At 43.0% G+C, this 57,671-nt stretch carries 52 protein-coding genes (2 of these 52 cut by a window edge); 48 read left to right on the top strand and 4 right to left on the bottom strand.

Features of this window, described 5'->3' with window-relative positions; all coding sequences use genetic code 11:
- The 8 genes from P159_RS19185 to P159_RS0105525 form a co-directional block, all read left to right on the top strand.
- Nucleotides 1-1,001, top strand: the final stretch of a protein-coding gene (locus P159_RS19185) for a DEAD/DEAH box helicase family protein (RefSeq protein WP_080705928.1). It extends 6,715 nt beyond the left edge of the window; only the last 1,001 of its 7,716 coding nucleotides appear in the window; the start codon falls outside the window, past its left edge; it ends in the stop codon at nucleotides 999-1,001.
- Nucleotides 1,002-1,153: 152 nt separating this feature from the next.
- The gene (locus P159_RS0105560; RefSeq protein ID WP_029542236.1) at nucleotides 1,154-1,351 is read left to right on the top strand and encodes a hypothetical protein; all 198 of its coding nucleotides are present in this window, start codon (nucleotides 1,154-1,156) and stop codon (nucleotides 1,349-1,351) included.
- A 101-nt stretch (nucleotides 1,352-1,452) separates the two neighbouring features.
- The gene (locus P159_RS20520) at nucleotides 1,453-2,985 is read left to right on the top strand and encodes a hypothetical protein (protein WP_029542233.1); all 1,533 of its coding nucleotides are present in this window, start codon (nucleotides 1,453-1,455) and stop codon (nucleotides 2,983-2,985) included.
- Between the two features lie 28 nt (nucleotides 2,986-3,013).
- Nucleotides 3,014-3,214 (top strand): hypothetical protein, encoded by a 201-nt coding sequence (locus P159_RS0105550; protein ID WP_029542231.1) that lies wholly within the window; start codon nucleotides 3,014-3,016, stop codon nucleotides 3,212-3,214.
- 3 nt (nucleotides 3,215-3,217) lie between these two features.
- Nucleotides 3,218-5,218 carry a zincin-like metallopeptidase domain-containing protein gene (locus tag P159_RS19180; protein WP_051650158.1) on the top strand — a complete coding sequence of 667 codons (2,001 nt, stop codon included), beginning with the start codon at nucleotides 3,218-3,220 and terminating at the stop codon, nucleotides 5,216-5,218.
- A 12-nt stretch (nucleotides 5,219-5,230) separates the two neighbouring features.
- Nucleotides 5,231-6,901, top strand: coding sequence for a hypothetical protein (locus tag P159_RS0105540; RefSeq protein ID WP_029542228.1), 1,671 nt, complete (start codon nucleotides 5,231-5,233; stop codon nucleotides 6,899-6,901).
- Nucleotides 6,902-7,473: 572 nt separating this feature from the next.
- Complete coding sequence (locus P159_RS19175) at nucleotides 7,474-8,766, top strand: HNH endonuclease (protein WP_185753626.1); 1,293 nt, start codon at nucleotides 7,474-7,476, stop codon at nucleotides 8,764-8,766.
- A 12-nt stretch (nucleotides 8,767-8,778) separates the two neighbouring features.
- A complete protein-coding gene (locus P159_RS0105525) occupies nucleotides 8,779-9,186 on the top strand; it encodes an SMI1/KNR4 family protein (RefSeq protein ID WP_029542226.1) in 408 nt (135 codons plus the stop codon).
- A 158-nt stretch (nucleotides 9,187-9,344) separates the two neighbouring features.
- Here the strand turns inward: P159_RS0105525 and P159_RS0105520 are convergent, their stop codons facing one another.
- The gene (locus tag P159_RS0105520; protein ID WP_029542224.1) at nucleotides 9,345-9,614 is read right to left on the bottom strand and encodes a hypothetical protein; all 270 of its coding nucleotides are present in this window, start codon (nucleotides 9,612-9,614) and stop codon (nucleotides 9,345-9,347) included.
- A 306-nt stretch (nucleotides 9,615-9,920) separates the two neighbouring features.
- On the opposite strand from P159_RS0105520, the gene P159_RS0105515 reads away from it, so the two are divergent.
- The 12 genes from P159_RS0105515 to P159_RS0105460 all read left to right on the top strand — a co-directional run bounded on the left by P159_RS0105515 (nucleotide 9,921) and on the right by P159_RS0105460 (nucleotide 19,157).
- Nucleotides 9,921-10,250, top strand: a complete 330-nt coding sequence (locus P159_RS0105515; protein WP_037376977.1) for a helix-turn-helix transcriptional regulator — start codon at nucleotides 9,921-9,923, stop codon at nucleotides 10,248-10,250.
- Nucleotides 10,251-10,356: 106 nt separating this feature from the next.
- Complete coding sequence (locus P159_RS0105510) at nucleotides 10,357-10,806, top strand: hypothetical protein (RefSeq protein WP_029542220.1); 450 nt, start codon at nucleotides 10,357-10,359, stop codon at nucleotides 10,804-10,806.
- 85 nt (nucleotides 10,807-10,891) lie between these two features.
- Entirely contained in the window at nucleotides 10,892-11,386 is a 495-nt protein-coding gene (locus P159_RS0105505) for a hypothetical protein (RefSeq protein WP_029542218.1), read from the top strand.
- A gap of 82 nt (nucleotides 11,387-11,468) precedes the next feature.
- The gene (locus tag P159_RS0105500) at nucleotides 11,469-12,005 is read left to right on the top strand and encodes an Appr-1-p processing protein (RefSeq protein WP_029542216.1); all 537 of its coding nucleotides are present in this window, start codon (nucleotides 11,469-11,471) and stop codon (nucleotides 12,003-12,005) included.
- Between the two features lie 143 nt (nucleotides 12,006-12,148).
- Nucleotides 12,149-13,051 (top strand): tetratricopeptide repeat protein, encoded by a 903-nt coding sequence (locus tag P159_RS19170; RefSeq protein ID WP_029542214.1) that lies wholly within the window; start codon nucleotides 12,149-12,151, stop codon nucleotides 13,049-13,051.
- Between the two features lie 34 nt (nucleotides 13,052-13,085).
- Nucleotides 13,086-14,054, top strand: coding sequence for a cell division protein FtsZ (locus tag P159_RS0105490; protein WP_051650156.1), 969 nt, complete (start codon nucleotides 13,086-13,088; stop codon nucleotides 14,052-14,054).
- A gap of 104 nt (nucleotides 14,055-14,158) precedes the next feature.
- Nucleotides 14,159-14,629 (top strand): hypothetical protein, encoded by a 471-nt coding sequence (locus P159_RS0105485; RefSeq protein ID WP_029542210.1) that lies wholly within the window; start codon nucleotides 14,159-14,161, stop codon nucleotides 14,627-14,629.
- A gap of 23 nt (nucleotides 14,630-14,652) precedes the next feature.
- Nucleotides 14,653-15,279, top strand: a complete 627-nt coding sequence (locus P159_RS0105480; RefSeq protein ID WP_029542209.1) for a hypothetical protein — start codon at nucleotides 14,653-14,655, stop codon at nucleotides 15,277-15,279.
- Between the two features lie 137 nt (nucleotides 15,280-15,416).
- On the top strand, nucleotides 15,417-15,848 hold the full coding sequence (locus P159_RS0105475) for a hypothetical protein (protein WP_185753625.1): 432 nt from the start codon (nucleotides 15,417-15,419) through the stop codon (nucleotides 15,846-15,848).
- Nucleotides 15,849-15,943: 95 nt separating this feature from the next.
- Nucleotides 15,944-16,579 (top strand): metallophosphoesterase, encoded by a 636-nt coding sequence (locus P159_RS0105470; RefSeq protein WP_185753624.1) that lies wholly within the window; start codon nucleotides 15,944-15,946, stop codon nucleotides 16,577-16,579.
- A gap of 129 nt (nucleotides 16,580-16,708) precedes the next feature.
- Nucleotides 16,709-17,338: a hypothetical protein gene (locus P159_RS0105465; RefSeq protein ID WP_029542203.1), complete on the top strand. Its 630-nt coding sequence runs from the start codon at nucleotides 16,709-16,711 to the stop codon at nucleotides 17,336-17,338.
- A 445-nt stretch (nucleotides 17,339-17,783) separates the two neighbouring features.
- Nucleotides 17,784-19,157 (top strand): transposase, encoded by a 1,374-nt coding sequence (locus P159_RS0105460; protein WP_029540897.1) that lies wholly within the window; start codon nucleotides 17,784-17,786, stop codon nucleotides 19,155-19,157.
- 215 nt (nucleotides 19,158-19,372) lie between these two features.
- On the opposite strand, the gene P159_RS0105455 is transcribed toward P159_RS0105460, so the two are convergent.
- Nucleotides 19,373-20,008, bottom strand: coding sequence for a DUF1836 domain-containing protein (locus P159_RS0105455; RefSeq protein WP_029542201.1), 636 nt, complete (start codon nucleotides 20,006-20,008; stop codon nucleotides 19,373-19,375).
- A gap of 327 nt (nucleotides 20,009-20,335) precedes the next feature.
- Between P159_RS0105455 and P159_RS0105450 the strand changes: the two genes are divergently transcribed.
- The 23 genes from P159_RS0105450 (at nucleotide 20,336) to P159_RS0105335 (ending at nucleotide 47,261) form a co-directional block, all read left to right on the top strand.
- Nucleotides 20,336-20,578 carry a hypothetical protein gene (locus P159_RS0105450; RefSeq protein ID WP_029542199.1) on the top strand — a complete coding sequence of 81 codons (243 nt, stop codon included), beginning with the start codon at nucleotides 20,336-20,338 and terminating at the stop codon, nucleotides 20,576-20,578.
- A gap of 45 nt (nucleotides 20,579-20,623) precedes the next feature.
- A complete protein-coding gene (locus P159_RS0105445; protein ID WP_185753623.1) occupies nucleotides 20,624-21,043 on the top strand; it encodes a helix-turn-helix domain-containing protein in 420 nt (139 codons plus the stop codon).
- A 166-nt stretch (nucleotides 21,044-21,209) separates the two neighbouring features.
- Nucleotides 21,210-22,373 carry a cell division protein FtsZ gene (gene ftsZ, locus P159_RS0105440; RefSeq protein WP_080705934.1) on the top strand — a complete coding sequence of 388 codons (1,164 nt, stop codon included), beginning with the start codon at nucleotides 21,210-21,212 and terminating at the stop codon, nucleotides 22,371-22,373.
- Between the two features lie 23 nt (nucleotides 22,374-22,396).
- A complete protein-coding gene (locus P159_RS0105435; protein ID WP_029542194.1) occupies nucleotides 22,397-22,834 on the top strand; it encodes a hypothetical protein in 438 nt (145 codons plus the stop codon).
- Between the two features lie 12 nt (nucleotides 22,835-22,846).
- Nucleotides 22,847-24,148 carry a hypothetical protein gene (locus P159_RS18440; RefSeq protein ID WP_051650153.1) on the top strand — a complete coding sequence of 434 codons (1,302 nt, stop codon included), beginning with the start codon at nucleotides 22,847-22,849 and terminating at the stop codon, nucleotides 24,146-24,148.
- A 13-nt stretch (nucleotides 24,149-24,161) separates the two neighbouring features.
- A complete protein-coding gene (locus tag P159_RS0105425) occupies nucleotides 24,162-24,890 on the top strand; it encodes a VWA domain-containing protein (protein ID WP_029542190.1) in 729 nt (242 codons plus the stop codon).
- A 29-nt stretch (nucleotides 24,891-24,919) separates the two neighbouring features.
- On the top strand, nucleotides 24,920-25,840 hold the full coding sequence (locus tag P159_RS0105420; protein WP_029542188.1) for a protein phosphatase 2C domain-containing protein: 921 nt from the start codon (nucleotides 24,920-24,922) through the stop codon (nucleotides 25,838-25,840).
- Nucleotides 25,841-25,857: 17 nt separating this feature from the next.
- Nucleotides 25,858-26,784 (top strand): hypothetical protein, encoded by a 927-nt coding sequence (locus P159_RS0105415; RefSeq protein ID WP_185753622.1) that lies wholly within the window; start codon nucleotides 25,858-25,860, stop codon nucleotides 26,782-26,784.
- Between the two features lie 10 nt (nucleotides 26,785-26,794).
- A complete protein-coding gene (locus P159_RS0105410) occupies nucleotides 26,795-27,211 on the top strand; it encodes a DUF1232 domain-containing protein (protein ID WP_029542184.1) in 417 nt (138 codons plus the stop codon).
- A gap of 569 nt (nucleotides 27,212-27,780) precedes the next feature.
- Nucleotides 27,781-31,839: an AAA domain-containing protein gene (locus P159_RS0105400; RefSeq protein ID WP_029542181.1), complete on the top strand. Its 4,059-nt coding sequence runs from the start codon at nucleotides 27,781-27,783 to the stop codon at nucleotides 31,837-31,839.
- The gene (locus P159_RS0105395; protein WP_029542178.1) at nucleotides 31,836-33,860 is read left to right on the top strand and encodes a PIN domain-containing protein; all 2,025 of its coding nucleotides are present in this window, start codon (nucleotides 31,836-31,838) and stop codon (nucleotides 33,858-33,860) included. Before P159_RS0105400 ends, P159_RS0105395 begins: the two co-directional genes overlap by 4 nt.
- 11 nt (nucleotides 33,861-33,871) lie before the next feature.
- Nucleotides 33,872-34,987 (top strand): hypothetical protein, encoded by a 1,116-nt coding sequence (locus tag P159_RS0105390; RefSeq protein WP_029542177.1) that lies wholly within the window; start codon nucleotides 33,872-33,874, stop codon nucleotides 34,985-34,987.
- Nucleotides 34,987-36,825, top strand: coding sequence for an AAA family ATPase (locus tag P159_RS0105385; RefSeq protein ID WP_029542175.1), 1,839 nt, complete (start codon nucleotides 34,987-34,989; stop codon nucleotides 36,823-36,825). The genes P159_RS0105390 and P159_RS0105385 overlap by 1 nt, the downstream gene beginning before the upstream one ends.
- Before the next feature lie 5 nt (nucleotides 36,826-36,830).
- Nucleotides 36,831-37,403, top strand: coding sequence for a 4Fe-4S single cluster domain-containing protein (locus tag P159_RS0105380; RefSeq protein ID WP_029542173.1), 573 nt, complete (start codon nucleotides 36,831-36,833; stop codon nucleotides 37,401-37,403).
- A gap of 105 nt (nucleotides 37,404-37,508) precedes the next feature.
- Nucleotides 37,509-39,392 carry an HAD-IA family hydrolase gene (locus P159_RS0105375; protein ID WP_029542171.1) on the top strand — a complete coding sequence of 628 codons (1,884 nt, stop codon included), beginning with the start codon at nucleotides 37,509-37,511 and terminating at the stop codon, nucleotides 39,390-39,392.
- Between the two features lie 13 nt (nucleotides 39,393-39,405).
- Nucleotides 39,406-41,085, top strand: coding sequence for a carbamoyltransferase C-terminal domain-containing protein (locus P159_RS19165; RefSeq protein WP_051650152.1), 1,680 nt, complete (start codon nucleotides 39,406-39,408; stop codon nucleotides 41,083-41,085).
- Nucleotides 41,086-41,088: 3 nt separating this feature from the next.
- Nucleotides 41,089-42,261, top strand: a complete 1,173-nt coding sequence (locus P159_RS0105365; protein WP_029542167.1) for a hypothetical protein — start codon at nucleotides 41,089-41,091, stop codon at nucleotides 42,259-42,261.
- On the top strand, nucleotides 42,251-43,462 hold the full coding sequence (locus P159_RS0105360) for a DUF6270 domain-containing protein (protein ID WP_029542165.1): 1,212 nt from the start codon (nucleotides 42,251-42,253) through the stop codon (nucleotides 43,460-43,462). The genes P159_RS0105365 and P159_RS0105360 overlap by 11 nt, the downstream gene beginning before the upstream one ends.
- Entirely contained in the window at nucleotides 43,459-44,028 is a 570-nt protein-coding gene (locus tag P159_RS0105355) for an SIS domain-containing protein (protein WP_029542163.1), read from the top strand. The genes P159_RS0105360 and P159_RS0105355 overlap by 4 nt, the downstream gene beginning before the upstream one ends.
- Nucleotides 44,021-44,581: a histidine phosphatase family protein gene (locus P159_RS0105350; protein WP_029542161.1), complete on the top strand. Its 561-nt coding sequence runs from the start codon at nucleotides 44,021-44,023 to the stop codon at nucleotides 44,579-44,581. Before P159_RS0105355 ends, P159_RS0105350 begins: the two co-directional genes overlap by 8 nt.
- A 1-nt stretch (nucleotide 44,582) precedes the next feature.
- Nucleotides 44,583-45,260 carry an HAD family hydrolase gene (locus tag P159_RS0105345; RefSeq protein WP_029542159.1) on the top strand — a complete coding sequence of 226 codons (678 nt, stop codon included), beginning with the start codon at nucleotides 44,583-44,585 and terminating at the stop codon, nucleotides 45,258-45,260.
- A gap of 89 nt (nucleotides 45,261-45,349) precedes the next feature.
- Nucleotides 45,350-45,853 (top strand): hypothetical protein, encoded by a 504-nt coding sequence (locus P159_RS0105340; protein WP_029542157.1) that lies wholly within the window; start codon nucleotides 45,350-45,352, stop codon nucleotides 45,851-45,853.
- Nucleotides 45,854-46,256: 403 nt separating this feature from the next.
- Entirely contained in the window at nucleotides 46,257-47,261 is a 1,005-nt protein-coding gene (locus tag P159_RS0105335) for a tyrosine-type recombinase/integrase (protein ID WP_051650151.1), read from the top strand.
- Between the two features lie 67 nt (nucleotides 47,262-47,328).
- Here the strand turns inward: P159_RS0105335 and P159_RS0105330 are convergent, their stop codons facing one another.
- Nucleotides 47,329-48,375 (bottom strand): Fic family protein, encoded by a 1,047-nt coding sequence (locus P159_RS0105330; RefSeq protein ID WP_029542154.1) that lies wholly within the window; start codon nucleotides 48,373-48,375, stop codon nucleotides 47,329-47,331.
- A gap of 329 nt (nucleotides 48,376-48,704) precedes the next feature.
- Between P159_RS0105330 and P159_RS0105325 the strand changes: the two genes are divergently transcribed.
- From P159_RS0105325 to P159_RS0105310, 4 genes are all read left to right on the top strand, one after another.
- A complete protein-coding gene (locus P159_RS0105325; RefSeq protein ID WP_029542152.1) occupies nucleotides 48,705-50,033 on the top strand; it encodes an AAA family ATPase in 1,329 nt (442 codons plus the stop codon).
- A gap of 29 nt (nucleotides 50,034-50,062) precedes the next feature.
- Nucleotides 50,063-50,266 carry a hypothetical protein gene (locus tag P159_RS0105320; protein ID WP_029542150.1) on the top strand — a complete coding sequence of 68 codons (204 nt, stop codon included), beginning with the start codon at nucleotides 50,063-50,065 and terminating at the stop codon, nucleotides 50,264-50,266.
- A 180-nt stretch (nucleotides 50,267-50,446) separates the two neighbouring features.
- Complete coding sequence (locus tag P159_RS0105315; RefSeq protein WP_029542147.1) at nucleotides 50,447-51,358, top strand: hypothetical protein; 912 nt, start codon at nucleotides 50,447-50,449, stop codon at nucleotides 51,356-51,358.
- Nucleotides 51,359-51,480: 122 nt separating this feature from the next.
- On the top strand, nucleotides 51,481-52,719 hold the full coding sequence (locus P159_RS0105310) for an IS256 family transposase (protein ID WP_029542146.1): 1,239 nt from the start codon (nucleotides 51,481-51,483) through the stop codon (nucleotides 52,717-52,719).
- A gap of 276 nt (nucleotides 52,720-52,995) precedes the next feature.
- Here the strand turns inward: P159_RS0105310 and P159_RS19160 are convergent, their stop codons facing one another.
- Nucleotides 52,996-55,884, bottom strand: a complete 2,889-nt coding sequence (locus tag P159_RS19160) for a MobA/MobL family protein (protein WP_029542144.1) — start codon at nucleotides 55,882-55,884, stop codon at nucleotides 52,996-52,998.
- A 357-nt stretch (nucleotides 55,885-56,241) separates the two neighbouring features.
- On the opposite strand from P159_RS19160, the gene istA reads away from it, so the two are divergent.
- Nucleotides 56,242-57,671 carry the 5' portion of an IS21 family transposase gene (gene istA, locus P159_RS0105295; RefSeq protein WP_029542142.1) on the top strand. The gene runs 133 nt beyond the window's last position, so only the first 1,430 of its 1,563 coding nucleotides appear in the window; the start codon lies at nucleotides 56,242-56,244; its stop codon lies beyond the right edge, outside the window.

The following is a 57,671-nucleotide window of genomic DNA, read 5'->3' as shown; positions in this document are numbered from 1 at the left end:
GTGATCCCCTGATTAAGGAAAAAATGGACGTTGATAACGCCTATAACCGCTTGAAGCTGGACAAGGGCAATTACCTGAAAAACCGTGAGAGTATGGCAAAACAGGTAAAGATAGACTTGCCAAACCGTATTGCCCAGAGTGAGAGCCACTTGGAGGCCCAGCTGAAGAACAAGGAAACGTGGCAGAACAACACCCACAAGACAACGGGGCTGGATGGGGAGCCACAGGAAGCCTTTGCCATGACCATCAATGGCGTGAAGTATCTGGACGAGAAAGAGGCCGTGGAGGCCTTGAGCAAAGCCCTTGCCCCCACGGCTACCAAGAATTTCACCGGGGAATATAAGGGATTCAAGCTTTCAACGGCTTTTGACTGGATGAACAACTGCCCCTACATTCAGGCGGTTAATGCCACTGATTTCCGCATCGACATCTACGGTAGCAAGAAACGTATCTTGACGGCTATCAAGGACATTGGCAAGAAGGTGGACGAGAAAATCACGGAAGAAAAGGAAAATCTGGAAACCTTGAAGCACAACCTTGAGGTGGCCAAGAATTCCTTGGAGGCTCCCTACCCCAGGGAAGATGAATTCCAGCGGCTCAAGGCAAGGTCAGAAGAAATAGACATGATACTGGCCGCCAAGGAAAAAGGCCTCACTGAGGCCAAGGACATCGAGGGTGATGTACGCCGGAGCCGCATCCTGAAGCTGGTGGACAAGGATGGCCATATGGACTTCACCAAACTGGAGGGCAAGAGCGACATCGAAAGGACATTCCTCTTCCGGGCAGCCGAAGCCCTGACCAGAAACGACAACGCCTATTCCCCGGATAATGCCATGAGCACAGACAAGGGGATAGCCGATGTCATGATAGCGAAGGGCTACGACCTCGAAGACATCTACAAGACCATCGAGGAACTGTCTCCCAGCATGATAAAAGTAGTCGATGTGAAGCGACTGGTAGGGGAAAATAACGAAAATAGGGCTATGGCTATTGGCAGATAAAGCTTTGCAGATGAGGGCCGAACTTCAGAGAAGTTCGGCCCTCATTTTTTATGAGAAACTCCATAATTTAGAATAAATATGGATTCTTACTATATTTCGCTTGTAACCGCAGGTAATAAGCGGTTGAAGGCAGAAATATAGGAGGTCCCATTATGTCCATTTACAAACTTATTAGCTTTATCTCTACTATCGTAACATTAAAGGATATTGTCATCGCCTTTTTGTCATCAATCACCCCTTTGCAGATTATAATTTTGGTGATGTTTACAAAAGTATTGCTTACCTATCTGTTTGCAACGGGAAAAATCAAATTATGGACATCTGACGATATAAGGGGGTTAACAAGCTGAAAGACTGCCAAGATGGCAGTCTTTTTTTTCGTTGAGTAAAACATTGTATAGTTTTCCAACCCCTAACCAGATTTACAATACCCCCATAGGAGGCGATAAAGATGCTATATGTTGCAAGGGATGGTGCCGGGGGCATCACAGCCATCTGTGATAACCCGGTCACCGCTGAGAACCTGCGGGCACTCATTGACGATAATATCGAAGAAGTGTCCAATGCCGGAGCGGCTGCAGGGGATTATGTTTTCACCATTGATGCCGTGGATGGCTCCCACTACATTGTTACCAGTGAAGCAGAAGTAGTGGATTTCATCACTTCCACGCCGGGGCTGGGATTCAGGAAAGACAGTCAGTTCTATGGCTTGCCGAAGGAAGAGGCCAAGATAGCGATGCAGGCTTGGCTGGATGATGGCCACATGGCCAACGAACTCACGGAAGAAATAGACAATGCCGTGATAAGCGAGTACAGGACAAATTGCATATACTCCAAAGCCTCGCCTCTATTGGAGGGGCGAGATATTGACACCGCTTACAAGGAGATATTTGGTCGTGATTACCACGAGACAGCACCAAAGGAGGATGTCGCTATGAATGAGTATCAGAATGAAGAGCCGGAGCTGGATGAAGCGAACTTTGCCAGCTTGGTTGCCACCATGGAAGGGTATATGGAAGATGTGAAGGAATCTGCCCCGGTAGCGGCCTATGAGCAGATTGCTGCCCCTGCCGAGGAACTTAAACAGCATCTTGAAGACTGCCGGACTGCCGAAGAATGCTTCGGGCCGGAACCGGCTATTTGGGAGGGGTATCAGCCCAGGCATGAGGCAGTGTGCGACAGCTTGAACCATCTTTCCCGCACCTACCAGTCGGAAAATGCCTCAACGGAAGACAGAGCCGTGGCCTTAGACCACAGCACGGCGGCCTTGAAGAACGCCAACAACTATCTTGTGGAGCAGCTGACTGCCGTGGAACGGCGTAATCAGGATATGCTACGGGAAATGCAGGAACTCCGGCAGGAGCTGGCCGATATGCGTTCTTCCGTGCAGGGCTATTCCCCGGAGCAGTTTGCCCAGAGCATGGCGGTGGCCATCAAATTTTTGGAGGAAGCCAATATCATCTACAACCATGCCCAGCAGCCCGGACGGAACTATGGCAAGCTCTTCAAGCACACCCGCCGTACCGTTCACAAGGTATACCGGGATGTGATTGACACCCCCAAGCGTATCCGCAATGCTGCCAAGGACAAGGCCTACAGCGTAGTAGACAGCGGCATTCGCAAGATTGCCCGGGTCTTTGACAAAGGCCTCCAGAGTTTGCAGGAGAAAAAGGACAAGCTCATGGAAAAATCTGTGGCCATCAAGGAAAAGCGGGATGCCATCTACGGCAGGACGAGTGCCCCGGGCCAGAGCGAGAAACCGGCAGAGGAAAAGGCAGATAACCACCTCCTTGACCTGAACAGCCTCTTGAAGGACGAAAACCGGGACAAGGCAGTGAGCCAGCTGGTGGATTTTCTGGTGAAGGCTGGGAAGAAGGAAGAGGGCATCACAAATCTCTTGTCCGAGGTCAAGGTAAAAGCCATGGCCGAAATGAAGAAGCCGGAATACAAGGCCGTTCAGGCCGAGGCAGCTGCAGTAAGATAATTCATAGCACGAGAAGGGAGCAATTAAAATGAGCGACAGCATATACACCATGACCGAAGAGGAAATCAAGGCACAGGGCATCGCCGAGGAAGCAGAAGATGCCATAACCGATGAAAACTACGCCGAGGCCTCTGAAAAGAACATTTGGGACGGGGAGAAGATGGTCACGGAAGCCCAGTATACCCAGGACATTATGGCAGCATACCACGCCCAGCAGAAGGAGGACTGATCTATGGCAACCGAAAAGATGGATTACTATCAGGAAGTCACCAATGACATCATCAAGGCTATCGAAGAAGGAACCACCCCTTGGCAGCAGGGCTGGGATAGCAAGGTAGGGGCTGCCATTGCCGCCGTGCCCATGAATGGCAAGACTGAGAGGCCCTATTACAAAGATAATCTCCTTCGCCTTTCCATCGTGATGAAGAAGCATGGGGACAGCCAAGACCCCCGTTTCTTCACCTTTAAACAGGCCAAGGACATGGGTTACTCCATCAAGAAGGGAGCCAAGTCCACCCTCATCCGCATGGGATTCTATGCTGATAAAGACCTTGAGGGCAATGAACTGCCGGAGGATGAGAAGCATTGGACGAACAGGTACTACCGTGTCTTCCACGCCTCCGACTGCTGCCTTGGCATGACCTATGTGAAGGACGAGCAGGGAAATCAGGAATATGCCCCGGTCTATGACAAGGAGGGCAAGCCTGTATTGGTGCCGGGGAAGGACAAGGACGGCAATACCATTATGGAGCCGAAGATGGAGCCTGTCATCAAGTATGAGCCTATCCCGGAATATGTCCCCAAAGCCGTAGGCTACACCCATGATGACCAGATCGAGATTGCCGAGGCCATGCTGAAGAACTCCGGGGCTAAAATCTTCAATGACCAGGCCAACCGTGCTTATTACAGCCCCAGCCAGGATGAAATCCACCTGCCTAAGGCAGAAGCTTTCCCGGAGATAGCCAATTATTACGCCACTGCTCTCCATGAACTGGGGCACTGGACAGGCCATAGCAGCCGCTTGAACCGCTTTGGTGCGGGAAGTACTAACTTTGGTTCATCCACCTATGCCAAGGAAGAACTGCGGGCAGAGCTGGCCTCCACCTTCCTGTCTGCAGACCTGGGCATTCCCATGAACACCCAGAACCACGCTGCCTATGTGAAAAGCTGGCTGCAAGCCCTGAAGAACGACAAGACGGAAATCTTTAAAGCGGCCAACGATGCTTCCAAGATTGCCCGTTACCTTGAGGACTTTGTGCGGGATTTGATGAAAGAGAAATCGCAGCATAAAGATGTTGAGGAAACAAAGGAAGAAGTGAAGGCTGCCGAAGCAGAAAAAGCCCAGGTCACCAAAGAGAAGCCTGTGGTAGCGGAAACAGTCAAAGAAACACCTGCCCCGGAATCTCCCACTCCAGCCAAGGCAGCCGGCAAACTGTATGTGGCTATCCATCAGCTGAAAGAGGGGAGCGACTGGCATTTCTCCAGCTGGGAGGAAGCCAGCAAGACCCATTCTGCAAAGAATCCCTTAGACTTCAAGGCATACGAGCAGAAATGGCAGGAAACCTATGAAGCCAAAGGGGAGAATGTGTCTGCCATCCTTGAAAACATCTATACAGAGCATAATGCCGATGACCGTCCTTCCGGTCAGGTTATGTCCTCCCTGTCTATGAGCGATGTGGTTCAGATCAACGAGCGATATTTCTATGTGGACAGCATTGGCTTTCAGGAGTTGAATGTCAAGCCCTTCAAAGACAAGGAGCTTATGACCCCGATTTCCAATGAGAAAATAGAAAAGACCATTGCTGCAGACCGGGAGGCTATAGGAGCCGAGAAACATGATGACTACCAGAAGAGCTTCAATGAGGCCTATTATGCTGGATCTACAGTAAATGCCGCCGGTAGCGGAACAGTGGAGGAAGATTACCAGAAGTTCATCTTCGAAAACGCCCAGAAATACAGCCTCTCCAGCCTTCGCTCTGCGGATCAGGCTGGTTGGGAAAAGGCAGATGAGGCTTTTCTTATGGAAGTGGCTCACAAGAGCTGTAAACAGAAAGGCTATGTGGACAAGACTGACCTTGACCGAGCCACTATTACCCTGTTCAAGCTCAGCCCGCGCATGGCGGTGCTGGAAGGAGATAAGCAGGAATATCCCCGAAAACTTAAGGAGAATGTATTGTCTGGCAGCTTCTGCAAGGATTACCCGGCTCCGAAAGAGGAAGCCGTTGTGAGATAAGAGGAATCGCCCATGAGAACAATTGCAACAGATATAGACGTAGAACGCCCCAACGATGGTGAGCACTATACCGTTTACTACCGTCAGGGCGATTTGGCCGGAAATATGCTCGTACCCCAGGAAGCCATAGATATACCAGGCAAGAACTTTTTGAAGGCAGCCCAAGAATATGTGGATAGGCATGGGAAAGAGGTGCCAAGTCTCAAAGACTTGCCGAGACTGGAGGAGGCAGGCCCGGTTATCAGATGCTTGGTCAACAGATCCCTCAGTGACAATTCCGGCATGGTATCAGTAGACAGGAATCCAGATGAGGTAGAGGGCTTCCTGGCAGAATTGCAGGAGTATGACAGCAGCCTTAAAAGCTTTGCGGCTGCCATCATGAGCTTGGAAATGGATTTGAAAAAATACCCAGCTCTTCGGGACTGCATTGAATACTATAGCCCGGACGAGTACTGCCCCACTGGGGAGCCATTGATACTCAGCTATACCCATCTTGGCAGTTTCTTTGGCAAAAAGATTGATGTCATGACAGACAAGCTCATATATGTGGACACCTCGGACTTTACGGAATTTGACTTCAAGCATCTTTGCAAATATATGAAACAGGAGACCAGTTCTGAGCATGAATTCTTCGGTATGGTGCGGGCAGGGGATGTATGTATCTATATAGATCCCTGCTACAACTGGCAGGAAGATCGTCCTGACATCAAGTTCACCTGCTGCATTCCCTCTGACAAAGGGCCTAACTCAGCTTATGCCGAGCCTGTTAAAGGCTATCCCTACGAAGAATTCTATGATGATTTCGGTCTGAAGGAAGCTATAGAACTGGAAGTATGCACTGAGACAGAGAATTTTGGTATGTTTAAGCAGGAGTTGCAGTGCCAGCTTGAAATTTATGCCCAAGAACACATAGCGGACAATATCCCCCAGAAGGGGGTGGATGCCTTGCTGTCCAAGGAACGATTCTGGCAGTGCATGAGAGCCAAGGAAGAGTGGCCGAGCTATACTGTAATGCCATCGCCCACGGATTTTGTCCACAACAGTGCTGCAGACCGCTATGATGATGTGGAGATAATCCCACCTGGCTTCCACGATGAAACCGAACCTGGTACTGATACTTACCCGGTCATTGCTGACAACGATGATTTTCTCTATATCGAAGAGGATTCTTGGCATAAGGAATCTGCTGACATACACGCTAGATACCGCCTTGTCCTCAAAGATGCGGAAATGAGCTGTAAGGCTCTGGGAGACCTGGCCAGCAACTGCCCGGTGAATGGGGCACTAGCTTCCAGCAATCGCTTTGAAGAGGTTCACAAAAAAGCAAAGGAATTGTTGCCGAAGATGAAGGAGGCCAGAGAAAGGCTGGATGCCATGTACGAAACAGCCACGACCATCCGTACCGTTTCATCGAGCATATCCAACCAGTTCATGCAGGTCTACTGGAACGCCTACAACAGCCACAATATGACAAGTAAAGATGACCACGAAGCTGCTTGCTGTAAGGCTATCCGACACTGTTTGGACGTGGGGGCCACTCAGAGCCAGGTGCTTGAGCTGGTGGATGCTAAAGCTCCCATGGCCGTTTGGGAGAAGGATGGGCAGTACGCCATCAGGACGGTTGGGGAGGTGAACAGGGAAAGGGAGGCTGCCAAGGAGAGCAATACAGACAGAAGCAGATAGCAAAAGCCCCGGCATACATCATTTGGTGTATATCGGGGTTTTTCGCCGTTTTCAAAGTGTTAGTTATTTGGTGCACATATATATGCAATACTGAACGTAGATAAAGGATTCAACGAATTTGATGGCGAAATATGGCTTAAGACATATTGTAAGCTACTGAAATGAGATTAAACCATGAATATTACAGGGACGGATTGAAGAAGCTAAGCTTTTAGAAAGGTCATCGCAAGAGGCTGTGCTAAAACATCTTGGTACCACACACCGCTTACAACAATGTAGATTCTAAAAATAATCTACCTGAAATATATATCCATTAGTATCGGCGAAAAGAATATAGTAGATATAACTTTGGATACCGTGTACAATAGGGACTTTTCAAATTTTTTCTGAAGGTTGCCTGGCAGGCAACCTTGGCAATACCTAACTTTTATATAATAGGATATATAATGAATAAATCACACTTATTCTTTGGGATTGAAGAAGTGGATAATTATTATAACGATTTTCTTACAGCAAAGGATGCAATTGCGAAAAAATCAGAAATAATGTGAATGAAAGGTGTGTGGAAGACAATGCGAGTAATAGAGAGTATAGGTGTACTGATTGTTATTAGTATTATTGGGATGATATTATTTGGGATAGTAACAACAATATTTGATATTGCTATGTTGGTAAATGAAATGATAGGATATCTTTTCGATATGTTATTAAGTGCAGTAGGACATTTGATAGAAATAGCTCTACTAATCGTTGGAATACTATTTATAGTAGTTGGATTAAGTGGTGAAATGGAAGGTGGTGTCGCAGTAGCGAGTTGCATTCTTGGAATAGTTTTAATCGGATTATATGTTGCAGATTTATATGCAGCTATAGCAGAAATAATATTCCTATTAATTACCAGCTTTTTGATTATAGGGGTATTTGGACTAGCATTTGCTATAGGTGGAGATATGCCGTTACCAGCCAGGTTTGTCGCAGCTAGTACTATTACAGCTGTTTTTACATTTGTACTTGTTAAAATGGGACCTATATTGGCCTTTATTCCTATACTGAGTCCGGAAGTAATGGTTTTATCAAGGATAGAAAGTTCTGCGTTGGCAGTGGAAAGTAGATTGGTATCAAGTACAGAAAGGCGAATCCTCTCCAATGAAGGAAAAGTGATAACAAATGCTGTAGAATCAGTTACAGGCAAAGGTGGGAAAGTAACAAAATCAATATCATCTGAGGGGGCAAAAGCAGCAGAAAGCTTAATGGAAGAAGGTTCAAATGGAACTAAAGCGGCAGTTAAGGAAGGAGCAAAACTTGTAGATATATTTGATAATGGAACAGGACAAGCTGAAAAAATAGTAGAAAGAGGTGCTAAGTCATATAATAATGCCACAAGTGTCCCAAATAATGTAAAGAAAAACACAGGTTCTACCGCAGTGAATAAAAAATCTAATGTTGAGCATATAACTACTATACGTGAGGATTTGGTAAATCAGGTTCACCCTGACACTGGAGTGAAATATCTAAAACGTACTGTTGTAACTCCAAGTGGTATAAAGATAGAAGGGGTGTTTCCTGATTTTCCAAGTATATATGATACGGAAATTCCACTAGAAATGTATAATGCGACAGATGCTGTTCAATTTAATGCATGCAATAAGGCATTGCAGGAAGCTGTAAAAAGTAACCATGTTCTGCGTAGTAAATTCAATGCAAAACAATTGGAGCAAATTGCAAATGGAGACAGACCAAGCGGATATACTTGGCACCATAATGAAGAGTCTGGATTACTACAACTGGTTCCTACTGAAATACACAGCAAAACCCCTCATACTGGAGGAAGAAGTATCTGGGGCGGTGGAAGTGAATATAGATGAGGTGATGTTACCATGAAGTGGAAATATGTTGAGCCGCTAATAAATCCTAATGCAGTAGTTACATTTTTAGAAAAGGAGCATATAACTATTCCTCGAGATGTGATTGATTTTATAGTCTGTCATAATGGAGGTAGACCTGAAAAAAGTTTATTTGATACAGATAAAGGTAGAGAATATGTATTTGATGGTTTATTCTCATATAACGCTGATGATTCCGAATGTATATTTAAAATATATGAAGGAGAACTTAGAGACAATTTAAAAAAGGATGGGTTGTTCCCTATAGGCATGGATCCTGCAGGTGACATGATTTGTGTAAATTATGGTGACAATAATAAATTTGTTTTATATAGAATGGAAACAGGGAAAATAGAGTATATAGCTGAAAATGTTGGTGATTTAGAAAAAGAATTGTATTGACGTTTAAAATTCTTCATGCAGGTCAGTTGCAATAATATTTAAATCTAGTATTGCTAATGCAAAGGAGAGGCTGCCAGAGAGAGCAATACAGACAGAAGTAAATAGCGAAAACCCCGGCATACATCAATCTCGGTGTATGTCGGGGCTTTTCGCCGTCTTCATATCCTGTCTGCATCCAGCGTGATGAGGTATCGGCGATTATTGCCTTCCTCGTAGGCCTTATCCAGCTTCCACGCCAGAATCTTCCCCTGCCGTTTGAGTTCGCCTAGAACGCCCTCTTTCGTCCATGGCATGACAAGGGTGACCGTTACCTCCCCGGAGGGCAGCAGACAGCCATAGGTAGCAAGAAGCTCATCTTCGATAGCTCGGAGGGTATCTTGATATGACTTGCCTTCCTCTTGGATGGTTGTTTGAATTATTTTTTTCATGGGTAGAATTTACCGCATATACATGGATTTGTCAATGATTTGGATGAAAGATTGTTGTCGTAGGGCATCGCCGATCAATTGCCCATCGTCACTGCCATGGATGTTATTGCCAATGGTAGGATAAAATCTAGCCATGCTAAATGCTATGCTCATAAATATAAATTCATTTCGTATGTATTCTGAGTGATAATATGTTTTCTGCTATTGGACAGTAACGGTAATTATGGTGGATGTAAAGGATTCAGCACGGACTGTGGAGAATTATCAAGCAGATGAGTATGATAAGCAGCTAAAGTGGGGATAGATATGAACATCACTGGAGACAGATTGCGGAAGCTTAGGAAAGAGAAGGGCATGTCGCAGGAAGAAGTAGCCAATATCATATGTATTTCACGCACTGCTTACAACAAATATGAAAGTGGTGCTATAAAGCCCGTGAGAAAGCTCACGGAGCTGTCCCAGCTCTTTGGAGTGACTACCGACTACATATTGGGGCAAGATGAAGCACAGGCACCTGTTGCCCTGGGAAAAGATGAATTCTACCAGAAGTATATGGCTCTCAGTAGCATGGGGAAGAACATAGTAGATATAACCCTGAATGCCGTTTACGAAAAGGAGTTCTACAAAAAATTCTAAATAAAGGTTGCCTGTCAGGCAACCTTTTCCATCTATCACTCCTGTATACTGGCAACATAAACTATATTTCAGAGCCAGACCACTGATAACAACGGAGTTGAAGCATATGGCTAAAAAAAAGAGTTTGAGAAGTCCTCAAATCACAAAACTGGAACCTCTCCTATATAGCGAAGGGTTATCTGCTTCTGAATGGCGTAATTATGTTGATGTGCTATATACAAAACTTGAACTTCATGACTATGATTGGAATAATTATAAACTATCGGCGAAGATGTCAACCAAAGAGTACGGAGAACTAAAAATTGAGTTTACAGATTTAGGAATCGAACCTTGTTTTATGAAAGTTGAAAATGAAAATGTAATATACTCTTTCGAATTTATTTCGGCCATATTTCAGGAGCATATTGTCAGCTATATTCAAAAACACATTAAAAGCTGGGGAGAAACGTATACATTCAACGGGGCAGAAGAAGTGATAGACTTCTATAATGATGTTCTAAGTTCTCCATATACAGTAGAGGAAAGCAGACAGGTAATAAGACGAAGGAAATATTAGCTGCATATCAGGCTGGCATAATCGGCTTGGAAGACTATTTAGAGGGTAGATGATAACAAAACAAATTAAGCGGAGATGAGATAGTATGAGAAGAAGGAAATTTAGAAAGTATGCTCTCAAAGACAACACAGTGTTTGAGCCAATCGTATATAATAAATCATCATTTAATTTCAGAAATAAAATAGATGAATTTGCTACATCAGTTGTGCTCGATGATTATGACTGGATGAATTATAAGCTTATAGCATGGCTACCTACAAAAGCATATGGAGATATAGTAATCGAGTTTGAGTACAACGGCATGACTCCTTGTACTATGACTATAGATACAAAAAAGAAAAAATATATATTCAATTTCATTCGAGAATTGTTTCAAGAACATATCATTAAATTCCTTCAGAAACATATAGAGCATTGGAATGAAGAGTATGCGTTCAGTGGCAGTGAAGAAGCAGTAAAATTCTATAATGCCGTTATAACGCATCCTAAGACTGAATCGGAAGATATTGAGGTAATTACATTAGAAGAAGCCAAAAAGAGGATGGCAGCCAGGAGGTTAAAGGATAAAGCACAAGAATGATATAGCAGAAAAGAGCGTATGATGTAAGCCCGCTTTGGCGTATTGTCAGGCGGGTTTTCAGCCTGTCTGGGAGGGTGTAACCATGGTCAAAGAGAATTTAGATATTACCGCAAAAGTAGATGCCTATATAAAAAAGCACCTTCATCGAAGCAGTATAAAGATAAAGGATTTTTTTGAATCCATGGGGCCAATGTATTCCACAGGAGGCAGCCGTATAAGTGGTGCCAAGTGGGCATTGGATTTCCTGATGAAGAAATTAGAGCTTAGTTTTTCTGAGAAACTACTTCGCCTAATAGCAGAGAAAGGAAGGAAACCGGCAGATATATATACCAAAGCTGGTCTTACAAAATCCCATTTCTCTAAAATCAAAGGGGATGATGACTACCATCCGTCTAAAGAAACTGCATTAGCCTTTGCCATAGCTCTGCATCTGAATCTGGAAGAGACAACAGATCTGATAGGAAGAGCCGGATATACGCTGTCACACAGTAGCAAGAGCGACCTTATCGTGGAATATTTTATCAAAAACAGGATATATAGCATTGATGATCTCAACATACAGTTGGATTTGAGGGGCTTCAAACCACTAACAAACTGGCGTAAGTCAAAAACAGAATAAAAAAATTTGAAGGTTGCCTAGCAGGCAACCTTTTCTATTTCACTATTAGATATACTGAAATCATTACCAAGCATATACATGTTGAGGACAATGGCATACCCTCAGTTAATCGGTTGGCATTGATAGCTTAGGAGGATTAACTCATGGATAAGGACAAGCAAATTGATGAACTGTTGATTAAGGGAAAGGTTTCTCTGGACAACAGAGATTATGGTGTAGCCATGGAAGCTTATAAAACGGCTGCAGCAATGGGCAGTAGCGAAGCAATGGTATGCTTGGGAGAAATATACAATGAGGGATTTGCTTGCAAACGTGACCTTGAAATATCGTTAAAATACTTTAGAGAGGCGGCAAAATTAGGGAATGATAATGGTATGTACCGTTTAGGACGTGCATATTCCTATGGATATGCGGTAGAAATAGATGGCTATAAAGCACTTGATTGGTTTGAGAAAGCTGCTGAAAAAGGGAATATTAAGGCTATGCTGGAGGTAGGTAATTCGTATATATTACGTGATTTCAAGTGTCCAAAGGACACAGCATATATTGGTGTGGCATATGTAACAAGAGAATTTGACGTTGAAAAAGGATTGTATTGGTATAAATTGGCCGCAAAAAAAGCAAATGAAATTAAAGATATCACATTAGCGACAAAAGCATATCGGTTTATAATAAAACACATTCGTCATATTGACTTAGATGTTGATAATAAAGATTTAATATTGCTTCGAGATGAATGTTTTGATAACTACTGCAGTTCAGTAATAGCTTTAGCTGATTCATATTTAGGAATTGATAATGTAGATTTATCTGCTGAAAGAAATGCCAGAATCGGTTACAATCCTGAAGTAATAAAGGCGGTTCTTTTATACAGACAAATACTAAGGGATGTAAAAAACTTTATCGATAACAACCAGGAAGGGATAATATATTATCGCATAAGTAATCATTTAAACGATATCAGTGCTGTTATCAAAAATGATAAATTAAGAAAATTTTGCAGAGAGTGTCGTAAAAAGTATGTGGCGTACTCATTAGGAGTATAAAGATTAGCCTACCATGTATAAGGAGGATAATAATATGTTTGAGCTAGATGATTACGGCTTGGATACCTTGGCTTATATACAAGTCATTGGCATTGGCGATGATGGCTGCATTTCTTTGAATCGTTTTATAAATATGGGGATTAAAGGTGTGAAATTCATAGCTATAAATACGGATGCTAAAGGTCTTTCGAGGTCACTTGCTCCCACGAGATTACAGCTTGGAGAAAAGATTGATAGTGGATTTGCTTATGTGCAGTCTGCCAAGGAAAGTCATGATGATATTTTGGCGGCAATTGATAATTCAGATATGACATTTATCATAGCTGACTTAGGTGACAATACGGGTTCGGAAATTACACCAATGATAACCTCATTGGTAAAAGATACAAAAGCTTTGACTGTTGCCATTGTCAAATTTACAGGTACAGATGAAGACCCATTTCGGAAACGCAAAGTTAAAGAGAGGCTTTCAAAGCTTAAGGGATGTGCAGATGCAGTTATTGCCATAAATAGTGACCGAATTCTTTCAGTTAAAAAGGATAACGAAGATACTTCTAATCTTAGCTTAGAGATTGATAAGCTTATAGCTGAAGTGATTCAAAGCATAGAAAGTCTCCTTATAGAGCCAGAGCTTATTAACCTTGATTTTGCAGATGTGCAATTGATTTTAAGGAATGCAAGCACAGCAGCTGTAGGCATAGGTACTGGCACAGGGGAAAATGCATCAATGGAAGCAGTGACGGAGGCAGCTGCACTTACAATGTTTGATGAGAGTATCAAAGATGCCAAATCCATCATTATCAATATAACAGGTTCCGATAATAAACTAAGCATGTTTGAAATAAACGAAGCAATTGAGACAATTCATAAAATGACTACTGATAACGTCAACATAATTTGGGGTGCCGCTATAGATAACAGTCTCGGTGATACTGTAAAAGCAACTATAATAGCATCTGGTTTTGAGTCTACAGAGAAGATGAATCTTGTTCTATCGAAATGAACAAAAAATGGCTTTGAAAGTAAGAATTATACGAAGATAATGCTTTTAAAATTCTTGAGGTTAATAAGTAACCCTGCGAATAGTAAAGATTGGAGGAGATTGGTATGACATGGTGGAAAAATGGGCTTTTGTTGGCAGCAGGTGGCGTGGCCGGATTGGCATTGGCCGCTTGGCTGGAGTCTGAATGCAAGTCTAATGACTATGAGGAGGATTACGATGAAAGGCCTCGCATTAAAGCCCCCAAGACAGAGACAGACGGCATGGAGCTTCTGGTGGAGAAGGTACGCCGTGATGCTGAGTGGGCAATGGAAGAATGCACCACTGATGAGCAACGGGAAAAGGTATACGCTGAGGTAAGTGCCTCCATCAAGGAATTGCAAGCCACTCTGGAGAAGCGGGGAGAAGAAATCATTGCTGATCTGCGGGAGCAGGCACTGCCCGGCGGCAGCCTGGATGATTTAGATGAAAGCACTGGTGCCATCATCAACTTCAAAAGTTCCATGGAGGACTTAACCAAATCGCTGGATGAGACGCTGGCCTCCCTGAAGCCGAGTGTTGCTCCCACTGGAGTGTGATTTACAATGAGGTGTATATCATCATGAGTGTCGAAAAGAACAATCAGTCAGCAGAGAGCATACAGACAAGGGGAGAAGCGTTCCTAACCAATGTAGATGCTGACTACCATCAAAACTGGTCAGAGCCAAGTTGTATTACTGTGTTGTTTGTTCGTGATGAACTGGAACACAGCAAAAAGGACATCAATAGAGCCATTCGAGAGGCCGCAAAGCAGTATGAGACCCGTATGCGTGATGCCTATGCAGAGAATGTCCGACAACATCTGAATGAACTGGAAGACTTGCAAGAGGAATATGAGGCTATATTCAAAGAAGCTCAAAAGACTTATGTGGAGCCATCTCCAAGTTTCAGGAAGGTCAGGCAGGAGGTTATTGCCGCACACGATGATATCGTGGCCAATATTGGTGGGTTGGGCAGTCGGCTGGTAGACAAGGCAAGGTTCGATTCATTGGAAAAGGTGGATTGGTGGAATCCATTTGAAGAAACACATTACCTATTGGCCAACAACGAACTGCTTATGAACATGGCAGAATCATATTTCATTCATACAGCTATGTTGTACAATGGGGCAGACATTATGATTCCGTTGCGTTCATATCTCCGCAGCCTAAGAAAGAACGTCATGAAGATGTTGGCACAATCGGCATAAAAGCCCGTATAGATGGAGGGAGCCAAATGACTGACCAATTATTAAACATCCTGTTAAAAGGCCTCTTGGGACAGGGATTTTGTTCAGGCTCTTCCCGCCATCGACGGCGCGAACTTGTACGTGGTGATGTTCTATGTGTGAGAAATGGCCTCTTTAACCGCTATGGCATCTGGACAGGTGAGGCCATCATCCTATACGGCAAAAGCCCCGAAGGCACCAAACAGGTTCATAAGCGTTCTCTTAGAGATTTCTTGCAGGAAGCAGAAAGCTGCACTATCTGTGAGTTCCCTAAGACCTATGGACGTATGAGGAAATTCCAATTGCTCTCACCGATAAGCAGCTTTGTGATGCCACAACACAAACTATGGCGGTTGTTGGAACAAGCAGAAAAGGCCCGGCGTTATAAGCGGTATACCCATGAAGAGACAGCATACAGGGCAGAACAGGCACTAGGGAAGACTGGTTACACCAGCAGCGAACATTTTGCGGTGTGGTGCAAGACCGGCATTGCTGAATCCCATGAGCTGGAGGCCATGCGGGACTTTTGGGATAAGATCATAGTATACTAAATAACTTGAGATTAACGACAGCGTGTGTTTCTTTCACTATAATGAAGGAACAAAACGGAAGATGTCGAAGTAGTACTGGACAGGAGGGAATGACGGTGGAATATAGGCGTATACTAGCCGTAGGCGATGTCCATGGCCAATATGATAAATTGGTGTCGCTTTACTCTCAGCTGTACTTCAACCCAGAAGAAGACCTGCTGATATTCCTTGGGGATTACATACAAGGAGGAGACAAGCCCTGCGAAGTGCTGGATTGGCTCATGCAGCACCAACAACAGAACACTGTATTCCTGCGGGGAAATACAGACCAAGTGATATTAGATGCATACAGGCGTTCAGATGCTGGTTCTGTACTATGGATTTCCAGAGAGAAACGCTGGGAAATGGCACCTGTGTATCATGATTTCCTCGCAACCATGCCATTCAGCTATGAAGCAACGGTTGGGAACATGCGTTTCTTCTTCTGTCATGCAGGCGTCAATTCTGCGAGGTCTTTAGATGACCAGACCCCCAGAGACCTGCTTATTTACAATGAAGAGATAATAAAATCCAGTTATAACGGTGAGGCCGTGCTTGTGGTGGGGCATACCCAGATATGCAAACTGATTCCTGGAAGATACACGCCGTTGATCAGAGGAAAGGTAATCATGATGGATACATCTGCCAAAAAGACTGAAGGCAAACTTTCTTGTATGGACGTTCTTACAGGGAATATATGGCAGAGCAATTAGTCTGGACTAGATAGAGAATATTATTCAGAAAGATTGGAGCCAGACATCGAAAGTTATGACACATAGATATGCGTGCACGTATATTGGGTAATTGGGTAGAAGAGATAATCTCATAGGAGGCATGATACTATGAATTTAAAGGAAGCCTTTCAGGCACAGAACAAAATAGGTGAGCTTTTGGACTACATAGGCCATTATCTATCTGGTATAGACAATGTGATGACTGTCATGGAAAAACACCTCCGCAGCAAAGCCTTGGCCGGGCAGCAGGATGAAAGCGTAGATGTCAGCCGCAAATCCGAAGAAATGTTTGAGGTAGGGAAGCTAATAGATATATGGCAGCAACTGATGCATGAGAAAGAACAGCTTGGTCTGGCCATCGGCAAGGCCAAGGCTGGTATGTCCTTCAACCTTGATGCTGCAGTGGATGCAAACAAGAGCCGCCGGTCATTCCTCATGACTATGCAGCTGCTTGCCAACCGCAAGAGTTCCCACGTATTGCAGAAGGGCGAAGGCCGGGGCTACGTCTTCAACAATGACGGCAACCAGACCACCTACTGCTACGATATTGACCGTATCATGACCATAGACTACGACAGGAACAAGGTACGAGCAATGGTAAAGGAACTGACACGTGAGTCTGATGAGGTATCCATCAAGATAGACGAAGCTCTTTTGCACACCCAGGTAGATTATGAGCCGAAGTTCGATTTGGCAGGGGAAGAAAGCTTTATCATTGAGGAATTGATGGAGAAATAATTACGAGCGGCATCAGCCGCTTGAGCAGGGACAGGCATCGAGGGGAATTCGGTTCAGGTGTGGATGAACTATGAGCCCACACATAAAATAGAATGGTTCAGAGCCATGCATATGATAAATAAGGCATAGAGACACAAGTCTCATTTTTCTACGCCAGTACGTATCATGCAACCGTGCTATCGCCATTCATCCTACGATAAGTCTGTAGTTCGATAAGACGCAATTTGCGGCAAGGCCGAAAGCTCCGCAGGAACGCCTCGTATCTACGATTCGCCACTTTCTTAATTCCCTCATAGGGAGAAATTAATTATACCACTCAAACTTCGCAGTTGTGAAACTGCCAAATTATTCGACTTGTACCATTTCCTAAAAAAATAGCATAAGCTCTCTCCGTTTTGTATAATGAAAGTGACAGCAATCATAACATAAACGGAGGGCTTATGCCATGAACATTGTATCACAGAATCATATCTTTGGTGAACAACTTTCTTCAAAAATATCTTGTTTCCTGGAAGAATTCCATGTTGGCAAGATACTCAAGGCCTGCAATGCCTATAAGGTTCGCGGTTTCTCTGTAAGCAATGTGTTTAAGGTTGCGTTCGAGAATGCCTTTCGCAACAAGTCCTTTTATCAGCAGGAAAAGATGGATTCATCTGTTATTCCCTTTGCTAAAGATACCTTTTACCGTTTCATGAATTCCAGTTGTGTCAACTGGCGCAAATTCACTCTGCAGCTTGGTAAATCCATCATTCAAAAAATTGTACCTCTTACCAATGAAAACCGGCGCAACGTGCTTATCATCGATGACTCCTTGTTAAGCAGGGCACGTTCCAAGAATGTGGAGCTGCTTGCCAAGGTGTTTGACCACGTCGAGCACAAGTATACGCGGGGGTTCCGCATGCTGACTCTCGGCTGGAGTGATGGGAATTCGTTTCTGCCACTCAGCCACTGTCTGCTTTCATCTGCCAATCGTGTCAATCGGCTGCAGGAGTCTTCGGATAAGATCGACTCGCGTAGCAACGGCGGGAAACAGCGCAAGCTGGCACAGACTAAGGCTACCGTTGTTATGCAGAAGCTCTTGGCTGAGGCAAAATCTATGGAGATTCCAGCCCGCTACGTTCTTTTTGACACCTGGTTCTGTTCACCGTCTTCCCTTGTTCAAGTCAAGGAACTCGGCTTCGATGCCATTGCTATGGTAAAAAAGTCTGAAAACAGTCATTTCCTTCATGACGAACGCATGAAGAGTGTAATGGCAATCTTTCGCCAGTCTAAAAAGCGTCCTGGTTGCTCAAAGTATCTGCTTTCAGTAGAGGCGGCGGTGGTAAAGGAAGGAAAAACTCTGCCAGTCAAACTCGTTTTCGTTAGGAACAGAAGCAACCCCAAGGACTATCTAATCTTGGTATCCACAGATACCTGTTTGTCTGAGGAAGACATCATCCAGACTTATGGAAAGCGCTGGAATATCGAGGTTTTCTTCAAGATATGCAAGTCATTCCTGAAACTTGGGAAAGAAAGCCACGCTCTGTCTTATGATGCAATGACATCACATGTATCCGTTGTATTTGCAAGGTATATGATGTTGTCACTAGAGCAGCGCCGGAATGTCGATAAACGGAGCATAGGTGAGCTATTCTATCTCGCTTATGACGAATTGCAGGATCTGCGTTATCTCGATGCCTTGGTGTTGCTCTTGAAAGAACTTATTGCTACGGTAAAGGGAAAGACGTTTTTTATGGAAAAGGAACTGGACATGATGCTCGATTTGTTCTTGGAAAATCTGCCGAATTTATGGAACAAGTGTTTGAAACGCTGTGCATGAGGCAGACTTTCTAGGAGTCATGGCTCTACACCGCACATAGGTGCTGGCCTGTTTCTCTTGTGCGAAGTTTGAGTTATACCAAACGCCTTGGCTTTGGCTTAGGCGTGAGGCAATTGAAGGAACTTTGGTGGCTGTCTCTGCTCAAACGGCTGGTGATACAAAGAAAGAAGCAAGAAATCCCGGTGTTTCGAATGATACGAAACACCGGGATTTCTTTAATTTTTGCGTTGTGTGATAGATGGAAGATTATCAATAATGCTTTCAGCCAGTCTCTTAGCAATATTTGCTTCGGCTACTAACATCATAACAATCAAGAAGGCTTCTGCAAGGTCTTGGTTTTTTTCATCACTGATCTTGCTGGTTTTTTCCTTGATAATGCTGAATTTTTTATCAAAGTCAGTGGCTGCGTTTTTATACTCATCATCTTTGAGCTTCAAAAAGGTTGTATATATGTCTTCCAAGGAGATGATATTATCATCAACCTCTATTCCGCTCATGTTTTTGAGTACGGGTTCAAACAAAGTCTTTATATCCTTCATTGTTAGAATATTCTTTAATTGGTTGATGATAAGCAGAAGCAATATATGTTCGCGATTATACTTTTTTTTATCAGGAGGATTTAGTACACCGTTTTTGGTGTAGTTGTTAATCATCGCCTTGGTAAAGACATCGGACTGATTGTCAGTAGTGTCTGCCCGCTTAGCCCCCCCTGCTTTTTTGTTGAGGAATTCAGTAAGTTGTTCCATGTAAAATTGCATATCCGGGATTTCACTGATCTCAACATCAGCCCTATCCAGCTTTCTTACACTATCCTCGATAAATGCTTTGTCAATTTCTACTATTTGCGACATCATTATCCCTCCCTAATGTATAGAGCTGTAGCATCGTTTATCTTTAACTATATTATATAATATTTCAAACTACATTACAAGATAAAAATAATAGCATTAAAGATTAAATCGAACGATAAAACATAATATAATACGAAAAACGAAGAACCAATAAGATAATTTAGCTACACTGCCATATTTAGGCATCTTTATCAGAAAATAATCTATATTCTGTATTGAATGTCATAACGCTATATCATATAATATACTTAACGAAAAGACGTAGTAAGAAATACTACGAACTAGATTAAAAAAGAATTGATGTCAAATTTCATGGAGGTTTTTATCATGAAGGATAAGATTCAAATTTCCAAGCTCAACAACAAACTTCATTTCTATCTCGTATCATCCAAAGGACGTTTCTACCTGTTCACCCAAAGGTTTAGCAAGGGAGTTTACCATTTCTTCATCAAAGGGCGATCGGAATCGGAAATCCTCTCTTTCAAACATTGGTCACGTAACCCCCGGCTCGACAAGACAATAGAAAAGCTTCCGATTTATATCACATATGTCAGGAAGGAATTTGCATGAGTGATATTTATAATGTCTATCCGTACGATTTATGAGCATTATAGTATGGAGGCGGTAATCATGGCTCACCCAAGCAAAATTCAGCAGACTCTAAATACCATCGTTAAAACGTTGGAATTGACATTTTCGGGAAAACTGATGCAGCTAATTGCTCAAAAGGGGATTAAGCCTGCCGAAGTCTACACTAAAGCTGGCATAACCAAGGCTCACTTCTCCAAGATAAAAAAGAAGAATGACTACCGTCCCCGTAAGGAAACTGCTCTGGCACTAGCTTTAGCCTTGAAGCTCACCATTGATGAAACAAATGATTTGTTATATCGTGCCGGGTACATCCTTTCTCGGAGCATAGCAGAGGATATGATTATAGCCAGCTATATCAAGGATGGAAAACATGATGTTGATGAAATCAACATTATACTATACACAAATGGAGCGAAACCTTTGACTAACCGGCTTAGTGCGTGAGGATGAAATTTTCCCAAAGGTTGCCTGACAGGCAACCTTTGGGATAGCAATAGGGCATATACTAAACACAGCAAAGGAAAATCCTCAAATTGTCCTGACAGCTAAACCAAAAAGCAAGTTGATTATGCCAATTAAAGAATGCTTTATGCAAAAGGAGAAGATAGTTATGTTTGAATTAAACGATTCTAACATCAATGAATTTGCACATGTAAAAGTTGTAGGTGTAGGCGGAGGTGGTGGTAATTCTTTAAATCGTTTGATTAAGATGGGGCTTAAAGATGCGGCTTTTATTGCGATAAACACTGATGCCCAAGCTCTTTTGAAATCCACTGCTTCAACGAAAGTACAGATTGGAGAAAAGGTCACCCGTGGATTGGGAACTGGTAGCAACTCGATAATTGGTGAGATGGCTGCAAAGGAGAGCCGTGAGGATATCATAGAGGCTCTTGGACAGCCAGACATGGTATTTGTCATCGCCGGTCTTGGTGGTGGCACTGGATCAGGTGCAGCCCCGGTAGTTGCCTCATATGCAAAAAATGATATAGGAGCCTTGACCGTAGCTATTGTTACCGTTCCCTTCTCTTTTGAAGGAACTCGGCGCAAACAGCGGGCTGAAGAGAGTATTGCAAAACTGAAAGAATATGCAGACGCAGTTATTGTCATATATAACGATCGTACATTGACGGAGGAAAAAAAGAAGGAATACGATCAAAAACCGAACTTTGAAGTTGTTGATGTGCTGATAGCCCAAGCAATACAAAGCATTGTAAATCTTATTGGAGAGCCTGGACTAATCAATTTGGATTTTGCTGATGTGAAGTTGATTTTGAAGAATGCAGGTACATCAGCTATAGGTGTTGGTGTTGGCATAGGAGAAAAGGCTGCGATGGAAGCTGCGGAAGAAGCTGCCTCATTTCCTTTGTTTGACGAAAAGATTAAAGATGCAAAATCTATTCTCATTAATATCACTGGCAGTGAAGAAAAACTGAGCATGTTTAAAATAAACGAAGCGGTCGAGGTTATCCAGAAAATGACTGATGGAAACTGCAATATCCTTTGGGGAGCAACGGTGAACAATGATCTTGGCGATACAGTCAAAGCAATAGTAATTGCTTCTGGATTTGATACGCTCAAAGAACCTGATTTTGCAATGAAAGACGTAAAATTGAGCGACCACGAAAGAGAAATTTACAAACAAATTATTGATGAAGGTGTAAAAAGAATGCACAATCCTGCTACCACCGTAGCAGAGTGTATAGAACTTATGCGAGAACTGCGGATAACGCTTAAAGAAATGCGTGATGGAAATAATGATATTGACGAGTGGTAAGGCAGAGACTGGAGGAGATAGGTATGACCTGGTGGAAAAATGGATTGCTGCTGGCTGCAGGAGGGGTCGCTGGTTTGGCCTTGGCGGCATGGCTGGAATCGGAATGTGAGAAGAGCGGCAACTTCACTGAGGGTCAAGATGGACAGGCCGACGGCATGGAACTTCTGGTAGATAAGATACGTCAAGAGGCGGAAGCGGCCATGGAAGGATGTAACACTGAAGAGGATAGAGAGAAGGTCTATACAGAGGTGGAATCCGCCATCAGAGAACTGCAGGCTACATTGAAGCAACGTGGGGAGGAAATAATTGCAGATCTCAAAGAAAAGGCTCTTAACGGTAGTGAGCTCGAGGAAGAGGAAGATTGTGAAACTGCTGTTCGTAACTTCAAGGGCAGCATGGAGGACTTAACCAAGGCGTTGGATGAAATGCTGGCTTCCATTAAGCCAGAACCATCTGTTTAAGGGAGAAAGATTATGCAACTGAAGAGAAATCAGCAGATCCTCTTGCGGGATGGCAGGTGCATTACCGTCACAGACAAGTTGGGCATTGGCGGACAGGGCGTTGTCTACAAGGTTAGCTTGGATTCAGGCGAGGTAAGGGCACTCAAATGGTACTTTGGTGAGAAACTTGGAAATCCTGAGACTTTCTACCGGCACCTAGACCAGAACATCGAGGCAGGAAGCCCATCCCCTGCTTTTATCTGGCCAGAGGAACTAACAGAGTGGTGCAATGGCACCTTTGGCTATATCATGCCACTCTATCCGCAGGGCTACGAGGGTTTTTCCAAGTTCATCACGGCAAGGGTGAAATTCAGAAGCATTGATGCCATGGTGAATGCCGCATTGAACATTGTCACTGCATTTATGGATTTGCACAACAAGGGCTACAATTACCAGGACTTGAACGATGGTAACTTTTCCATCAATCCGGCCAATGGCCATGTCCTGATCTGTGACAATGACAACGTAGGTGGTCACGGCTTTGAATCAGGGATATTGGGCAAGGCGCGTTACATGGCTCCTGAGGTGGTACGGAAGGAGAAGAAGCCGGACAAGCTGACGGATAGATTCTCCCTGGCAGTGATACTCTTCATCCTTCTCATGGGTGACCATCCGCTGGAGGGGAAACGCACCAATGTACCGGCACTAACCAGCAAATACGAAAAGCGATTCTTCGGGGAGAACCCCTTGTTCATCTTCGACCCCAAGGATGAAAGCAATCGTCCGGTGCCTGGGTTGCATCGCAACGCTATAGCCAAGTGGCCCTATTTCCCCAGTTATGTTCAGGAGGCGTTCATAACCTCCTTCAGCCAGGAAAGCTTGCAGGAGGGAAACGGTCGTTTGCTGGAAGCCATGTGGAAGCATGTGCTGATGCGGTTGAAAGCGTCACTGGTGAAGTGTCCCCATTGTCATGAGGCTGTTTTTGTCGAGACAGGGGAGTTCGCATGTCCCGCCTGTGGCAAAGGCATAAAGCCAGCCGGATATATCAAATTCCCCAAGCGGGCGAACACGGAGGTTCTGGTTCCCGTCATAGGTGGGTCGAGGCTTTTCGAGTATCACTTGTACGAGAATGCCAAGGAAGAGGCAAAGGTGGCTGCTCATGTGCTGGAGAAGCCGGGCAAGATTGGGCTGAAGAATGAATCGGGCTGCAAGTGGACGATTACGGCTCCCGATGGCTCACAGGCCGTGAAGAATCCTGAGGATGTGGCCGTTATCGGTGATGGCTTCAAGCTGGATTTCGGTCATGGTGTAGTTGGCGAAGTAGTGAAAGGTTAAGGAGGATATAACAATGGCAGGTATTTTGGATAAGGTAGAGATGACCAGACGTATGTGCCCTGTGATTTTTCTGGTGGACACTTCCGGCAGCATGGATGGTGCACCTATTGGAGCAGTTAATTCGGCCATTGAGGGAGTGCTTCCCGAGCTTTGCGCCATGAATGACGAGAATGCAGATGCGGAAATCAAGACAGCTATCATGAGCTTTTCCGGGGGCACAGACTGGGTGACGGGGGACAAGCTTGTCTCCCCACAGAATGTAGCCTGGAACGGTATGGACGCCATGGGGCCCACCGAGATGGGAGCAGCTTTCCGTGAACTGAACAAAAAACTTTCCATAGAGACTGGCTTCATGCGCCGTGCCAGTGGTTCCGTAGCCCCGGTGCTGTTCCTTCTCTCCGACGGGGCTCCCACTGATGATTACCAGTCGGCACTAGCAAAGCTGAAGGAGAACAACTGGTATAAGGTGGCGGTAAGAGTAGCAATTGGCTATGGCGATGCAGATGACAATATCCTGGCTGAATTCACAGGGAACAGAGAGACTGTACTGCACACCAATTCTCCAGAGGATTTGAAGAAGATGATCCGCTTCGTTTCCATCACCTCTTCCATGGTTGCCAGCCGCAAGGTTGCTACCAATGCAAATGAGGATGCCCCTGATGACAATACAGCAGCCCTGGCTGAAGAGCTGGAAGCACAAGGCGGTGAGATGACTGCAGCTTCTGCCGATGAAGAGTGGTAAGGCAGGAAAAAAGGAAGGAGGGGCGAAATATGCCATATAAAGTCTTTTCCCTGTCCAGACCGGGGCAGAAGTACGCACAGCGCGGCTTCAGATGTCAGGACAGCTCTGGCAATTGTACAAAGAACGGTGTGCAGATAGTGGCTGTGGCAGATGGGCACGGTGCCAATGACTGTTTTAGAAGTGAAATTGGTGCAAGTATTGCTATCGACACGCTTTTCTGCGAAGCTCTGCCCCTCTTGTATGATACAAACCTTCCCTTCAGTGATCAGGGTATCAGGAACTTCAAATACAAGTTATGGCAAAGTTGGCGGGAGGCGGTGAAGAAAGACTGGGACAGCAGACGGGGGTTGGACGATAAAGAAACCCGTTATGAGTTCGTCAGTGAGAAATACAAACAGCGCTACCAGTGTGAAAGCGATAAGTACCTCTATACCGCCTACGGTACCACATTGATAGCTGCCATTGCTATAGAAAGCGAACTGCTTTTGCTCCAGATAGGGGATGGTTCTGCAGTGGTGCTATGCGCTGACGGACTCTTCACGCTGCCGGTTCCCCGTGATGAGGAAAACTATCTCAATGTCACAACTAGCCTATCCGAGGATGATGCTGACCAGAAAATCCGTCATGCCGTGTTATCGCTAGATACAACATCCTGCACCTACCCTGTGGCCGTTTTCTTGTCCAGCGATGGGGTAGATGATTGCTTCCCGACTTATCAGAACGAAGAATATCTATTCAATTTTTACAAAGTCCTTGTAGAAACTGCGGCAAAAGAGAATGCCGAGGCTCTTTTTACTGAGCTGAATAACAACGCATTGGCCGAAATGTCTGCCAAGGGTAGCCATGATGACATTTCCTTGGGGATAATGATGTCGGCAGACAGGAAGCTTTTGAATAAGGTATGGCAGAGTATAAGTTTGCCCCAGGTGCCTCTGGAACCTGACGATTAAGAAGGCGGGGAAGTAGAATGATGCTTGATTTATCGACATTAGGTGAATATCTCCGAAAGAATCCCGACATAATGAGAAGCCGTACCTTACTCCAAGGAACTCTGAGGGATATTTTCCCTCAGGACAAATTGAAAGTGAATTTGCTGCTGATAGGCTTTGATGAAGATATCTTCTCACTGTTGGGAACTGAACTCACTGAGGATCGGCTGGCTAAGCTGGTACGTACTATAGCAGATAATTACGGTGTGGGAGAACAGAATGCCGTTTATGTCCTTGAAACTTGGCTTGGAATGGTATTTGGGGAAAGTCTCCCAGAGGGATTCGGCAACCAGTATGAGGACGGTAGGGAGTTTCTTAATAGGTTGAAAAGAGTGTTTGGTCCTTCATCTATCAGTATGCAGGAGCAAGCAGGAAAGCCACCGACCTGGGCGCAGTCACTACAAAGCATTCAGTGTACTACTTTACAGAGTCTGTCTGTGGCGGATGTGCGGGAGGTGTTTTTCCGCACTAAGGAAAAGCTGATGCGTAAATGTTTAATAAGTCGCAGTCAGGATATGGAAACATGGGATATTGTAGATATACATAACAATATCCACTACAGCAGGAGGCCTTCGCAACTAGAGAAGAATCTCATTATCAAAAAACTGGGCAAAGGATTATATCAAGAGACGGATTTTGCTTATATCAGAACCAGTACAGATATGACTCACTCATGGGGAGTTACTTATGACAGTATCATTATTTCCTGTGGTACGGATGCAGTGATACCATATGAAGAAATTGACGATGTAGATTCTGAACGCGGCTTATTTACAGATACTATGACGATTTCTCTTAGGAACGGCAGACGTTATGTTTTAAATGAGCATGAAATGATGGCAACCCCAGTTCATGACAATATCTCCGACTTAGCCAATTTCCTGCGTGCTATCAAGGATATGTGAGGGATTGAGTATGAAAACTGTAAGTGTAGAAGATTTCAATAACGTTGATATGGACAAGTATGCTGAAGACTACTCAGAGGATGGTCTTTGGACTAAGATACAGGATAATGTGGCCAATATAGGACTTACCTTGATATACAAGGCCTTACAGCTCTATTATGTGGCACAGTCCCCGAACTGCCCTGCTAAAGTAAAGGCTGGTATCTATGCAGCTTTGGGGTATCTGATTTCCCCTATTGACCTAATCCCAGATTTTACACCTATTGCCGGATATGCAGATGATGCCACGGCTATTGGGATGGCACTGCTCTTGGCGCAGATGTATATAACCGAAGATATCAAGGCAATGGCCAGAAACAAGATTCACAGCTTGTTTGGTGATAAAGCCTTGGCACGGTTAGACGGTAATGAAAGTGCCTATTGCTAGATTCGAGTGAATAGAATAAGAGATAACGAGATTTTAGCAGGATATATACCTTGAAAAATCATGCATATACAGAGGAATACGATAAAACGTGTCGAAATAATAATAAACAGGAAATGGTGGAGTCGATAAAGAAGGCATAAAAATCTCGTTGTCTCTATATATGTAAAACCCTAGAGGAGGATTCATATGGGGTACAGAGATAACTTTAGAAATGACAAGCGTGGAAATCATGGTTGGTATACTTGTGCCGGATGCGGGAAAAAGATGCGGTTCGATGAAACTACAGTGGATCATTGCTGGCCGCAACATTACGGCGGCTGGGATAGCCCGGATAATCTACAACCGATGTGTCGCCCCTGCAACTCTCGTAAAAGTGACCACATGGTGAGAACCGTACCTGATTATGTCCGCAATAATGCAGAGCGAACTATAAGCAAAATATTCAGTTTGTTCAAATAGACAATGTACTTTTTCCTTATCATTGAGAATATGTAATATAAGAATAGAATTTGAAACAATTATTTTATATTTGAAAATAGAGATTATATAAGGATAGGAGGTGTTGTCTTGTGGGGATTTTTGATGAATTAATAGGGGGTATTGTAGATATTGCCAAAAAAGAGGCCAAAAGAGCTATTGCAGACGGCCTAAGAGAAGAATTCGGTCAAGGCCATTCGGATATCCCATTTCGTAGTAGGCGACAAACGTCCGTCAATCCTCAACGAAGTATTCGGACAGCCTCTAGTATTAATTTCAGACAGAATAATGACCATGAATCCCGGAAGGTAAATTCGTCAAATATCGAAAAAGGAGAAAAAAGCGTGGCAGAGAATATTACGGAAAACAGCGAGATAACCCAATACCAAAATTCGCCTAATGCTTTGTGTATCAGAGCAAATAATCGTTCCAATTATCTCCAGAAAGATCAGAAAGATCTAATTCAGAAATATCAAGGATTCGGAATGGAAGATTACGTTGCCGCAGATTTCTTCGACGCAGTTATCAAGAGTTTATTCAGGGACGGTATAACCCAAGATACTTTCGTCCGAAATTACACTTTTGATGATAGTAGTACAAAAAATCTCAAATTAGCGATAAGATACAAGCGAGTTCCTTACGATTACTTGTCTAACATTCTCCCTTTAAATAAGACATTGCTCTTCAAAGGTTATGTAAGTGGCGACTATTTTGTGGTTGATAGCGTAACAGAACAATATGATGAAGAATTGCTTGCTTATGAGGTGCCGTGCAGAATTACTCGTTATGACGATGCCTCAAGAGTTAAAGGCAGTGGCGGCAATTTTATGTACGATTTAGCGGATGCTGCTGCATCACTAAACGAACACACCAAAGAACGGCTGAAGGAATGGAAAGATTACATAAAGTGGCGGCGCACCATTGTCAAAAAGCGTATGCATGGTGCACGGTATATAAATATAGAAAATAAGGACGGCAATCTAGTCTTTACGGTGCAGTTTCCGAATAAGGATTCATATGAAACAGAAGCCAAGTGGTTGAAACGCGGTGAGTTAGCAGCATACGACGACAAGGAATATTCCGATGAGAATGGCAATTTCGTGTATAACGAAGAACGTCATCGCTGGAATGAAAAATTCGAGCCGATAGGAAGTCAGATACGCCGTCTTTCCAAAGAAGGACGCGAGGTAGATGGTCATTACGAGATAGAATTGGTGTACGCCATCCCTGATAATGATGAAGTTGAAGAAATGACGGATGAAGAGCGGGACGAGTATGTGCAAAATCAACTGCTTCCTCGTTATTCGCAGACAGGTTTTCTTGCTCCACTCGTTATCAAGGATTTGTCCCTCTTTAAACGGCTAGACAGAGCTGTATCTGATTTACAGCAGGATCGTGACTGCCGTTCGCCAAATATGGCAATGTGGATTTTCGATGTGACGCGGGCGAGGCTGCCTCAGCCCCAAGACCGAGAGGAATGGGAAAAGCTCGTAGGCGATAACTGGCTCAATATCAGCGTTGCCAATAATCTCAATCAGCGTGAAGCCATATTCAAAATGTTGGAAACTCCGGATTTGTGCTTAATACAAGGTCCCCCAGGAACCGGCAAGACAACCGTAATTGCAGAGGCCATATATCAGCTTGCTCGCCAGGGTAATCGAGTCCTTCTGGCATCCCAATCCCATGATGCCGTAGACAATGCGTTGGACAGACTGGCAAATCGCTCAGAAATTCGAGCTATCCGCCTAAGCGAAAGGGATAGGGATCGTGATGAAGAGCGCAGCAAATTTGGCTCATCTAAGGTGCTTTCCACATATTACGAGACTTTACGCCAATCGGTTATGGACAAGTTCTTAACACCGTGGAATAAAAATCGTCAAGACTATAGCAATTGCGAAAGGGAGCTACGTGATATACAGCACGTTACTGCTGATTTGGAATATTTGAACCATGAGCTTACGATGCAAAGTCAAAATTTTGAAGATTGCCGTCGCAACCTTACATTAGCAGAAAACAATCTTCAAAAGGCATTAGAAGAAAGTAGCGAACACGAAAATACCAAACGCCAATATATGAATTTCAAAGGGATGGCGGAGCGAAACGAAATTTCCGGCGGAGATTTCTTTATTCCAGGGACCATGGGTAACGTAGTTGCACCTATCTTTTGGCGACTTATTAGTACCGCTGCAGAGCAGGGCATTATTCTTGCACCTTCCGTAAGCGAGGATGTGATACGGCGTGAACCCGTTTTATCGATAAGTAGGATAGCTACGTCCTGTGGCATACTTTTTGTCTTACGTGATAAGCTGCAAGCGGTTGCTCAAAATGCAAATACGGATGCAGACATTGCAAAATTGAAAATGCAGGATATCGACGAGCAGATAAGAAAGATTACCGAGCAGTTGGCAGAGGAAGATGACGCAGAGATAAGGAAAGTGCTCAAAGATAAGCGAAACTGTCTGCGTGACGAAAGAGAAAAGTTAGGTGAAAGCGGAGTCTTTACGTTGTCTCCAGAGGAGTTTGCTCTGTTTAACGAAGAGCAGAAAGCAAAAATTCAGTCTTCCGAAGGACAGATCCAAATGGCGCAATTGCTCTCTGATATAGAGTCGGCGTATCAAAGCGCAATTCAAGAATCATTAAATAGTATGGGCAACGTCATTGATTCCTTTCAGTCTAAGGATATTGAATCGTTGTCCGAGATAGTAAAATCTTATAAGGGACAAATCAAACAGTTAAAAGAAGAAATGCAGCGTAAGCGGGAAGAAATCGCCATTAAAGAAAAATTGGGTGAGACACTCTCCGTTAAATACAACTGCGAAAGAGGTGAAATCGAATCCTGTATCGAAGCAGAGATGAATCGGCTGAAGGAGGAGTGGAATAATGATGCTTCCATTCGGCAGGTTTGGCAGGGGACACTAGAAAAATTTACTGAGCAGTTGGGCGATCCTAAAACCGCCAAGTATGACAAAGAATACTACGAAGACATTTATATTTCCTCTTGCAATGTGGTGGGCATTACTTGCACGGCAAATATGAGGGATCTTGACGAGAAATTCCCGGACTTCGATGTGGTCATTATCGACGAGGTCAGCAAGGCGACTCCTCCGGAACTCTTGCCACCACTAATGCGGGCGAGAAAGACGATATTGGTGGGCGACCACAGGCAGTTACCGCCAGTGTTCAATGAATACGAAAAATCTTATAATGAACTGCTGGAAGAAATAAAAGCCGAAACAGGTGATGACGACGATGACAACAGTTCGGAAATGGTACTTCACGAAGAGGATTTGAATAATTATCGCACAATGGTTACATCCTCTCTGTTCCGTGAGTATTTCGAGAATGCAGACGAACGTATCAAGCATTCCTTGCTTACCCAATATCGTATGCACTCGGACATTCAAAAAGTCATTAATCGCTTTTATGACGGAAAATTGGAAAGCGGTGTTATGGAGGTTGAAAACAAGACAAAAGCCCACGGGCTAAAAGTTACTACTGACAAGGGTGAAAGTTTTCTACGTCCCGACTGTCATGCTTATTGGGTGGATTCCTCCAAGTTGCAAGGTAAGCTGATGGAGCAGAGCCGATACCCCGGCAGCACTTCGCTCCATAATATTTTCGAGAGGTACATAATTTTGTCTATGCTCTCAAAAATCAACGATGCCTATGCCACTATGGGGCAGTCAGGCATAACAGTAGGTGTCATATCTTTCTATGGCTCTCAAGTAGGCGATCTGAGAAAAGCCGTAAAAGATATGCGCAGTCATGGCAAACTCAAGGCGCTAAAGGTGGATGTAAATACGGTGGATCGGTTCCAAGGCAAAGAAAAGCAGATTATTATCACCAGTTTAGTCTGTAATACCAAACACGGTAATGCTAGCCGTCATGTGGCAGCTTTTGAACGAATCAATGTTGCCTTCTCCCGTGCGCAAAATCTGTTGATCATTGTGGGAGCTAGAGAACTCTATGGCAGATTGGCTGTTCCTATTCCCAATATGGACACGGGCGAAATCAGGAGTGCTCGCATCTATCAAAACATAATTGACGATATAGCTCGCAATGGAGCTTTGATAGCGGGGGAGACACTGATTACCCCAAACGATGTGCCGAAGATTATGGAAGAATACGATAAGGAGGCGAAGGAGCGGTGAATATAGGGAAAGCAAGGATAGCTTATCCTTTTGTGGAATATTCGGTTCAAGTGACTCATCATACCGAGCGCAAATCCACGGCAATGGAATGGATGCTTTTGGAAATTGCTCAGAAAGCCGAGTCGTATCCAGAATATGCGTCCACTCCCTTGGAAAGCATTCTTACAGCGATTTTCTCAGTAGCGGATGGAAATACACTTCTTCGGCAAGTCCTGACAGACCTTGTAGATGTCAATGCCCTAGAGCAAATTCCGGGTTTTAGCGATCAAAGCGAATGGAAGCAACTGCGATGCGGCTATTTACGGCTGACGGATAACGGCCGACGCCTACAAAAGGAAGGAAAACTTCCGGCAAAGTCGCAAACTCAAAAAATTACCGTTATCTATGACGTGGTCAATAATCGTCTTGTGAACAGCAGTAAAGGTCTTTTGGACAACACAACAAATCCAAAGGCAAAAGACATCAATGAAGGAAATATGCCCGGTTTCCCCGGCTCCTTAATCGCATCACGAATTGAAAAATGGCAAGCGGAGGGTAAAAACGCTCCCTCGTGGCTGCAAAGGAATTCTCGTATAGACGATATTGCCCCGGAAGGTGATGCCAAAATAAAGTGGCAAAATACCAGCCATGAAATTTCTATGGACAGCGAAGGCAATTTAAGTCTTTTGAATGCACCTAATGCGGAAATTTCCGAAACCGTACTTAAAGATACGGATTTAGGAACGATGCCCGACTATGAATTGCCGATGATTGGCGTTGATACGCTTCAGGGTAAGCGAAAGCATGCGGTATATACCAAGGCTTCGGATACTATCGAAAGCTATGCGGCAAAATCCAAAATTTTCGCCATTGTTCCGCAGTTTTCTAATATAATGGAGGGAAAAGAAAATAAGGTTTGTTTACTGTTGGGTCAGCCCACGTTCGGGTTCGATGATGCGGGAAAAAATACAGTAATAAACATCCCGAATGACTTTCCAGAAGGGCTGTGCTATCAGGACAGCGTCCGTAGCGTATATGCCGCTGCTATCGAAGGACATATCGGTACAGTTTCTCGTTTGATACCGTATATATACGAAGATACGAGCGATTTCTCCGAATTCGTCATAAATCTGGTAAAAAGATACTATTTACTGGATCGACGTATGCTGAAACTCTTGGATCTTGTTGGAGATGTGCCGTATAAAGAATTTTATACTGCCGATTACATACGGGATTTGCTAAATTCTTCAGAGATACTGCAACTCACACCCGTAGATAAAAAATTGGACAAGCTCTTAAAGCTAAATGACAAATTGCAAAAGCTGTTAGGAGATGTACCTATTCCTGCAAGTACTGAAACTATTCGCTCTGTACTCTTAAACAAGGAAGTTGGAATCCTCGGCGATGTCCGTGAGTGGACGACACAATGGCGGGAAGCCTTGGAATCTATCAAAAACAATACAGATGTAGATGTAAAAACCATAGATTGGAAAAACACCAACTTTGGTCTGCTCTTGGAACGTATGGAACAAGCTTCAGATGCCGTAGCTATTTTCTATGATGATGCCGCAAGCAGATACAGCAAAGTGTATGTCTTTGACACTTGTGCTTTGATGCATTTTTCTGATGTATTGGATGATTTTACCAACAATCAGGCTTTGGTAATTATCCCCAAACAGGTTTTGGTGGAATTGGACGGTCTTAAGACAGCCAATGACGAAAAGAAGCAATATCAAGCTCGGAAAGCCATACGGAAAATCAATGAACTCGGTGAGGAGCCATGGCTGAAGCAGAACGAGGATAATTATCTGGAATTGCTCTCGGAGAGTTTCAGGGAATCGGGGATTAAAGATGTTTACATTCTGTCTGTTGCGGTTAAATATCGTGTGAAAAATGCCGTCATGGTAACGGACGATGAAAACCTCCAAAATTTCGCTCAATCAGAGGGAGTGGAGGCCATCACGGCACATAATCTCCACGAAAAACTGACAAGCGCACAATCTCCCAAGGGAAAAGGGAAAAACAAAAAGAAGAAAAAATAAGGGGTGACAGCATGAGTCAAGAAGCAGAACTCGTCTTTGCATTGGAACAGAGACGGCGTGAGGAACTTTTCCGTGCTCGAGTCAGCAATAAGACACGGGAATTTTATATGCGTTACCAAGACCAATATAATGATATGTGTTCCCAAGGTTATCTAGATTACATTCCTGAGGAAATGAGCCGTTTGGCACAGGATTTGGATACCATCGGCAATCTGCTTTCAAGTAATCCGGTGGCCGCCAGAGAAGTTAGCCAAGAGGTGGGGAGTTATATCCACAGCCTTTGGGGCCTAGGCAGGGAGGCTCGGCAAGTATTTCAGGAATCGGCTCGTATAGCTCGCCTTGAAGCCAAGCGTGAAAAGGCAACGGCGCAGAATGCAGCTATGTCTCGCTATTACGAGATACTCGGCGGTTTAGATTCGATAGTGGCCAATTTCGCCGCAGACAAATTGAACGATATCAAAAATGATATTTTGTCCGGCTCCATTGCCTCAACGCAGGAGATTGAAACAAAACTGACGGCGATTATTGAGAAAGCAAAGACGGAGGCCAACGAGTGGAAAGCAATGAAGCAAAAGGAACAGGAGAGTCGTGTAGTTGCCAAACAGATAGATGATATAAAGAAGTCTGTCGCAGCAGAGAAATTTGAGGATAACTCGAAATCAAAAGCTCTGCTGGATAAACTGGAGGAGATTAGATCGAGAGCCGCTACAGGTACGGTCAGCGTCAGGGAAGTCCAAGAGCAGATTAAGGCTGTGGCAAAAGAAACGGATGAGGCCTTGATTGATGAAGAGGAACGCCGGGAAAAAGTCAAAGCCATCTATAAATGGTTTAACGACCATGATTTCACTCTCAGCAAGCCTAAGTTGATCGACGGTGCCGTAGTAATAACGGCGCAAAGACCATCCGGCAACAAAGCTCAATTTAGGCTGACCCTTGACAACAAAGTGTGGTATCGACTTGATGGTTACGAAGGGCAAAGCTGCCTGAAAGATATTTCCTCGGCAAAGGCCGATTGGGAATCGGTATATGGAATCAAACTATCGGATGAAGTTGTCAAATGGCAGAATCCTGACCGTATTTTGCGACGACAGGGGCAAACCGATTCCAATATAGGAGGGAAAATGTAATGAGCGATATGTGGCTTGACCGACTTGAGCGGGAGATGAAACTTCGCGGAGCAGTAATCCTCTCTGGCAATACTAATGACATTATACTTAATCCTCAAAGATCTGGGCAATACACTTCAGTGGTGGATTGTGTTCGCGACATGGCCTTTAAATGCGGTTATGAACGTGTAATTATGTGGAATAGAGCGGAGGGGGGCAGTTCCTGGGAAAGGGGCGCATCCGCTCCATCCGGTCTTGAAGGCATAAAAGTTGATGAGCCGGAGGGTGGCACCGAGTATGATATGGGTCTTGGCGATGATGTCCAGCAGCCCAATACCAATAAATACGCTGAACCTAAAGAATTTTTCCCCCAGCTTCGGACATGGCTGGAAAATAAAAGCGGCGGTACAGCAGCTATCGTGGATTACTCTGATTATCTATTCGGTGATGGACGTAGCTTATCGGATGAAGAACGCAATAACATCACCAATATGATGATTGCAATTACCAAAAGCCAGGACTACGGCCTTAAATTCGTGAGCGATAATGGTAATCTGCTGGTGCTCATTGCTAAAACCACTGCTATGCTTCCCCCATCCGTGTATGTTGATAATCCTTTAGTAGCTACAATTAATGTCCCCATGCCTTCACGAGACGAGAGAGCAAAGTACGTGGAAAAGGACAAGAACCTCCTACATTTAGATCCTGGCATAGAAGATAAAACCGTCATGGATAATTTTATCGACGCTCTTGACAGCTTCAGCCTGAAAAATATCGCTCAGATTATCAAATTGTCCAATCAAATGCCGGAGCGTATGAGTTTTGAAAAACTCATAAACCTTTATCGCTACGGTGAAAAGAAAAGCCCTTGGGAGGAATTATCCTATGAGAAACTCAGAGCCACCAAGGAATTTCTTGGTCAGCGTGTCAAGGGACAGGACGAAGCCGTGCAAAAAGTGCGGGACGTTATTATCCGTGCCTATACGGGATTTGCAGGGCTTCAGCATTCCACCAAGCAAAAGAAACCGAAGGGGGCACTTTTCTTTGTAGGACCTACCGGTGTAGGTAAGACGGAATTAGCAAAGTCGTTGGCGGAGTTTGTCTTTGGCGATGAAAGCGCCTACCGCAGATTTGACATGAGCGAATATGCCCATGAGCAAAGCGACCAGCGTTTGGTAGGTGCTCCTCCAGGCTATGTGGGGTATGAAAAAGGAGGCGAACTCACCAATGCAGTCAAGGAAAAGCCCTTCTGCGTTCTCCTCTTCGATGAGATTGAAAAAGCTCACGGACGCATTATGGACAAGTTCCTACAAATTCTTGAGGACGGACGGCTGACTGACGGCAAAGGAGAGACAGTATATTTCTCCGAGACGTTTATAATCTTCACTTCAAATATTGGAGCCGCCGATGCTGATATTTCCTTGAGTGCCGAGCTAACACGAAAGCATTTCATAGATAAAGTCTCGGAGCATTTTGTAACTGAGCTTAAACGACCTGAAATTCTCAACCGTATCGGCGAAGCCAATATCGTGCCCTTCAATTTTATTCAAAATGATGATGTTTTGATAGCCATTGGAAAATCAAAATTTAAGCCAATCAGAGACTTCATAAAGGAACGATACAAGGCTGAAATTTGTTTTGAAGATGAAGATAGAGCATTTGCCGCATTAGGAAGTGGCGCAAATAAAGCCAACGGAGGACGAGGTATGCTCAATGCAATGGAGCAGAAGCTCATCAATCCTTTGTCGGACTTTGTATTTGAGAAAATGGAGAAACTCATGCGTGGTGGAAGAACAATCAAAGTGGACATCGACACAACGCCAAGAGGGGACGTTGAATTTGACTTCTCGTTGGATTAGGTACTATGGCATACTTAAATTTATCAGCGATTCGTCCGTGTACTGAAGCAGAAGGTCCGGGCAAACGTTTCGCCATATGGTGTCAGGGGTGCTTGCGACGTTGCCCGGGCTGTTGTAATCCTCATATGCAGCCGATGAAGCGTAAGCACCTCGTAGATGTTAATAAATTAATGGAGGTCATCTTAAATTCCAAAACTGAGAATGATATCGAGGGGGTGTCTTTTATAGGTGGTGAACCAATACTGCAAGCAGAAGGATTTGCTGAGCTTGCGCTTAAATGTCAAGATGCAGGACTTTCTGTATTGCTCTTTACTGGATACAAATACCAAGATTTATTGATAATGAACGATAATAGCATCGATTTGCTATTAAAAAATACTGACATTTTGGTGGACGGAGAATTTGTCGAAGCTCTTTACGATGGAAATCGAGATTGGGTTGGCTCTACCAATCAGCGTGTGATGTTCCTCAGCAATCGCTATAATGAGGGAGTAGAGTATGAGCACGGTGTACACAGTACAGAAATTAGGGTTTCGACAAATATTATTGGGATAAATGGATGGCCGATAGATATATGACGGATAAATTAATTAAGTGACTTAAATGAATGCTGACCTAAAGATGCACACTTAATTATCAAATCAATCGATTCATGTGCGTATATTATTGGGGAGAGAACTAAGATGTATAATTATGAAAATATCGCTCCCACAGAGTTAAACAGTATTGATCCATTTTATTCTCAAGAAAATAGCAGATTGCCTGTCATGGAGCTAGTAGAGAGGTTATGTGAATACGATGTAATTTCATTTGATGTTTTCGGTACGTTAATTATGCGCCCGTTTACAAGCCCTAGAGTATTATTTTCAATCATGGAAGAAAAACTAGGTATCTATAAATTTTCCAAGATAAGAGTAGATTCGGAAAATGAGGTCAGAACTGAAAAAAATCGAAAATATTCTCATGATAATGTGACAATAGATGAAATATACCACCTGATTTCGCATAAAACTAACTTGGACCCTAAAAAAACTGCACAGTTAGAATATGAATTGGAAAAACATTACTGTATAGCAAATCAATACATGAAAGAAATTGTCGATTTATGTGTTGCTTCCAAGAAAAAAATTGTCATATGCTCGGATATGTATTTGTCATCACAACAAATTGCGGAGTTACTTAAAATAAATAAGTATCCATATTTTGAAAACGTGTATGTTTCATCTGAATTAAATAAGTCAAAAAAATATGGAGATTTATTTCATTATCTAAAGCAAGTATACCAAGGGAAAAAAATCATTCATGTCGGTGATAATTATGATAGTGATGTAAAAAATGCATTAGAAGCTGGTCTTGATTCATACTATTATAGAAATGTAAATGATATTGGTGGTAGAACAAGAATTCCCAATATGTCATATATCACTAGTAGAGTTTATTCAGCTATAGTAAATAGGCACCTCTATACTAGCAATAATATGTATAGTGAGGCATATAAATTAGGATTTATTTACGGAGGTATATATGTTCTAGGATTTGTTCAATGGATAAATAATTTCGTAAATGATTTGGATATTGATAAGATATTGTTTTTATCTAGAGACGGGGATGTATACAGTAAAATGTATGATTTACTTCCTTGTCACAAACAATGGGAATACTTCTATTGGTCTCGTCTTGCTGGTATGAAAATCACTGCACTTGAAAATTTCTATGAATTTTGTCAAAGAATGATTTGGCATAAATCACGAGGCCTTTACAATATTAAAATCGAACATTTATTAGAATTCTTTGATATCGATGAATTAATATATAAACTTAAAGAATATTCACTGACAAGGGACACTTTATTAACAACTACAACCGCTCCAATTGTTGAAAAACTCTTTTATGATAATAAAACATTTATTATTGATGCTTTTCGTAAGGATATAGTAGCTACATTTGATGCTGTTAGAAATGCCGTTGGTAATTCAAAACAAATTGCTATTGTAGATGTGGGCTGGGCTGGTACCGGGCCTTTAATAATAAAAAAAATTATAAATAAATACTTAAATTTAGAATGCAAAGTATATGCGTTACTTGCTGGATATAAACAACCCATCGACAATATGGCCGCTTTATATACCATGGATAAAACAATACATTCATATCTTTTTTCATCAAATTTAAACCGAGACTTAATGGATATCCATATTAATATGGGTACGAAAAAAAACAATTTACTGCTAGAGATCTTCACCCAGTCATGTACACCATCATTCCTTGGTTATACTAGCCATGGATTATCCTTTGATCGCGAGGAAAAAGAGAATTATTCGTTAATACGAGATATTACAAAGGGCGTAACAGATTTTGTTAAACAATATATAGAATTTTTTAGTCGTGATTCATTTATATTGAATATTTCGGCCTATGATGCATATTTGCCATTTAACGAATTAAAGAATTCAAGTAAAAGAATGGATAGCATCCTTGCAAAATTGATAATTGCACGTGGTAAATTGTATGATGCAGATGATGTATCTGAAGAAACATGGTTATCTTTTCTGTATAAAAATGAATAATTAGGAGAGAGAAATGGAAACATTTGTATTAGGATTAAATATAGGAAATCATGACTCTGCGGCAGCATTGATAAGGAACGGCGAATTGATTAGTTTTATTGAGCAGGAACGTATAAGTCGCAACAAATTAGCATTAGGCGAAGCTCCGGTAGAAGCTATTATGGAATGCCTAAATAGTGCAGGTATATCAATGAATGATGTCTCTGCAATTTCCATCGGTATGGATTGGAACTATAGAAATAAAGTGTACGAAATGTCTGAGGAGGAAAAGGCGAAGTATACTATTTTTGAAGATAAGAATAGATTTTTACCAAGACATATATTTGGGGAGAAATTACCCCCGATATACCCGATTAGACACCATCTCTCACATGCAGCAAGTGCGTATAGATTGAGTGGATATAAGGAGTGTGCTATTCTAGTCGTAGATAATAGAGGAGAAGATGCATCTACGTCTCTCGGCTTAGTCAATAACAATGGAGAAATAAGTTTTTTTAAGCAAGTAAATATACAAAACTCATTGGGAATATTTTACAATAGAGCAGCTAGATATGCTGGTCTATATGGAAAGTACAGAGAAGTCGGTAAGTTCATGGGACTGGCATCATATGGTAAACCTACTATGAAGATGCCGCTTGAGCCTTCAAGAGATAAACTTCTGTTTAAATGCCTACCGAGTGTCGAAAATGAAGGAATATTCAATTCGATTAATATAAGGACTGAGCAATTAGCAAAATATTTTTTGGAAAATTGTTTTCCATATCAATCAGGCAATAATGATGAAATAATGAGTTATGCAAACTTTGCAGCTTCTGCTCAGAAGGCTTTAGAGGATGTTTTGCTAGATTTTGTTGCCGAGCTAAAGGATGTCACCACTTTTGACAGCTTGGTTATAGCTGGTGGGATTGCTTTAAACTGTTCGGCTAATGGAAAAATCGAGCAATCTGGTTTGTTTAAGAATATATTTATTCCTCCTTTTGCATCAGATGCGGGAACCGCAGTTGGGTCTGCTCTTGAATTGTATTACCAGCTGTATGGCAAACCATTTACTAATACACCGCTCGTACTATCAGGTTTAGGTATCTCGTATACAGATGATTACACAAAAATAGTTTTAAAAAACTATAATGATAAAGTAAAATACTTTTCACTTGAAGATAAAGAACTATATGATTATGTAGCCAAATTGATAGCTGAAGAAAAAATTGTTGGATGGATGCAAGGTGCTTTTGAAGCTGGCCCCAGGGCTTTAGGTTATCGTAGTATATTGGCTGATCCAAGAAATAGACGTAGTTTAATAAAATTAAATACAATTAAACAAAGAGAAATGTGGCGCCCAATCGCACCGAGTATTATGATTGAAAAATATACCGAGTATTTTGATGGTCAACCTGAATCAAAATACTTCATGAATGTAGCAGCAATGGTTAAAGAGAATAAGCGTAGGGATATTGCTGCTACTGTTCATGTTGATAATACTGCACGGCCGCAGGCAGTTACTCCCGCACAAATTAGATATTATTCCCTATTAAATGCTTTTTATAAATTAACAGGTGTTCCCGTTTTATGCAACACATCTTTTAATAATCGTGGTGAACCTCTGGTGAATACACCTAAGGATGCTATTGAGTGCTTTTTGAAAATGAACTTAGATGTTTTAGTGATAGGTAATTTGATAATTGAAAAAGGATGAGTTATGTTTGTATTTAATTGTGAAAATATTATAGATTATGATGACTATGTCATCTTTCTTACTTCGTTGAAAAATGATTTTAATGCTAAGAAGAAAATTCTTTTCGACAATTACAACATCATTAGTGATATCGTGCTTCCAAACAAGGAATACTACTTTGAATTTAGAGATATGTACCGTGATTTAAGGCAGTATGTTATAAAGACTGTGCTAAGTAAATTCCGCGCATTTTTACCTGATAAATGTTTGATATATGAGTTTGGCAGTCTTACAAAGCACACGGATCGTATAGAGAGCGATACCGATTTGACTATTTGTTATGACGAAAAGAAAAAGGAGATATATGAGAATGTTGAGGAACTAATTAACTATTCGATAATTAATATTTTTGAACATCCTATTGATCATATACACGGTAAATTCCAACATTATCCGATAACACATGAATATGATTATTTATCGGAAAGCGACAATCTGTATATACTAAAATTTGATAATGGCAACATCCAATATAAGTGTCGGCAGGAGTCACTTAGTGAAAATATAATGAGCATAAAAAATGTTAGAAACTATGATGCTTTGATTGAAGGCTATGAAGAGAAATATAAACTGCGTTGTAATATTGACTGTTTATATTCCATTGAGATTTTAGAAAATACAACTCCACATGATTTTTTGGGTGATTTATCAAATTTGGAAATACAAAATGACATTTTCTTAGATTACAAGTATTATCAGCATATTTATTATTTTGATGGAGAGGTAGAGGTATCATACTTAAAAAGAGCATTTAAAGATACAATAGTATCAATGTATATTATGATTTCTTTTCTTCGCAGAAAACTTGATTGGCTAAGCGGATATTCCATGAATATGAATGATGTTTTTTACAGCCGTGTACTCTGCGAATATTTTGGAGAAAAATATATAGAGGATTTAAGAAAAAATTTCATAAACATGATTTTCTACTGGGACAAAATAGAATTATTATTAAAGAGAATAAATATTCCGTTGAGTACTAAATGTCATCTAATGTTTTCAACTAAAGAATTAGATGATATGTTATATAACGAATATCACATAGATAATATGACTTTCCAGATAATCGATTCAATTAACAGTTTAAGTAATATAGTTTCAAGAGGCTGGGAGCTGATTAATAAAAATGATGTTTGATGTACAAATCCAAGGTATTGAATTTAATTCTGAAGAACTTATGCTTCGATTTTCTGGATTTGAAAAAATTGAGGGATGGCTTGAAGATGTCAATAAGCACTATCCATATATTTTTTCTTTGTTTGTTGATAATACAAAGAAAATTATAATGACGAAGATATCTACTCTGCTAAGATTTTTTGAACAGTTTCCGAATCATGAGTTCAAACTTTCTATTTGCAACAAAAGCAAGAGAATATTTTATTCAATTTCTGATAAGATTTATAACGTAGATATAAATAATATTATTGTTTTTGTTGTTGAAAACAGTATACATTTTTCTGTAAAGTACAATGTATATAAAAGTGCTGTATATACAGAAAAGAAAATGTTAGAGTTTCAACACATAAACAAGCCTTTCTTTGAGGATGTTAAAAACTTGCCTATTAATGTTTTATGCATAAGTTCATGCTTTAGTAGGAGCATATTTAAATCCGATTCTTTCTTCAATCCATCGTACAAACAGTATTTTTCCGTGAGGAAAACTTTATTTCATAATTCTTTCATTTCTCTTTTATCTGCTCCAATTAAATACGATTATTTAAATATAGACGATTTGATAACTGGAGATGCTGGAAAGTATGTAAATGTAGAATTTAATAAGGACTTAAAAAAAATTCTAGAATCTTACAACTGCCAATTAATCGTTGTTGATAATTATATAGATGCAACTTGCCCAGTCATAAAGTTTCAAGATAACAGTTACTTGACTTATAATAAATATTTTTCAGAGTCCATTTTTAAGCGTTTTTTCTCTTCGTGCAAAGTTATATATCCAGGCTCAAAAGAACATTTACATCTATATAAGAAAAGTGTTAAAAAATTTCATTCACTTTTATCGGTATTTAAAATAAGGAATATTGTTTTGGTTGGGGGTAGACTCTGTAAATATAAAATTGATACTGATACACAAACTACAACTGTATGGAATGACAAGATGGAGTGGATATCAGATACTAATTGTGCATGGGATTATGTAGATCAGGCTTTTCTGCGAGAATTTTCATCTGCAATATATTTAGATAAGAGAAAAACAAATTGGAAAAGTGATATTAACACTCCATTAATTGGCGGTGCTTCACCATCTCATTATCAAAGTGGCTACTATAAAGAAATGTTTAGTGAACTTTTAAGCTTTATATGTGGGGATGATAAAATATGAAGTATATAAATATACTAAAGACATATGTTAATATTGTGGTAGGATCTTGCCAAAATATTAATCACGATAACATTTTGAAAATCTGCGATGTTTTCAATTCCACAAACGATGTCGGTGGCAGGATTTATATTTGTGGTAATGGAGGTTCGGCATCTACTGCTTCACATTTTCAAAATGATTTAAATATGGCATTTTCCCTTTCTAAAGGTACGATGCCAGCAATTTGTTTAGCCGATAATTTGTCTATGTTAACAGCTATATCTAACGATATTTCGTATGATGATGTGTATGTACATCAATTGAAATTTATGTTGAAGCCTTCTGATATATTTATTGCCATATCATGTAGTGGAAACTCAATGAATATTTTAAAAGCAGCAGAATTTGTTAAGCAAAGAGGAAATACCATTGTTTCTCTAGTTGGATTCGATGGTGGTAAACTAAAACAACTATCAAACTACTCACTCCATGTAAATGTTAATAATATGCAAATTTCAGAGGATATGCATTTAATGTTTTGCCATATGATTTCGACACTAATAAGAGAAAGGTACACCAATGATTGATATTGAGCAGTTTAATAGTGGCAATCGGATATGTGCATTTATAAGGCATGGAGAGAAGGATGTAGAAAAATTTTCTTTAACGGATATAGGAAGAAAGAATGTTATAAATTTTAGCAAATTACTTCTCGCTTTACAAAAGCCAATATTGATTTACACAAGCCCTGAGGATAGATGTATCGAGACAGCAACGATTGTTTCTTCTACCATTGGAAATAATAAATATGATTATATAACGTCAAATTATTTGGGCAAACCTGGTATCCAAGTAAAAAATGAAATCGAATATGCAAAATTAACAAATTTAATGAAATGTAGAGAGATTTTCGCTGAATGGAAAACCGGAATGCATTATGATGCTATGTATAATCCTACTACAATAAGAACCAAAATCCTTGATTTTTTTACATGCACTTCTATCAACAACGGCATTACACTTTATATTAGTCAGTCTGGAACAATTGCTTGTACCGGTTATTCTTTAGGATTAGTAGATTATATGGTCTCGGATAGGGAATGGGTTGATTATCTTGACGGTTACATATTGAGGTTATAAAATGTCTATTATTGTATTTGATCTAGTCGGCACATTATTGACTAATGAAAAAAATAACTACAATGTGGCACTTAAATGGTTAGCAAATAATTATTTTCAAAATAAATACAGTGATTTACTGAATGCTTCTTCCATATTTAAATCTAAATATTTGGCAGAACGAGGTCGTTCATATGTAGAAACATCTTTCTTTGAACAATTAAGTTTTTTTGAAGAGTTAATGCAAGTTAGAATAACTGGTGATTTTAAATATATAGAAGAACAATTTGTTAAGATTTGTCGTAACGAAAAATTGATGACTGGTGCTAATGAATTATTAGATTTTCTTCACGAGAAAGGTCATCCTATGTTTGTGCTGACAAACAGTCTTTTTTCAGGAGATAGTTTGAAGCAATATTTAAGTTTGCTTAGGATAGGTAGGTATTTTAAAAAAATTTACTCAAGTGCTGACATAGGATTTCGTAAACCGTCAAAGAATGTATTTAACTTCGTTATAAACGATATAAATAAATCATTCTCAGATAAAATAATCTATGTTGGTGATTCTTACGAGAAGGATTATTTAGGTGCATGTAAATGTGGATTATTCCCAATTTTAATATCAAAAAACACGGATGCTTTTATTTGTTCTTTTAATGATTTAAATTCATTATTGAATTGTTTCAAAGGAATGAAGTGATTAAATTACTGGTTAAGGCTAAATTGTAAAAATTATTTTACGCACGAAGATATATGACTATTTATATGTGGGGAAATGAGGAATTATAAATGTATTTCGGTAAAAGAATTATTATTTCAAAGCCTGAGGATATAGCTGATGAGTATAATAAATTATCACAAGATGATTTACGCGCTGCTATTGCACTAGAAAATAGTGGCTTATATAATCAAGCTGGCTATTATTACTTTCAATCTATGGAAAAACGGATAAAGTATCATATTGCAAAAAGAACTAATATTATTAATGACTATTTTGCCGAATCTATAAGAAAAACAATAGGTCATTCTTTGAATCATTCGATTGATTTACTACTTGAAATTTATTCGGGGAATGATCAAATTAAGCGTAAACAATTGAAAGACATGATGGATCAACATGTCTTTATGAATACTGATTTTTCCATAATGAATAATAAATTTCGCTATCCTTCATATAGTAGATTCCATCAAAACTATACAATGATTAAACTCTCAGCAGAGGATTGTAGAAATTTAAATGCGATGCAGGAACGACTAGATAAATATTTAATAGAAATGGATTTACATCACTAATCAAATAGTACAAATTATCCATGTAAGATATAGATATTAATTTAAAATTGATTGACTTTGAATACTTTGATAACTAAATTTGAGATTTTTAGTACATATCTTATTAAAAACGACCTCTCAGAATCGCCTGTATGCCACGATAGCCACTCTTTGCATATATACTATCGCATAAAATCTAAAACCGCTCACAGAGGCTGTTAGACGGCTCAAACCAGGTCTGTGGATTTCACAGTTTCAAATGAGCATAAAAGCACACCTTATGACTGTTTTCGTAGGTGTAGAATTTTTTGTAAATTTAGTATTGCTAATTCCAGAAAGCCACATTAAAATATAATTAGACACAACTCGAGCATTCTCCCTTAATAATATAAATTATCTGATATCTAAGGAAGGAGGGACGCCCGTGTCTGATAACAATTTGACTATAGCAACTAAAGACTTATCCCAAACTTTGGACATCCAGCAGATTACCCCGGAGTATTTCATTGCACATTACCCGGAGTTCATCCAGAGGGTCATTGCCAAAGGCAATCCGTCTTCCGATACTATGCGGCACTACTGCAACCAGATTGACTTCTTCATCCGCTGGTGTCTGGCCAATCAGCGGAACCCACTGGCCCTGAATGAATATCAGTTACTTATGTACCGGGAGTTCTTGCTGAATCGGCAATACAAGGCAGAAAGCATCAAAGTCATGCTTATAGCTGTCCGGGCTTTCTATGCTGCAGCCAGGAAACTGGAGCTTATCCGGGTCAATCCGGCTGCCGAGGTTGAAGCACCCACCGCCTCCAGCAGCAGCGATGCCCTGCTACACTTCTATACTCCCCAGCAGATGAACGAAATAGTCCATGTCTTCGATGAAGATAAGGATCCTTTTACCAGATACAGAAATAAACTCATTCTATTTCTGATGGGGGTGGAAGGACTGCGAAACATTGAGGTTCACCGGGCCTGCGTGGAAGATGTCAACTGGGAGGCCAGGGCCATCATGATCCGGGGCAAGGGACACAAGGGCAGACTGGAGCCTATCTACCCCTGTGACGAAACCTTTGCCGTTCTGGAGGAATATCTGAAGGCCATCCCCACAGACCGGGAAATAAAGAAGGACGGCGTACTTACGCCGCTGATACTTTCTTCATCTAATAGGAATCTGCTGGGGCGTATCTCCAGGAACGGCCTCCGCTCCATCATGAACAAGGCACTGGATGCTTGTGACCTGAAGCATCCAGGCTACTCCTGCCATGTCTTCCGCCACAGTTGCGGCACTAACCTTTACCATGAAACCAAGGATTTGCGACTGGTGCAGGATGTGCTCCGCCACCGGGATCCCAAAATAACAGCCCGGTATGCCCATGTTGCTGACCGACTAGATAAGAGATACACCTCCAAGCTGGTTCCTCATGACTAAATCCAGATACGGTTAATTCTAAATTGAAGGCGATGCCGCTTGGCATCGCCTTCATTGTCAAAGGAAATCATTTCAGATGTATATAACGGGTTGAACGTCCTGTTCCTTCCCTGCCCAGATACCCTTCCTCAACCAACTTTCGTAGTGCCCCTTCTACCGAGCTTACGCTTAAGGAGGGGCACAGTTCTCTGATATCCTGCTTGGAAAAGCGTCCCAGCTTCTGCATAGATGCTTTCCTAACCATTTCCAGTGCAGGGAGTTTTTTCTCTACGATGGCGAAGCGGTCTTCAAAGTCCCTGTAAGCAGCCACTATGGTACCCAAAAGATATTTGATAAAAGGAACAACATTTTCGCACTCTTCATGCCAGCCGTGCTGAGACTGCCCCAGTGCATCATAATATGCATCTTTGTGCTTGGCTATTTTAGCTTCCAAAGATATATACTTCCCAACGTAAAAACCGCTGCGATACAAGAGAAGGGTGGTCAGCAACCTGCTCATACGGCCATTGCCATCATTGAAAGGGTGTATGCAGAGGAAATCATGGATAAAGATGGGGATGGCAATAAGTGGTTCTACCTCTGCATTGCCAATCACACGATTATACTCTGCACAGATTTTGTCCAATGCTTCCGGCGTCTCAAAAGGGGCCAGCGGGGTGAATAATATTTCCGTATGCCCGTCAGGATAAGTAGCACTGATGTAATTCTGCACATTTTTGGTACGGCCACCCATAGAATTCCCCATATTGCTATACATGATTTTATGCAGCTGCAGGATGAAGTTCTGTGTGATGGGGATGGCATCGAAACTCTCGTGTATAATATTCAGCACATCACGATAGCCAGCTATTTCCTGCTCGTCACGGTTCCTCGGCGTGGTTTTATCCTCCACCAGCTGACGGATGCGTGTGCTGGTTGTCACAATGCCCTCAATGGCATTTGATGCCTCTGTACTCTGTATTTTGGCTATCTCTACCAGTTTTTCCAGTTCCTCTGGCCTTTGCTTCAGATAAAGCTCCTGTTTTCCAGCTTCTTTGTAGATGGCAGCAATATAGCCAAGAATTTCTGAATCCCAGGTCATTTCTTTGATGTTTGTATAATTGAACTGACGCATACCCTTATCACCTCTATTTTCCCTTATATTATAGCCATTTTTAAGGGAAAAGTAAATCTTTAAGGGTATAACCGGCATGTGTTAGCCAAAAATGCGGTTTCTCCCGTGAGACGTACCTGCAGCCACTGCTGGATGCAGGACTTAGACCACTCAGCAGAAGCCAACGCTGCTGTACGCCTCCCAAAAGAACAGAAAAGATTTACCTATTTTGCGGTGTCAGACCATTTAAGATTTAGCTATTTTGCATAGATTCTCTATAATAGATTTGCCTATTTTGCAGTATTGGGCTATAATTGAATTACATATTTTGCAAAAAGGCTGGTGATGATGTGTTTAAGCGTAAGATATATCGTGAGCTTCAGCAGTGGAAGGACACACGAGCAGGGAAGACTGCATTGCTGGTGGAAGGCCAGCGGCGTGTGGGCAAGTCCACTGTGGTAGAAGAATTTGCCAAACAAGCATACAAAAGCTACATACTGATTGATTTTTCCACCTGTTCCCAAGAGATACGCGGCCTGTTCAATGACATATCCGATTTGGATTTCTTCTTCCTGCAGCTGCAGCTGCTGACCAATGTACGCCTTGAAGAAAGAAACTCTGTCATCATCTTCGATGAGGTACAGCTTTTCCCCTTGGCACGTCAGGCCATCAAAAGCCTTGTCAAAGATCACCGCTATGACTACATAGAGACCGGCTCCTTGATTTCCATCAAGAAAAATGTCAAGGATATACTAATCCCCAGCGAAGAGCAGCGTATATATATGTACCCCATGGATTTCGAAGAATTTCTTTGGGCAATAGGGGACGATGTGACTGTCCCCATGCTGGATCTTCTGTTCAGCAAGCAGAAACCGGCAGGTGACGGGGCACACAGGAAAATCATGCGCAACCTGCGGCTCTATATGCTCATCGGTGGTATGCCGCAAGCTGTAGAAACCTATCTGCAGGAAAATAATTTTGAATCCGTAGACCAAGTCAAACGTGAAATACTTCAGCTCTATGAGGATGATTTCTACAAGATTGACCCCACAGGCCGCCTTTCCCAGCTCTTCGATGCCATCCCTGCCCAGCTGAACAGGAATGCTTCCCGCTATACCGTATCCAACGTCATACCTGCTCTGAGGCCGGGCAGTTCGCTGAATCTCATTGCCGAACTGATTGATTCCAGAACAGCCTTAGCAGCTTATCATACCAGCCAGCCTTCGGCTGATATGGCCTCATACAAAGACCTGACCAAATTCAAGCTCTTCCTCTCCGATACCGGCCTTTTCACCACACTGATGTTCAAGAACAAGGCTTTTACCGAAAACGACATCTACAAGAAACTCCTGAGTGACAAGATTTCAGCCAATCTGGGGTATCTGTTTGAAAATCTCACAGCCCAGATGCTGGCAGCCAAAGGGTATGAGCTGTACTACCATACCTTCTCCAGCAAAGACAAAGGAACCAATTATGAAATAGATTTCCTCATCGCCAAAAGCAACAAGGTAGTACCGATAGAGGTAAAGTCCTCCAATTACAAACGTCACGCCTCTTTAGATGCCTTTTGTCAGAAGTATTCTGCCCAAATTGCTGAGAAATATATCCTCTACACTAAGGATTTCCAGAAAGAGCAGGATATACGCCTATTGCCCATTTATATGTCCCCCTTCATTTGAAGCCAGAAAACAAGGAGGAATACAGATACATGAAAGATTACGAGCAACAGGACTGCCAGCTTTTCAACACCGGCAGGTTCAATGATATTGTCTATGCCTATTTTGTCATGGCCGCCAGACAGGCGAAAACACACAATGAGCAGGTAGTCCCCCTCCTGGCCGCTCTGGAGGATGTGCTGCACACCATGTCAGCAGAAGAGGCGTTGGAGCGATTTAGAGGCGGCATTCGTTAGTAAAATTGCATATAAAAGAGAAATGAATGCAAGCGAGGCTATGCCTCGCTTTTTTGTTGCCTATGTACTGCTGATGACAGACTGGGCATGATTTCGCTTTAATCGGCTTGTGTGTTATATTAGATTATTGTATAATGTGTTATAACTATTTATGAAACTTTAAATGAGGGGGGCGACAACATGGAAGAAGAGAAGTCAAAGGAAAAGTTCATCGTCAGGTCTGTGCGAGGGCCGCAGGAGGCTTTTGACCTGTTGAAGCAGATGAGCGATGATGGCTTTGAGAACCAAGGGGAGGCTCTGGAATATCTGGTCAACCTCTATAACATCGAGGAAGGGCGCAAGAAGACAGGGCGAGAGACTGAAATTGATGAATTCCGCAAGCACGTCAACCGCATTATGGATATGTATTTGGCCTCATTGGCTCTGTGCTCTGATGCCGAAGAACGCATCAGGGAAGGTTTTATTATCCGCATGGAGAATCAAGAGCAAGAGATTAAACGTCTGCGAGATTTGTGCTCCGAGCGTAAGGAAATGATAGAAGCTGTGCAGAAGGAACTTGAGGACAGGCAGACGAAGATAGATGCTCAGGCGGAAGCATTAGCCAAAGCAAAAGAAGAGCGTGATGCTGCTGTCAGTGACCATGATGAGCGTGAGGCCACCATTCGCAAACAGATGAATATTATTGACCAGCACATCAGTGAGCTGGCAGAGAGTCAGCGGCACCTTAAGGAGCTGGCCAAGGACAAGGAGAATCAGGCTGTTGAGATTGCCAAACTTGGGGAGCAGATAGCGTCTTTGAAGGCCAAGCTGGAAAATCTTGATGATTACAAGCAGAGGCTGACCAAGGCGAATGATGATTTGCAGGTGGCACAAGACCGTGCATCTGAGCTGCGTGAGAAGCTGGCCGATGCCAAAGTTAAGCTTGAAGCGGCGATGAAAGACAAGGAGAATGCTGTCCGTGAAGCTGAGATAGAGGCGGCCAGGAAAGCAACTAACAAGATTGAGGAGCAGCAGGAGCGTTATAGCAAGCTTCAGGGACGCTATGAAGCTTTGGAGGAACGTCTGCGCCGGGCCGAAAGGCAGATAAAGTAAGACAGTAAAATGGCGCAATAAAAAGGTCAGGCAATTTTGGACTGCCTGACTGAGTCTATCCCAGATTTTGTGTAAACCTCCCAAGTGATGTAAAATGAGAACATCACTTGGGAGGTATTCTTATGAGCAGAAAATCACGCACCCCAGAAGAGCAGGCTCGCCGGGAGAAGATTCGGGCACTGTTGCAAGAAAGCAACGTCACCAGCATGGAGGACATCCAGAACTTGTTCAAGGAAACCATAGCTGAGTTCATGGAGAATGGCCTTGAGGCAGAGCTGGATGGCTCCCTTGGCTACGGTAAATATGACTACAAGAACAAGGAGACGGACAACAGCCGTAACGGTCACAGCCACAAGAATCTCCGCACCAGCTTTGGCGATGTTGAGATTTCAGTCCCCCGTGATCGCAAAGGCGAATTTGAGCCGCAGCTCGTCAAGAAGAATCAGACCAGCATCAGCCAGGACATTGAGGATAAGATAGTTTCCATGTATGCCAAGGGCATGTCTACCAGCGATATAGAAAGCCACATTCAGGATATCTATGGCCTTTCTGTTTCAGATACGACCATCAGCCGCATAACGGACAAGGTGCTTCCTCTCGCCAGGGAATGGCAGCAGCGGCCTCTGGAAAGCCTGTATGCCGTGGTATTTATGGATGCTATCCATTACCATGTGCGTAGTGAAGGCCAGATCGTCAAGAAAGCCGTCTACATTGCCATTGGCATCAACCTTGAGGGCCACAAGGACGTATTGGGCATGTGGGTAGGCGAAAACGAGAGTGCCAAATTCTGGGCCGGTGTTCTGAACAGCATGAGGAACCGTGGCGTAGAAGACATCCTCATTGCCTGTACCGACAACCTCACGGGCTTTTCCGCTGCAATAGAGGCAGTGTTTCCCAAGACAGAGGTGCAGAACTGCATAATCCACCAGCTCCGCAATTCCAGCAAGTACGTGAGCTACAAGGATTTGAAGGAGCTTATGGCTGACCTGAAAGAGGTTTACGCCGCTCCTGATGAAGGTTCTGCCACGGCAGCGCTGGAGCGTTTCTCCGACAGGTGGGACAAGAAATACCCCAAGATTTCCCAGTCCTGGCGCGACAACTGGGCGAATCTCAGCACCTATTTCAAGTACCCGCCTGAACTCAGGCGGCTTATCTATACCACCAATACCATAGAAGGTTTCAACCGCCAGCTCCGTAAGGTGACGAAGTCCAAGTCCGTATTCCCGACAGATGACAGTCTGCTGAAAATGCTCTATCTTGCCATGATAGATATAACGAAGAAATGGACAGGCCGTCGCCAGGATTGGAGCATCATCCATGCCCAGCTGGCAGTATACTTTGAAGACAGACTTCCGGAATAAAAAAACTGCACGTTCAAGGATTTCTTGACGTGCAGAGAGAAATATGTTTTGTATTAGCGACAAGGGCTTAAGCCTATTGGCTTAATAACAATTTTACATCACGATATGGAGTTTACACAGAATTTGGGACAGCCTCGCCTGACTTTTTATTGATGGCGATTTATATTTAATTATGAATCGCCGTAAATCCTCTCTAGTCGAGTTTTTCAACACGCCCTGAATGTAATAAATATATTATATTTCAACTTATCTCATTTCCGTTTGGAAATGGGATTTTTAATACCTATCAATGGTAGCCATGTCATTTCGCAAGTCATCCTTTTCGGCCTCACTGAGCCACTTCCACTCATCCGGCTCATCTGGTTTTGACCTTGCCACCAGCTGGGCTTCCTTGGCTCCGCCGGAAAGTGCTTTGCTGATGAGGTCTGCATCACGTGATGGCGTGGGGTAGCTGGCACCGCCACCACCGCCTCCTGAGGGAGGTGATGGTGGTGCTGCACGGAATTTGTTTCCCGCCTCCAGCGGTGCCCTTGCCTCTACACGCTGGGATTGATACTTGGTCTGCCGGATAGAATCTTTGAGCTGCCTGTGCTTGGAACTCAGCTCGTTGTACTCTTTGGCTATAGGAGCATTTTTGCGAAGTATGCCGGCGGCTATGGCTTCGATTTTTGACCGGCCAACTGCCGTGTTACAACGTGCTTCCAGTTCCTGCTCACGGCGGTCAATTTCCCTCCATGCTTTTTGGCGGTCTTCCGGGGATAGCCTGTCTTCTCGTTTTTTCAGTTCCCGCTTATCGGCTCTCAGCTGTTTGAAAGCCCCCTGCACATAGTTGTTTTTGGCCATTTCCATGGCTCTGGGGTAGCTGATTACCCGCTTTTTCATGTGGTAAAGCTCTTTGGCCAGCCGTTTTTCGACAGCTTCCTGTCTTGCCAGACTAGCTTTGAGGATGCTGGCCACTTCCTCGGCAGAGTACGCCCGGTTCTTTTGTCTAACAGCAAAATAGTCCTTGATATGCTTATCCAAGGCCTTGAGTTTGCTGGCCATGTTCCGCTGGAGCTTCCTGATTTCTGCCTTGGCCAGACGGCTGTCATTCACATAAAAGGCTGCCCGCTTCAAAATGCTGGCCTTGTTGTGTGGCAGGTTCAGCCGCTGGAACACGGGGCGTATGTCGGCAGCAGCCTGATGGATTTTGAGGTCAATCTTGTCCAGCTCCTTGTCGATTTCCGGGCAAAGCTTGAGGTACGCTTCCAAGGCTTCTGCATTATCCCCCGGTGGCTCTATCATGCGGCTTTTGAGGATTTCCCATTCTCGTTTTTCCCTGCCATAGCGTTTCAAGTCCTGCCAGAGTTCCTTTTCCTCGGTGGTCATGGCATCAAGGGAGGCCATTTCTATAGCCCTGGGTGCCCAGACGGTGATGTCGTAAACGGCCACCATGTCTTTCTTCATAGCTTGGATTTTCTGCTTCTCTTCCATGAAGTATGCCCGCTCATCCGCATCCTCGATGTCAGGCTCATAAGCAAAGATTGCCTCCTGCTTCTGCTGCAGATCTTGGGATTTTTCCTCCATGGTGTCTCTGTCTATGGCATCCTGAAGCATCAGCCGGGATATAAGGTCTTTCTCTCGCTGGTGATTATTCTCTCTCAGCTGCTTCTGCTTCTTCACCACTTGGCTGTCGGCCTTCATCAGTTCCACAGGACCCACATACTCTTCCGGCATTTTATGAAGCAGGTCAGCCAGAAAGTAATTTCCGCTGGCCAAGGCTTCTTCTCTCTGTGCCTTGAGTGTGCGGTGATCAACCCGGAGATTCACGCCATTCCGCTCCAGGGCCTCATTCTGTATGACAGCGTAGTCTTTCCTCAGCCTCATAAGGTATTTCCGGCGGTCTTTGGAGTTCCACTTCCACGATTTGGCGCAGCCTCCTTTTTCCGGGTCCTTGGGATTTGCCCTGCTGAAGAAAAGCTCTGGTGGCCGTTCCTGCCGCCGTTCCACTTCGTCAATCTCCCTTGGGGAGAACATGATATGCACATGAGGCTGACGCTCGCCGTTACTCATGGCTCCCACCTTGTCATGGATGGCATAGGCATAGTAGAAGTCCTGCAAATGCTTCTGCACGAACTCTTCCACTATCTTCTTGTTTTCCTCCAGCCCCAGCTCGTTGGGAAGAGAAAAGACAATCTCCTTGTACCTCTCCCCGTTGGCACGCTCGTTCTTGTCTGCCTCATGGAAAAACCGTTTAGCATTTCCCTTTGCCCAGTTGGGCAGATGATTAGCCGTATAGAGGCAGCCTCCCCTTTTCTTGAAAATGGATTCCCGGTTGATGTACTGCACATGGCTGGATGCGTAGATGGCATCATTGTGTTTCTGGAAGTTCGCCATGATGTCATTTACGGTCTTGTCGATTACGCTTCTTCTTGCCCGTAGACTGTACCATCGCAGATGCGAAGTGGATTCTCGGCATTTGTTGAGCAGGTGATTATCCTCATCACGAGACAGTAGCAGCTGGCTTCTTCCTTCTGGGCGTACCATATTGCATTGGGGCAAGTGAGGCAAGCTGAATCCTCTTTTGGCCAGAGCTTCGAGGGTATCGAGTTTAGCGTGAGGCTCTGGGATTGGCATTTCACCTCTGCCTCGTCCTGTTTGTTTTCTGGGGTCAGCAATTCTTCTACTGATGTACTTTCCCCCTGCTGCTCTAAAATCTCGTTCGTCATTTTCGTAATCCTCCTTCATGATGGCCATGACCTTATTCTGGTATTCCTCGCTCCAAGTCACCGGCACCTCCAGCTTGACTGCCGTGGCCATGGCTTTATTGACAAAGCTGCTTCTGCCTTTCAGCTCCAGCTCGTCCCCGTAGATTTTCCTGGCTATCTCTATCCCCATGGCTATGGTTTCTTCGCTGAGGGTGGATTGCCGCATGAAGCGAACGCCGGTCTTGTCCACAAGGATTTTTCCATAGGGGCTGCTGTAGAGCAGTATTCCGCTTTTCGGCAGATTCTCTATAGGGTGCTTGCCGGTAATCAAGTTGTTGTAGGATAGGGTTTCCAGCTCTTCCTGCCCTAAGTCGGCAAATCTGCCCTCTCGCTGGATGTATTCGCAGTGTGTAGTCGCACTGGTATGACCTCCGCTGTGGCGTTTGTCTGACTTTATCTCAAAACGGTAGTTTGCCATTCCAATCCTCCTTCAGCCAACGGCAGTTCAATGAGCGCCAGCGAATGGCAAAAGGGAAGCCCTGCGGGTCTGTCCCGTCTTAGCATCGAAGAAAGTGATTTCCTCGATGCCGGTCTTTTTGAGTTTCTCCACCGAGAAACTCCTAACTGCACATGTAAAGCAAAGTTAACTGAATATTACACGCTAAGGAAACCACCAGTTCACGACTGGAAACCACTAATTCATGTGCGGAAACCACATCTCAAAATCGCATAATTCACGGATGGAAACCATCTGTTCATAGAAGGAAACCACATCTCCTCCACGTAGATTTATCTTGGGACTTAACCCAGTGTCTACTGAGAGGAGATGTTTTTTATGAGTCAGAAAATCAGGGTCAAGCTCATCATGAGATTGGCTGAGTCAGGCATGTCACAAAATGCCATTGCCAGACTCCACCATATCTCAAAGCGTTCCATCAGCGATGTGCTGAGCATTGCCAAGGAACGGGGGATTTCTTTTGGCGATGTGGCATCGCTCACGGATGAAGAAGCATATCGTCAGTTTTATCCGGACAGGCATATATACGAAACTGTCTATCGCCAGCCAGACTATGCTCATATTCACGAGGAGCTTAAACGAGTAGGTGTTACTCTCAAGCTTCTGTGGCAGGAGTATCAGGCTACATGCAGTTCTTCCGGCCAGTTTGCCTTCGGTTATACGAAGTTTTGCATGGGCTATGAGGCATACACTGCCAGCAACAACCTGACGAATCATCTTGCTCATCGTCCGGGGGATGCCTGCGAGGTTGACTGGAGCGGAAAAGTCATGAAGTTGGTAGACAGAGCCACTGGCGAAGTCTTCAAGGTTTTTCTGTTTGTAGGTACGCTGCCCTACAGCCAGTATTCCTATGTGGAGCCATGCCTTGACTGCAAGGAGCGTACTTGGCTCCGCTGTCATATTCATATGTATGAGTTTTTTGGCGGGGTTCCCAGGCGGACTATCTGCGACAATCTTAAAACCGGGGTTATTGCACACCCGCGGGAAGGAGAAATCGTGCTCAATGAGGCCTATGAGGCTATGGCGAATCATTATATGACAGCCATCATGCCTGCCCCCGTCAAGCGTCCCAAGGCAAAAGCATCTGTAGAAGGCACGGTTGGCAAGCTCGCTACTGCTGTAATTGCCAGACTTCGCAATGAGACGTTCCATGACTTCGACGCACTTAAAAAGGCCGTACGCACTGCCCTGAATGAATTTAACAAACTGCCATTCCAAAAGCGTCCCGGCAGTCGTTATGAGCTTTGGCTAGATGAAAAAAACTTTTTGGAGAAGCTTCCTGACATCCCCTACGAACTTGCAGAGTGGCTGCGTGACCGTAAGGTATATCCCAACTGCCATGTTTCGGTGGAAAAGAATTTTTACTCCGTTCCGCACAACTATGCAGGCCACAAGGTAGATGTGAAGCTCATGGAGGCTACATTGGAGATTTACCACAACAACCAGTGCATTTCACGGCATCGGCGGTTTCCAAAAGGCATATCCGGCAAATATGACACCAGAAAGGAAGATATGCCGCCATACTTCAATCAGCCGGAAATGAATGGCGAGCGTATGTGTCGGTGGGCAGATAAGATTGGCCCTGCCACCCGCATGGTCGTTGACCGCATTTTTGAATCTGTACGTATTCAGGAACAGGCATATAATTCCGTGCTGTCAGTGCTGAAGCTGGATAAGAAATTCTCACCGCCAGAGCTTGAAGCTGCCTGCCGCAAGGCTTTGTCACAGTTCCACTCACCCCGCTACCG

This window comes from Selenomonas sp. AB3002, assembly GCF_000702545.1.
GTDB lineage: Bacteria > Bacillota > Negativicutes > Selenomonadales > Selenomonadaceae > Selenomonas_B > Selenomonas_B ruminantium_A.
The sequence above is the reverse complement of the archived record's forward strand: the minus strand, read 5'-3'. Positions and strand labels throughout refer to the sequence as shown.

What these genes read in the sequence shown, in the direction of transcription:
- P159_RS0105345 (WP_029542159.1), top strand. Translation starts at nt 44,583, where the DNA reads ATGTCTATTATTGTATTTGATCTAGTCGGCACATTATTGACTAATGAA.
- P159_RS0105415 (WP_185753622.1), top strand. Translation starts at nt 25,858, where the DNA reads ATGATGCTTGATTTATCGACATTAGGTGAATATCTCCGAAAGAATCCC.
- P159_RS0105385 (WP_029542175.1), top strand. Translation starts at nt 34,987, where the DNA reads ATGAGCGATATGTGGCTTGACCGACTTGAGCGGGAGATGAAACTTCGC.
- P159_RS19165 (WP_051650152.1), top strand. Translation starts at nt 39,406, where the DNA reads ATGGAAACATTTGTATTAGGATTAAATATAGGAAATCATGACTCTGCG.
- P159_RS0105435 (WP_029542194.1), top strand. Translation starts at nt 22,397, where the DNA reads ATGACCTGGTGGAAAAATGGATTGCTGCTGGCTGCAGGAGGGGTCGCT.
- P159_RS0105375 (WP_029542171.1), top strand. Translation starts at nt 37,509, where the DNA reads ATGTATAATTATGAAAATATCGCTCCCACAGAGTTAAACAGTATTGAT.
- P159_RS0105310 (WP_029542146.1), top strand. Translation starts at nt 51,481, where the DNA reads ATGAGCAGAAAATCACGCACCCCAGAAGAGCAGGCTCGCCGGGAGAAG.
- P159_RS0105450 (WP_029542199.1), top strand. Translation starts at nt 20,336, where the DNA reads ATGAAGGATAAGATTCAAATTTCCAAGCTCAACAACAAACTTCATTTC.
- P159_RS0105340 (WP_029542157.1), top strand. Translation starts at nt 45,350, where the DNA reads ATGTATTTCGGTAAAAGAATTATTATTTCAAAGCCTGAGGATATAGCT.
- P159_RS0105390 (WP_029542177.1), top strand. Translation starts at nt 33,872, where the DNA reads ATGAGTCAAGAAGCAGAACTCGTCTTTGCATTGGAACAGAGACGGCGT.
- P159_RS0105510 (WP_029542220.1), top strand. Translation starts at nt 10,357, where the DNA reads ATGGCTAAAAAAAAGAGTTTGAGAAGTCCTCAAATCACAAAACTGGAA.
- P159_RS0105365 (WP_029542167.1), top strand. Translation starts at nt 41,089, where the DNA reads ATGTTTGTATTTAATTGTGAAAATATTATAGATTATGATGACTATGTC.
- P159_RS0105320 (WP_029542150.1), top strand. Translation starts at nt 50,063, where the DNA reads ATGAAAGATTACGAGCAACAGGACTGCCAGCTTTTCAACACCGGCAGG.
- P159_RS0105425 (WP_029542190.1), top strand. Translation starts at nt 24,162, where the DNA reads ATGGCAGGTATTTTGGATAAGGTAGAGATGACCAGACGTATGTGCCCT.
- P159_RS0105455 (WP_029542201.1), bottom strand. Translation starts at nt 20,008, where the DNA reads ATGTCGCAAATAGTAGAAATTGACAAAGCATTTATCGAGGATAGTGTA.
- P159_RS0105465 (WP_029542203.1), top strand. Translation starts at nt 16,709, where the DNA reads ATGAATTTAAAGGAAGCCTTTCAGGCACAGAACAAAATAGGTGAGCTT.
- P159_RS0105485 (WP_029542210.1), top strand. Translation starts at nt 14,159, where the DNA reads ATGACATGGTGGAAAAATGGGCTTTTGTTGGCAGCAGGTGGCGTGGCC.
- P159_RS0105360 (WP_029542165.1), top strand. Translation starts at nt 42,251, where the DNA reads ATGATGTTTGATGTACAAATCCAAGGTATTGAATTTAATTCTGAAGAA.
- P159_RS19160 (WP_029542144.1), bottom strand. Translation starts at nt 55,884, where the DNA reads ATGGCAAACTACCGTTTTGAGATAAAGTCAGACAAACGCCACAGCGGA.
- P159_RS0105515 (WP_037376977.1), top strand. Translation starts at nt 9,921, where the DNA reads ATGAACATCACTGGAGACAGATTGCGGAAGCTTAGGAAAGAGAAGGGC.
- P159_RS19175 (WP_185753626.1), top strand. Translation starts at nt 7,474, where the DNA reads ATGCGAGTAATAGAGAGTATAGGTGTACTGATTGTTATTAGTATTATT.
- P159_RS0105380 (WP_029542173.1), top strand. Translation starts at nt 36,831, where the DNA reads ATGGCATACTTAAATTTATCAGCGATTCGTCCGTGTACTGAAGCAGAA.
- P159_RS0105540 (WP_029542228.1), top strand. Translation starts at nt 5,231, where the DNA reads ATGAGAACAATTGCAACAGATATAGACGTAGAACGCCCCAACGATGGT.
- P159_RS0105560 (WP_029542236.1), top strand. Translation starts at nt 1,154, where the DNA reads ATGTCCATTTACAAACTTATTAGCTTTATCTCTACTATCGTAACATTA.
- P159_RS0105550 (WP_029542231.1), top strand. Translation starts at nt 3,014, where the DNA reads ATGAGCGACAGCATATACACCATGACCGAAGAGGAAATCAAGGCACAG.
- P159_RS0105330 (WP_029542154.1), bottom strand. Translation starts at nt 48,375, where the DNA reads ATGCGTCAGTTCAATTATACAAACATCAAAGAAATGACCTGGGATTCA.
- P159_RS19180 (WP_051650158.1), top strand. Translation starts at nt 3,218, where the DNA reads ATGGCAACCGAAAAGATGGATTACTATCAGGAAGTCACCAATGACATC.
- P159_RS0105315 (WP_029542147.1), top strand. Translation starts at nt 50,447, where the DNA reads ATGGAAGAAGAGAAGTCAAAGGAAAAGTTCATCGTCAGGTCTGTGCGA.
- P159_RS0105410 (WP_029542184.1), top strand. Translation starts at nt 26,795, where the DNA reads ATGAAAACTGTAAGTGTAGAAGATTTCAATAACGTTGATATGGACAAG.
- P159_RS0105480 (WP_029542209.1), top strand. Translation starts at nt 14,653, where the DNA reads ATGAGTGTCGAAAAGAACAATCAGTCAGCAGAGAGCATACAGACAAGG.
- P159_RS0105500 (WP_029542216.1), top strand. Translation starts at nt 11,469, where the DNA reads ATGGTCAAAGAGAATTTAGATATTACCGCAAAAGTAGATGCCTATATA.
- P159_RS18440 (WP_051650153.1), top strand. Translation starts at nt 22,847, where the DNA reads ATGCAACTGAAGAGAAATCAGCAGATCCTCTTGCGGGATGGCAGGTGC.
- P159_RS0105355 (WP_029542163.1), top strand. Translation starts at nt 43,459, where the DNA reads ATGAAGTATATAAATATACTAAAGACATATGTTAATATTGTGGTAGGA.
- ftsZ (WP_080705934.1), top strand. Translation starts at nt 21,210, where the DNA reads ATGTTTGAATTAAACGATTCTAACATCAATGAATTTGCACATGTAAAA.
- P159_RS0105460 (WP_029540897.1), top strand. Translation starts at nt 17,784, where the DNA reads ATGAACATTGTATCACAGAATCATATCTTTGGTGAACAACTTTCTTCA.
- P159_RS0105490 (WP_051650156.1), top strand. Translation starts at nt 13,086, where the DNA reads ATGTTTGAGCTAGATGATTACGGCTTGGATACCTTGGCTTATATACAA.
- P159_RS0105525 (WP_029542226.1), top strand. Translation starts at nt 8,779, where the DNA reads ATGAAGTGGAAATATGTTGAGCCGCTAATAAATCCTAATGCAGTAGTT.
- P159_RS0105350 (WP_029542161.1), top strand. Translation starts at nt 44,021, where the DNA reads ATGATTGATATTGAGCAGTTTAATAGTGGCAATCGGATATGTGCATTT.
- P159_RS0105505 (WP_029542218.1), top strand. Translation starts at nt 10,892, where the DNA reads ATGAGAAGAAGGAAATTTAGAAAGTATGCTCTCAAAGACAACACAGTG.
- P159_RS19170 (WP_029542214.1), top strand. Translation starts at nt 12,149, where the DNA reads ATGGATAAGGACAAGCAAATTGATGAACTGTTGATTAAGGGAAAGGTT.
- P159_RS20520 (WP_029542233.1), top strand. Translation starts at nt 1,453, where the DNA reads ATGCTATATGTTGCAAGGGATGGTGCCGGGGGCATCACAGCCATCTGT.
- P159_RS0105520 (WP_029542224.1), bottom strand. Translation starts at nt 9,614, where the DNA reads ATGAAAAAAATAATTCAAACAACCATCCAAGAGGAAGGCAAGTCATAT.
- P159_RS0105420 (WP_029542188.1), top strand. Translation starts at nt 24,920, where the DNA reads ATGCCATATAAAGTCTTTTCCCTGTCCAGACCGGGGCAGAAGTACGCA.
- P159_RS0105445 (WP_185753623.1), top strand. Translation starts at nt 20,624, where the DNA reads ATGGAGGCGGTAATCATGGCTCACCCAAGCAAAATTCAGCAGACTCTA.